Origin of the sequence: Chitinophaga filiformis (genome assembly GCF_021646545.1) — a bacterium.
GTDB classification, from domain to species: Bacteria; Bacteroidota; Bacteroidia; order Chitinophagales; family Chitinophagaceae; genus Chitinophaga; species Chitinophaga filiformis_A.
On the sequence record NZ_JAKIRP010000022.1, the window covers coordinates 1 to 57671 of the forward strand.

Here is a 57671-nt window from a genome sequence, read left to right on the forward strand (position 1 = left end):
AGCGTGGGGGCTGGGGATGTTGATTGAACCCCTGTCAAGCGTGTCGGCAATCTCCAAGGGATAAGGCCCGACGTCTCCACCTGAAACCTGGCGCCTTCGATTCCCCGACTATAGATTGTCGTCAAATGGTTAGGGAGGTACGTTATGTATTGTTACATATCGTTGTGTACCGTTGTATATCGTTGTATATCGTTGTATACCGTTGCATGCCTTTGCATACCGCTGTATACTGCCGTCATCAATTAGGTGTTTGGCCGTCAATTATGTTTTTGCTGCTAGTGTAGCGACGTTGAGAAAACTGCTATGAAGTCTTAATCAGTTGCACCGTAGTGCAGAAAATGGGCTATAAAGTTAGAGATGTACAGAGCGTAATTACTACGTGAAACTGCGGCTGCCATCCCGCCCAATTAATGGTAATGGCTGGAAATTTATCTGCAGTGAGAAGCAATCCAACCTTTCTAGTCAGAAAGGCTGTCTTACAAGCTGCAGCAGCCTTCAAAGCAGGTATCATAGATAGTAATGGAAAGCTATCCGTCTGCAAGTGTTCTAATCGGCAACATGTATCGCCTTTAGTATTGGAGGACAATCTATAGTCGGGGCATCGGAGTCGCCAGGTTCCAGGTGGAGACGTCGGGCCTTAGCCCTTCGAGAGTGTCAATACGATTGATAGGAGTTAAATGGATATCCTAATGCCCATACGCTTGACAAAGCTAAATAGCACGACTCGAGGAGGGGTACAGCCCGATGTCCCATCTGGAACCGCAGCAACGGAGATAGCTGTCAATTACTGCAAGGCGTCCAACGTATACATCCGATAATTGAAGCCGCAGCAACGGAGATAGCTGTCAATTACTACAAGGCGTCCAACGTATTGATCTATCAATCCACAACGGAGATGACTACCAATTACTGCAAGGCGTCCAAAGCATAAAGCAATCAATCGAAACCGCAACAGAATGAGGTGACTTGCTATTACTGTCTGGCACCCAATACGCTAAACAAAAATCGCCCGTCGTTATGCAAAAACGACGGACGATAATATTAAAGCCCAATACTCTTTTAACCACAGCAAGTGAAGGCTAATGCATCATCACACCTTCCAGCTCTTCCAGCGTCTTCCCCTTCGTCTCCCTTACATTCCTCCAAATAAACACAAACCCAAGCAGGCATATACCCGCATAAATGTAAAAGGTGCTATCCTTGAGGCGATCGAATAAAATAGGAAACGTAAACACGAGAATAAAATACGCCGCCCAAAGACAAAGTACTGCAAAAGAAGTTGCTGCACTACGGATCTTATTAGGAAAGATCTCCGCAATCAACACCCAGGTAACGGGCGCTAATGACATCGCATAAGTACCGATAGCCGCCAGCAGGTACCAGGATACCTGCTGAGAGCCTGATGCCAGCATGCGTACCACGATGATGTATAGTATGGTCAATCCGCCGGCGCCAATCAGCATGAGGGGTTTTCGTCCGAGCTTATCTACCAGCAGCATGGCCAGGATGGTGAAGATGAGATTGACACCACCGATAAATACTGTTTGTAAAAGCTGGCCGTCCTGCGATACGCCGATGCTTTCGAATATTCTTGGTGTGTAGTTAAAGACAACATTGATACCGCAGAATTGCTGGAACACTGCCAGTATAATGCCGATCACGACGGCAGGTAATACTGCTTTGCGGAAGATATCAGCGAAATTCATCCGCTCGGCACCTGCAAGGGAGCCCTCTATTAGTGATAATGACTCACTGGCAAAAGTATTGCCGCCAATTTTGCTGAGTACCGTCAATGCTTCATCAGATCTTCCTGCTTTCACCAGCCACCTCGGACTTTCGGGAAGCCATAGCGCACCAATGAAGAAGAGGAGGGAAGGGATCACACCCAGGCCAAACATCCAGCGCCAGGCATCCTCTCCGTGATTGCGAAGTGTATAGTTGACAAGATTGGTGACAAGAATACCGGTGACGATCGTCAGCTGATTGATGGCGACCATTCTGCCACGGAGGTGGGCCGGCGCGACTTCTGCAATGTACATAGGAGACAGCATAGAGGCCATTCCCACGCCGATACCGGCAACAAACCTGAAGGCAATGAAGATGTTCCTGTCAGGAGCGGCTGCCATGGCGAGGGAGGAAATACCGAAGATAGCAGATGCCAGCAAAAGGCCGCGTTTACGACCGTATTTGTCTGCCATGGCGCCAGCAACGATGCAGCCGATGATAGCTCCCAGGGCAAGACTGCCGGTCGCGAATCCTTCCCAGTAGGCGTCGAGCCCAAACTGCTTTTGCAGGAAGGGAAGCGCCCCCGCAATTACGGCAAAATCAAATCCGAAGAGATAGCCACCCAATGCGGAGATGAAAGAGATTCCCAGTATGTAGGCGCCATTAAATGATGAATGTTTCATAACGGTACTAGCAAGTTTAATGATTTATTGCACATCAAATGCAAAAATTGTATGCCGGCGATAAATATCACCGGGTGAAAGAATAGTGTCCGGAAAATGTGCATGATTCGGACTGTCCGGAAAGGCCTGTGTTTCCAGGGCTACCGCGCCATGTTTCAGGTAAGGCTTACCCTGTTGCCCTTTGATATTGCCATCCCAGTAGTTGGCTGTATATACCTGTATGCCGGGTTGGTCGGTGAATATCCGTAAGGTCCTTCCGCTGTAAGGATCTTCCAGTATTGCTGCCGGCGCATCTGCGGATTGCAATACGAAGTTATGATCAAAACCCCGGTCCGCAGGTATCTCATGGATATGCCCGCCAATCCGGGTCGCGCGTGTAAAGTCAAGCGGAGTGCCGCTTACCGGCACGATATTTCCCGTAGGGATATTCCGGTCGCTCTTTTCTGTATACGTCTTCGCGTTAATCGTCAACAGGTGCTCGGTGATCAATGGTTGTTCAAAGCCGCTAAGATTGAAATACGAGTGATTGGTCATGCTGACGGGCGTACTTTTGTCTGTATGCGCCGTGTAACGGATGTGCAACTGGTTCCTGTCGTCCAGGACATATTGCACCCTGGCAGTCAGCGTGCCCGGGTAACCTTCCTCTCCATCAGCACTGACGTATTCCATGATGACACTGGCTTCTTCGTCACTTTGGCCGGATTGTATCACCTGCCAGATCCGGGTATGAAAACCTTCGAAACCACCATGCAGGTGGTTTCCGTCATTATTGACCGGCAACTGGTATTCCCTTCCTTCCACGATAAAGCGCCCACCAGCAATGCGGTTTGCGTATCTTCCGACAGTGCAGCCGAAATAGGCGGGATTGTGCAGGTAGTCCAGCGGATTTGAAAAGCCAGCCACTACATTCTTCTGAATGCCTGCTTTATCGGGTGCATATAATGCGGTAATGGTTGCGCCGAGATTGATCAGTTGTACTGTAACCGCGGCATTTTCAAGGGTGATCATATAAAGGGGCGCTCCCCGCAACTCGCCGTACTGTATACGGGTTGCGGATAGCGCCCTGCTATTTACATTTAGCATTGAATCGTCTTTGTGAATGGGTTAAAAGTGGCACCCTGGTGATTGACATCCAGTGTCAATACTTCATCCAGGTATTGCTGTCCTTCCTGCTCCTGCTGAAGACCCAGGTGACCGAGTCCCATCAGGTAGAGACAATGTATACGGTTACGTTGGTTGAGATCAATGTCAAACACCAGCATATCCGGCAGTGATACTGCAAAATAATCTATGCGGATAGTATCGTTGAAATGTGCTTTTCCGAACTGAATGAAGCGTTCAAAGATCTGCCTGGCTTTCTCTGGTTGTCCCAGTTGTTGCCAGGCCAATGCCTGGTACACGATCTTATCAGGTTGCGGATCGTTGTAATAGATGGCCTGTACAGGCTCACTGATGCCTATCGTTGCGGCCTGGAAATGCTTTTTCGCAGCCTCTGCCTGTCCAAGTCCTGCATAAGCGCAACCCAACAGATAGTTAATGTCATTCTCCTGCGCGCCGTAGAGTTTTCCTTCTCCCAGATTTTCAGGATAAGCCGAGAGTGCCTGCAACAGCGTGATAGCCTGTTCAAATTCCTCCTGTAATATAGCTTGTTTTGCCAGGGCGGTATGACAGAGGATGAATTGTCCGACTACCTTTCCTTCACCACCTTCCCATGGATGGAATTGTCTTTGTGAGAGAAGTTGGCGCGCCTGTTCAAATTCGCCGAGATTGTTGTATAAAGTGATACGCTCCAGGTAAAGGTCATCTCTTCTTTCTACCAGGTGCATACTGTTTTCCAGTAGTGCCAGCCTTTCCTGCGATGATCTGCCGGTGATCTTGTACAGCTGGTCTAGTTCCATCAGAATGCGGGCATCATCAGGCGCGAGAGCGAAAGCTTTCTCCATGAACGCCACTGCCTGTGCTTTTTTATGCAGTTTGTTGTAATACGCGAGTGAGAGGTTCCTGTGTACGATAGCGAAAGTATCATCTATACTGGCCGACTTCTCCCAGCAGGCGATCGCTTCCGCATATTGACGTTTATCATACCAGAGATTACCCAGGTAGTAAGCTGCTTTCGCATCGGAAGGATTAGCATTCAATGCGCTTTGCAGAATGATCACTTCTTCCACTTTATTCGGGAAGCAGTAGCCGGCATCCTGTGTTGCTGCTAATTTGTAGTAGGTGATAGCCTGTTCTGATGCGTTGTTACAGGTAGCAAACCATCCCATGTAGTAGTATAACAGAGGTGATGTGGCGCCATGTGCATCGAGATAAGCCTGTAGTACCTGGATGGCAGTGGCATAACAACCGGCATGCGCATAGTCGAGCGAGAGTTCCAGGTAGTTATTCAGGCTGCCACGCATTAAGGTGCGTAGTTTTTCCAGGACGCTACTGTCGTTGGTGGCGAGGTACCATTCAAACAGGCATCCGTAGTTAAACGGATCTATTTCCAGTGAGGCTTTTGCGAACGCAATACAATCCTCCGTCAGCCCTTTTTCTCTCAGGATGATTGTTTGCAGGTGGCGGGCGGTATGATTGTGGTAGTTGCGCACAAGCGATTTTTTAACGAGGGATAATGCATCATCCCATTTGTGGCCTGACGCAGCGATGCGTGCCAGCATCAGGAACCCGCTATGCTGCCAGGCATCGTTCCAGGTAGCTTTGAAGAATATATTGTATGCTTCTGTCTTTTTCCCTTGCAGGAACAGGGCACATCCAAGGTTATAATATACTTCGCCATCATATGGATTAGGGTTGCGGCTGGTCATTGTTTTGATCGCCGTTCTGAAATAAGGTTCTGCCTGGGCAAATTGTCCGCGGCGGAGTAGTAAGAGGCCCATGGCATTATTACAACGGATGTCGCCAGGGCTTCTCCTCAGGCCTTCTTCATAGTAATCTATTGGATTGAAGGTTGCATGACGGTACTGTTCCAGATGATGCCCGTTCAGATAGAGCTCTTCCACTTGTTCAATATCCTGTGGGAGCCGTGCTGCTGTTGCTGGCGGCGGTATTTCATGATCCACCGGCGGCGCTGGCTGCCAGGAGACGAGTTCATGTCCCGTTTCATCAGCAACGATCACTTTCCAGTCCTCCTGCACAACATTCGGACCACAGTCGAAAGTAGTAGCATAAGGGGCATATGGTGAGAGCGACGTCGGGAACTTCTTTATTTCCTCACCGTTCTTCAGCAGCCAGATGCTGGCATTCTTATAGAGCGCCGTTGCGTATACTTTAATGGTGAGTTGTTGCCCTTCCCATTCCATATTCAGCATAGCCTCTTTGGTAGCATTTTTAACTACTCCGGTCTGTGCGTATGGCATGAAGTACTGTTCAAAGGTCTTGCCCTCATTAGGCTGCAGCCAGGAGAAGTCCGGCTGATTGTCGGTGAACATACCGGTCATCAGCTCAATGTAAGGACCATCTTCATCTGTCAGGTTCCTGTCCCAGGCATAGCCGAAATCGCCGTTACCCCAGGTCCATTGCTTTTTACCTGGCGATACATGATGATCGGCTACGTGCAGCATACCGGCCTGTGTGTCGTGCTCGTAACAACCCATAAAGTCGTATTCGGAGCGGATAGCCATGTATGATGTTGGAACGGGAATGGTATGATAACGGGAAATGTCTGTGCCCGGGGAATAATCGACTTTGTAATAGGTGCCTGTTGCGATCGGGAAGTCAGACACATCGCGTTTACCATGATCAAACACCGCGTATACATCCGGTGGGAAGACAGACTGGTAATGATCATTCACTTTCACAGCGGGGTTGGCCCACCAGAGAAAGGTCTGCGGGAAGAGTGTACGGTTGAAGAGCTTCCCTTTTATTTCCAGGTAAGCCTTATCGGGATAGAGTGTGAAGCCGGCCATGCCTTTCGTGCGGAACATCACTTCTACTTCATTCACCCATACTGTTTTACTGCCATCAGCATTTTCTTCCGTGGTGAAGTCGACGGGTTGAAATGTGCTGGGGCGATGGTGCTGGGGCCAGTTGAACTCTATGCCGCCAGATATCCACGGACCTGCCAGTCCCACGAGTGCAGGTTTGATGACCTGGTTGTAATACACAAAGTCCCTCTGCCTGATCTTATCGTATGCACGCTGTATACGTCCACCCAGTTCCGGCAGGATCATTATCAGCAGGAAATCATTTTCCAGGAATACAGCAGTGTATTCCTGCATGGTTTTCTCGTCAGCGATCTGCTCGATCACGGGATGAGGGTATACAACACCACTACTGCCCTGGTATACTCTTTTCTCGAGGAACATAGGGTGTTTCTCCGGGGTGCCTGTCTTGTACGTGGGTATGGATACGCGTTCTATCCTGACTGTCACTTCCATATAATCACTTTTATGTTTTATGCTTTTAATCTTCTAAGATCTTTTATGTTCTTAATCGCGTGGGACCAGTTTAACTAATAACGCATCTTTGGCCGGTACTGTCAGTGTAAAGGATGACTGGCCATTGCTGACCTCTCCCAGTACGGCATCCGTCATAAAATCCCTGATCTCATAGCGTTGTTTATCTGCCACATCTGCTGTCTGCCAACTGGCCTCAAAGGGTTTATCTTTTATGAAGTTGAACATCGCGAGGAGGGTGGTGTCTCCTTTGCGGAAGAAGGTCATCTGCTGGTCCTGGGTATCGCCGTCAGACATGCTGACGGGTGTAAAGGCAACAGGATGACTAAAATACGCGCATACAGCAGGATGATTGAGGAACTTTTTCGCTCTTTCCGCTGCGGTTTTCTGTCGGAAGTCGGAGCCGTCGCCCAGTATGCTGCCCATTACCATCATGGCATAGAGGCGCACTTTGATCTCCTGTTCATTAAGTTCCGGATTATTCTGGAAGTTCTTCATCACGATCACATCCAGGTTGGTGAAGGGCCATAATGTGCCTTGCATCCACCACATATGGGAACCTGCTGCGAGTGAGGCGGCTGTACTGCCCCAATGCGGGAATCCCGGTTGATCATCCCGGAGGTGAGAGTACACATCCGTGGAGATGAAGCGGGTGTGCGCATACTGATGGGGGAACATGGGAGAGATTGCTTGTGTGATAAAGATATCGGGTCCCATGATGGAGTCTACCAGTGAGCGGAGCATCTTCAGTCCTTCACTGTATGCCTGCATACCTGAACGGGTATTGTGGTTGTACCGTGTGCTGGATTCCAGCGCTCCGGCAGAGAGAAAATCTATTTTGATAAAGGTGGCATGAATAGCCTTTGCCTTTAGTAATTGCTGAATGATGGCCGCTCTTGTAGCGGGATGGGAAGGGTCGATCGGGTAACAGGCCCAGTCGCCCTCCTTGTACATAATCGGTTGCCTGTTCACATCCCGCAGTACGACATCGCTGAGGGGCGTTTGTGTACCGCCTATCGGGTTGTCCAGGGAGTTCTTCCAGGTCCATACGGCAAAGGGAATAAAATAGAAACCCATTTGTTGCCGCTTTTTCTGCCCATATCTTGACAAAGACGTCAGGAGTGAGGTTGTGTATATTGATTGGTCGTACGAGTCAACGCTGAGCACCGGAGGGGCATATTTGTTGAAGTTGTCCAGGGTGGCAATGAAGTCAGAAGTTTTGATCACGCCCGGAGGCATCATCACTTTAGTATTACCGAGTACACCTTCTACGCCGAAGCTGTTCCAGTAGAACGGAGCGTTCCCTTTCCACTCGCTTCTGCCGGCCAGCTGTACGTTTACCTGTCCATAGGTGGTAAAAGCCTTACGGGTATCCTTATCGGCAGCCAGGTAGATGAGGGGAGATGTAACAGTCGTACCCTTCATAGTGCCGTGCGGTGCATGATCGTGGGTGCCATCAAGTCCGCCGTACGCGGGTGGCAGCGATTTATTATCCGCGGTAGCGGCGCCTCCGTATACGATAAAAGAATCGAGACGGCCTGTTTCTTTGCCCGCGCCATAGCGGAAGCCGGTTTTCCAGAAGTCGTGCGTTACACTGCCGGTCACCAGTCCGGAAAGGTTGTGCTGATTGTACATAGAAGTGAACTCATAACTCATGCCCGACGCGGAAGGCCATTGCCGGGTGATGACGGGCACCCAGTTGTCATTGTCGAAGGGGACGTCCAGGATGCGGGGTGCATTACCCGGAACAAACAGGTAAGCCTGCTGTTCCGGGATAATTGTTAATGGAGAGATGTTACGCGTTTCCAGTGTCGCGTCACCTGTGGCCTGTACATCAAGCAGCAGGTGAGACGATTGCGCGTAGACGGTAATATGTTGTTCCAGTTTCAAAGGCCTGGAAGGATCGCTGTGTATGATCGATATGGTAACACCTTTGCCGGAGGCATCCTGCATGGGAGCTGTACTGTATTTGTGCTGTGGGAAATCGGTACTGGAGAGTTTACCGATATTCAGTTCTTCTATTGTAGCAATAGTATTCTGGAGTCGCACGCCATTGCTGAACAGATAGTTAACCCTACCGGTATGACTATTCACGCTAAGCTTAAGGTCCGCATTGGACACCACCAGACTGTCTGCCGATGAAACAATAGTTTGCGCCAGTATGTTCCCGTATGCCATGCAAAGCAGGCCGGCAAATGATATGTTACGGATGATCCTCATAGATTAATAACCCTCGTTTTGATCTTTAGGTGTAAGTTTCGGATTGTTCTCAAATTCTCTTGCAGGAATGGGATACAGCTGGTGTTTGGGCTGCATGTTAGGCGCTGCGTCAGGATTGTTGGCCTTGACGGTATTCAGCAATGTACCGGTCCTTTTCAGGTCGAACCATCTCCATCCTTCAAAGCCCAGTTCATGCATGCGCTCCATCATGATCTCAGTACGCAGCTGGTCCTGGGAAGGAACGCCGCCATGAACATCTTCCCATTTACCAAGACCGGCACGTTGCCTGATCTTATTCAGATTAGCCAGGGCGGTGGGCACGTCGTTCAGTTCATTGACAGCTTCCGCATACATCAGTATTGCATCGGCGAGGCGGAGGTAGTACATATTCCTGGAAGACAGCGAGCCACTAATAGATACACCGTTAGTAATGTCAAACTTCTTTACGTGTGGTTTGCCTACATCTTCCCACCAGGAATAGTCGACCAGTTCACCTTTGGAATTGTAGAACACAGTGCGGAACGTGGCATCTTTGCGGAGGTCGCCATCTTCGAAACTGTTGAAGAAGTAATCGGTAGGGATGATAACATGTCCGCCGGCTCCTGTCAGGTTAGGCTGGTCTATCTGCCATGCGCCTGTATTGTTGGCCATGTTGCTGGTATTATCCGGTTCGTTGGAGAACTGTACTTCGAACAGGGACTCGATATTATTTTCATTTTTCTCCACGAACAGGTCGGCATATGCCGGCATGAGGCTTGTTTTGGAAGAAGTCAGCAATGGTTCCAGGGTGCTTTTAGCGAGATCATACTGCTTGCGGGTGAGGTATACTTTACCCAGCAGAGCGATAGCCGCTTCTTTGCTGGCACGGCCTGCATCCGGACCGTTGCTCCCTTTATTATTCAGATGTTCGGCCGCATATTGCAGATCGGATATTATCAGCTGGTATACTTCTTCAGCACTGCTTCTCGGATAACCATCCCTGACGGCATCGGGATTGTCAACGTCTGTTGGCATTGGTACGCCATCATACAACTGCACCAGGTAGAAGTAGAACAGCGCACGCAGGAACTTTGCTTCACCCAGCGCCCGTGCTTTAAAGTCTTCATTTACAGCAGCTGGCTGTGTATACTTGATGGCAGTGTTAGCGTTGTTAATACCCTTGTAGCAGTTGATCCAGAAGCCCTGTACCACATCGTTCTGGGCCGTGAGCAGGAGCGAGTAACTGTTTACCGCTGCAAATCCCTGCCAGTAAGGGCCCCAGGTAGGTACGAAGATGGTCATCTTCGCCTCGTCGGTGCCTACCATGCCGACTATAGCATAATCTGATCTTTTTAGCACCAGCAGCTGGCGGTAGATGCCGGTAATACCAGCAGTAATGCCGGCTTCGTCTTTGTATAGTTCTTCCGGAGAAACGAATACTTCCGGTTTAATATCAAGCTGTTTACTACAGCCGGAAATGAACACGCCGGCGAGTAAGATAAAGAACAGTATATAGCGATGCTTTTGCATAAGTGTCATTTTTAGGAAATTATAAACCCATTTTTAAACCGAGCAGGTAAGTCCTGAAGCGGGGATATATATCGTACGCCCCTTGTGCCACGCCTATTTCAGGATCAGTGCCTTTGTACCCGGTGAACAGGAATGGTTCCAATGCCTGCGCATATACATTCAGCGACTTTATTTTGAGCTTAGATAAAAGGGTTGGTGAGAAGTCGTACGCCAGTGTGATATTCCTGATGCGGAGGAAGTCGCCTTTCTGCACTGCAAAGCTGGAAGAACCCTGAGGCAGCGTTCTTGTAGAGCTGCCGAAGGCATTCGGACGTGGAATGTTGGTATTCGTATTTTCCGGTGTCCAGTAGTTCAGTCCATCTTTCAGGATCACCTTGCGGCCGTCGGAGTAGACATAGTCCATGTATGCCTTGTTGTAGATGTCATGACCATACATATAGCTTGCAAATACAGTCATGGACACGCGTTTGTAGCGGAAGTAGTTCCAGATACCACCCCAGGCTTTAGGTGTGGTACGGCCTACAATTGCTCTGTCGTATTGATTGATGATGCCATCGTTGTTCAGGTCTTTGATACGTACGTCTCCTGGTCTGCCGGTAGGATTAAGCTTAAAGTCATCGCCTTTATTGTAGATACCATCAAATACGTAATCGACGATCAGGCTGTTGGGCGCCTCGCCCACTTTCAGATAGGGGCTGAGTGAGTCTCTGCCAGGCAACAGTGCAGTTACTTTAGATTTGTATTTCGACCAGTTAAGATCTATCTGCCAGTCGAAGTTCGGCATTTTAACCGGGTATAGTTTCAGTCCGATATCGATACCTCTTGTGTTCATAGACGCCACATTGATCATCGTAGCATCGAAGCCCTGTGATGGCGCCAGTGTGTTTTGTAACAGCAGGTTTTTGATATCCTTATTATAGAAGTCGAACGTCATTTGTATCCTGTTGTTCAGCAGGGCGAGGTCAAAGCCGGTGTTGAACTGATGCTGGCTTTCCCATTTCAGGGCGCTGTTACCTTTATTACCACCTAACTGGTAGCCGCTGGATTGTGTACTGCCATTAAGCGGATAAGTGGCGGCATTCATCTGAGAGAAGATCTTATCGTAAGACACGTCCTGGTTACCGATGATGCCATAGCTGACCCTGATCTTGGCATCGCTCACGCGTGACTTGAACTTTACGCCAAGGAATGGCTCGTCGATGAGGCGCCATGCACCGCTGATGGAGGGGAAGAAACCGTAACGGTTTGCTGCACCGAAGCGGGAGGAACCATCGTAACGGGCAGTAAAGTTGAGGATGTAACGTTGTTTGTATTTATAGATAGCCCTGCCCAGCAGTGAGCTGGTAGCCCAGTTGAAGTAGTCGCTTGAGATGTAATCCCTCCTGGTGGCCAGGTTCATATTTTTATAGGTCAGTGCATCTGTCGGGAAACCGGATGCCTGTTCGAAGTTCCATTCCTGTCTTCTTTTCTGGAAGGTAAAGCCGGAGAGGAGATTGAGGGAATGTTCCTCAGAAGGGTTATAGTCGTAGGTCATAGTATTTTCCCATAACCAGTCGCGGTAACCGAAGTTCTGTACTTTGGCAACACCTTTCTGCAGGTATCCGGCGCTGGTGTTCCTGGGATAGTATTCGAACTGCTGGTTCTTATAGATGTCTGCGCCTACGTTGGAACGGAAGCTCAGTCCGGGCAGTAGTTTGTAGTCCAGGTACATATTACCTATCAGCCTGTCGTCTATACGGCGATTAGTAGCGTCCAGTGCAAGGGAGAGCGGATTATTGCTGGTGAGGTTACCAGTGCTTGGATCTATTTCTATGGTTGGCTTGCCGGTGGAGTCGTAAATGGGCCGCAGAGGGCTCATGGTCACGGCGGCATAGTAGGCCTCATTGCTAACGATACTGGTCTGAATGTGTGAATAGTTCGTATTCAGACCGACGGTCAGTTTATCTGTTACGGCTGTTTCCAGGTTTGCTTTCAGGGCATAGCGTTTCATGTTGGAGCCTTTGATGATACCGTCCTGGTTGAGATAGTTACCACTCAGGTACACTTTGTTTTTGCCGATACCATTGGAGATGCTCAGTGTATGGCTTTGTTGTTGGGCCACCTGTGTGATAGCGCCGGGCCAGTCGTAGGTCTTACCTTCCGCCAGGCTTTTCAGCTCTACGGCGCTGAAGATCTTCCTGTCTGTCTCCGGATCGTTCATCGGCCAGCCGGTGGCACTTTCATCATACCATGCCAGGCGGCGGAGGTAGCCGTACTGGGCGCCGTCTATGAAATCGTAGGTCTTAACGATCTTTTGTATACCGTAGTAGCCGTTGTAGTCGACGGAGGCACGGCCCGTTTTAGCCTTCTTTGTAGTGATGATCACTACACCGGCGGCCGCACGGGCGCCATATATAGCAGCCGCAGAGGCGTCTTTCAGCACGTCGATGGATTCAATGTCATATGGGTTGATCTCCCTGATATCACCCGTCAGGATGACGCCATCTACCACATAAATAGGGCCATCGCCCTGCGTGATAGAGTTGATACCCCTGATCCGGATGTTCGTACCGGCGCCGGGCTGATAGCCTGCGCTGCTGATCTGCACACCCGGCACCCTGGCTTGCAGGGCGCTGTTGATAGAGGTAGCGGGCAGTTCAGAGATCTCTTTGCCGGACACACTGGATACGGCGCTGGTGATATCTTTCTTTTTCTGCTGACCGTAACCGATCACCACGACCTCATCGAGTCCGGAAACCTCTGTTTCCATTCTGATGACAAGGGAAGCCTGTCCCGGATTGAAGGTGACGGTCTGGGATTTATAGCCGACGAACCGGAAGGTCAGGACGGCTTTTGCTGCAGGCAGGGGAAACTGTCCGTCGGCATCCCCCTTTATGGAAGCTCCTTTGTTGGTGGTGTTGGTGATGGTGACGAATGGCAGCGGTTTACCGGAAGCTGCATCGAGCACCTTGCCCCCTGGTGCCTTGTCTTGCGCTGATATCCATGTGTTTAAAGATAACAGCAGGATGAACAGGGATAAAATTCTTTTCATAACATGAATTTGCCAGTGTTTGAAATGCTGATTGATTACTAAGTACCCGTATTGATTGTCAGTTGTTGGTTTGCCGATGATGTGGAATTGTGTTTTTGTTTACGGCTCAAATTTCGGGTTTCACTGTAAGGGCGGAAATAGGGTTTCTTATGAAAATAATGGATTATTTTCTGGTTTTTGTATCTTGGTTCCATATTCTACGAATATGAAAGAAAAAGTACTTAAAAAGCGGGAGGGGTTTGAGGGGCAACAGCTGATAGTGGTGCCCAAAAAGATCTCGGCAGATTTCCTGACGAAGGACCCAATAACCCGGCAGCTGTACATTACGGATATAGGGTATTATCCGAGAGCGCGTTATCACTATATTAAGCGGGCGGTGGGAGCGGGGCAGCATATTATTATCTATTGTATAGAGGGACGGGGATGGATAGAGATAGACAAAAAGCGGATTGATGTGCTGCCGTCCCAGTTGATCATCATTCCTTCCGGTACGCCACATAAATATATGTCGGAGGAGAACGACCCATGGACAATTTACTGGATACATTTTAAAGGGGATATTTCGGCTTTTATAGTAGAGCTGATCCTTCAACGGGCGAAAAATTATAAGCTGCATCTTACCTACAATGAGACCCGTATTCGCTTGTTTGAGGAAATCTGTTTAAATCTCCAGAAGGGATATAGCGGGGACAATCTCCGTTATGTGAACATGATCTTTAATCATTTTCTTTCTTCGTTATTGTATGAGGAGAAGTTTAATCATGCGGGGCATGAGGAGGCTAACGATGTCATTGCACATACGATAACTATGATGCAGGAGCGGCTGGCGCAGGTGCTCACTTTGCAGGAATTGTCCAGCTATGCAGGATTGTCGGTTTCTCATTTCTCAGCGGTGTTTCGTGAAAAGACGGGGTATTCGCCGATAGAGTATTTCAACCATCTGAAGATCCAGAAAGCGTGTCAGTATCTGATGTTCTCGAATGCTACGGTAAAAGAGGTGGCGAACAGGCTGGGGGTGGAGGATCAGTATTATTTTTCAAGGATGTTTTCCAAGCTGATGGGAATGTCGCCGTCGGAGTACAGGAACCGGAATAAGGCGGTGGATCAGTAGGAAGAGAGTGACCGGCTGGTAGTGCAGCCGGTCATGGGAAGTGTTTATCACCTGCCTTCTCTTTGCGATTGGATCATTGGTTGAGTTATAGCTTACCTTCCTTTTCTAATTGAAGCATTTCTTCGCGGGATGATATTGTACGAACATTGGGAAATTGTTCGGCATATCGTCCTGCTGACTTCTTTATGTCTCCTTGAGCGCCTCGCGGTCATTATAGTATTTCAGGTAAAATTGGTAACTATCCGCGTGCAGCTTCCCAGGTGCTTTGGAGTATTTGATTTTTCTCATAATCCTTTGAATTTACAATTTACCCTCAGCTTTTAGTTGAAGCATTTCTTCTCGTGACGATATTGTCCGTGCATTGGGACATCGTTCAAGGTGACGCTGCCATGATTCATCAAGGTCTTTTTGGAGGGCATCCCAGTTGTTGTAGTATTTCAAGTAAAATTGATAGCTATACGCATGTAGCCATCTAAGCGTTTTAGAACCTTTAATCTTTCTAATCATTGTTTTGACTTTAGTATGTATTCTGGTGTTTTAATTGCAATAGGTTTGTAGCCGAACTCAATATTTGTTTCATTGTATAGCTTGATCTTCCGCTTATGAACGATATGCCGGAAGTTCCAGCTTGCAATTACATCAACTTCGAAGATGGTGCCAATGGCAACGTGAACTGCGTCTTTGAAACTCTTCCCGGTTAATATTTTCTTCTGTAAATATTTTTCTGCCAGCAACTTTACTTCCTCGTTCTGTTTGTATCCGAACTTGTAGTCTTCCGGTACGTCGAGGAATTTGTGTAATAGAGGTTTCCGCGGATCTCGTCCTTGCTCAATTTCATTACACACAAGGTCCGAATAAATCATCATCTTCCTGCCGGCCTTGAAATCCTCAAACAATGCGAGACTATCCTTTTTAAATTTTCGATCGAAACACCCCCCAATGACAGAAGTGTCAACATAAACTTTTAACAGCATATGAATTAAATACTGGTTAACAGATTGCATAGCAGGTGCAGTAAAGGAATGATAGTACTATTATCCCCTTGATCCGTAATCAGGACTTTTAAAAAATGAACAATAAATTTTAGAGAACAGGAATAACAAACAATTAAACAGGGTGAACTTTTACATTCACTGCTACGACAAGCGTAAGTGTAGTTTTGAGATTACGAATATACATGTTTTTTTAGTTCAAAATAATTTGTGAACATTAAGGCGAAAAATATATCGATAGCCGTTGCTTGAATTTCGATTGCAATAAAAAACTTTTGCAGGAAAGTGAGATTTACATACATTCGCGACAATCCCAAAGGAAGAGCTTCTGTAGCAAACCGAGCAATATTTGAATGGCTATATTGTCAGGCCATACCAGTCCACTGAAATATGAAAAACTAGTATTTATGCGAACCTCAGAAAATCATGTTACGTTCGAGAATAAAAATGCAGAGCATTTTTATTGGTTAGATCTGTTTAGAGGGCTAGCAGCCCTGGTCGTTGTTACCACCCACTGTCGTACAATGTTATTTGTTGAGTATGGTTTGTTGCCTCCGGAAGACAAGACCATCCAGAATTCAATATTTTTCTTTCTTACCCGTGTATCGCACGAAGCTGTGCTGCTTTTCTTTGTGCTCAGCGGTTTTCTTGTGGGCGGAAAAGTTATTCAGCGACTGAAAGCAGGAACTTTTGACCTTAGATCGTATGCGCTTGACCGAACGGTGCGCATCATGCTGCCCTTGCTTTCAGCCCTGATATTAATTCTTATATGCAATACCATTATTGGGCAGCAGTATAGCGTTATAGATTATTTGGGAAATATACTCTCCTTGCAGGGAATATTGGTACCCTGGGTCAGCGGACCATTATGGTCGTTGGCATATGAGGTCTGGTTTTACGTTTTAATGGGAGGAGCGGCCTGGTGGTTGACGACTACAAAAAACACCTACCGGTACATCGGCATCGCGCTTCTGTTCATTAATTTCATGATATTTTCAAACAGCCTGAAGGCCACCTATCTTTTTATCTGGTTACTGGGGGCGATGTCCTTCTTTCATGTAAAGAAGAATAATTTCGTGTTATTGGGCGGTATAGTGGCGCTTGTAGCTTCTATGATGGCGCTTCAGTTCTTTGGCAGAGAGAGCCGTACTTTTAAACTGCATGGTGTTGATAATATAAAGACCATTTGCGAGTTATTTCTGGCAGTGTCCATGTGTGCGATTGTACAGCAGGTGATACATCGTAAGCCGAAAGGTGTTCTGGGCAGATCATTAAATAAGTTCGGAACCTGGCTGGCAGATTTTTCATATACCTTATACCTCACACATCTGCCAATAGTATATGTTTTAGTACACTTCGGATTTCCCAAAAGTCAATCCATAAATGCAGTGTCACTCGGTTATTACCTGGTTGCTATTGCTATTTCTCTTGTTAGTGCCTACCTGATTTATCTTGTCTTTGAAAAGAGAACGAAGTATGTCAAAGAGATACTGAAGAGGAGGATGCCTTCAAAGGAGCGTTTCGGGCAGCAGCATTACCAGACAAGGGCATAGTGAGAGTAGACTTCGAAGGTGCGTTTCGGTGAGCAACAATACCAGACAAGGGCATGATGAAGGTAGACTTCGAAGGCGCATTCGTAACAGCGCATAGCGAAGGTAAATATTAGAGGAAACCCGTTTTTATAACATTTATTCAGTAGCGATAATGTTATAAAAACGGGTTTTATTATTCCGCGTGGATACTAAAACAATATCAATCTACCACAAAGCCATATTTGGCGAGGTTTTCTTTTGTTGCTTCGTATGTCTTGTGCTGAAGACCATTGATGCCCAGACCTTCCGCAACAGATACAAACATGGCCCTGTCATCGATATATAACACCTCCTCCGGCTTAACCAGCGCAATATCCAGTGCAATACGCCAGATGTCGGCATCTGGTTTTCTGAAATGCACGAAACAGGATGAAATGAAAAAATCTACAAACTTATTGATACCAAAATGCCGTATACGGTATTCATTCAATTCCCTGCCTTCATTATTGACAATGGCGATCTTAATGCCATATTTCGCCTTGATCTTGCACACCAGGTCTATCATTTCGGGAATAGGCGTGGTGACAGCAAACATGAACGCGCGGAACTCTTCCTCTGTAAAAGGCCTTGGTTCATAAAATACTGTTCTGTGCAGGTATTCGTCCAATGTCAGTTTGCCCTCCTCATAAGTGTCAAATGTAAGGTGGTGACGTTCTTCCAGTTCAGGAAGGTCTAATGAGAATTTTGCGGCGGCCTGTCTTCTTGCAGCTCGGTCCCAGCCATTGCTTAGTAATACACCGCCTATGTCCAGGAATAATGTCGTAATAGTTGGATGCTGTTGCATAGTGCTAAAAATATATGATGTACTGTGTTTAATGGTAAAATCATTTAATCTGTTGTCCTTTTCAGGGCGATTAAAGCAGGAAAGTAATAAAAAAATTATTAAATGATTTGAGAATACTGAAAAAGAACAACAGTAACCCATGAATGTACAACGGGGGTACCAGGGGAAGATGGAGGTAGGAAAGGGCCGGAGCGCAGATCTGCCATTCTGATAAAACTTTCTCAACATGAGAAGGTTTTCTATGTGCGTTTTTCAATTGGCATATTCAGCCATTCCTCCTAAGGTACAATGTGGTATTGTGTTCTGTTGTTTCTCCTGTACGTCATCGCGCTGAATGGTACATGCTTTGGCATACGGGACAACACTATCAGGCAACTTGTCTGGTACGGAACAAAACAACACAAACAAATGAAAAAAGCATTTCTAGTACTTGCATTAGCATCAAAGACTATTTGCACAATTGCACAGGACACTACAGCAACGACCGAAAAGGTACCATTTGACGGCATTGATCAGACCTGGCAAAATGGTAACGACAGAAGGGAGAACCCGGCATTTCAGAACATGAAGTTCTTCACACCAAGTATCATGATGGATATCAACTATACACACTCGTTCAATAAACCGAATGACAATACGGTGGTAGGCTCTACTGCACTCGCCCGTAACAATGAAGTGCAACTGTCTGCCCTGCACTTTGGAGGTGATTTCTATTATAAAGGGGCCAGGGCCAGAGTTATGACCCAATTTGGTACGCGTTCTATTGTCGTGCCACGTAATGATTACAGCCCTTATCGCGGACAGTATCAGTTAGCTAATGTATACCGTTATTTAAGTGAGGCTTATGCCGGATATCATATTAATAAATGGTATGGCATTAACATTGATGCAGGTATGTTTATGAGTTATATAGGTCTGAATTCCTACTATCAGCCGGAGAATTGGGAATACCAGGCTTCGTTTACCTCAGACAATACGCCGTGGTTCTTTAATGGATTACGTATCCAGATCTACCCTACAAAAAACATAAAGATCGAACCCTGGATCATCAACGGCTGGCAGAGCTATGGTAAGTTCAACAAAATGCCTGGATTCGGCTTCAACTTTACCTACATGTCCGACAACAGTAACCTGAAAGTGCTGACGAACGACTATTATGGCACCGACGCTGCAGGTATACCTGAAAGGAAACGGTTTCACTCAGATAATAGCCTGCTGGTAAGATATTATAATAGGCCTAAGTCAAAGGGTATCAGCAGGATGGCCTTCTCTCTGACAGGAGACGTCGGCTTTGAGAAAGGCGGTGGTGTGAACGGATTTAAAGACAGTGACAAAAACGGCCCTGCACAGTATTTCCTGAGCGGCATGTTCTACAACCGCGTTTGGTTCAACCAGAACAAATTTGCATGGACTGTAGGTGGTGGTGTGATGACTAACCCGGGTAGATATTTAGTGCTTTATCCAACAGGTCAGGCCAGCCCTTTACCTAATCCGCTGGACCCTACCAAAACAGAGGGCGCCTTCCCGTTCAGTGCTAGCCCAGGCGATAAATTCAAGGGCTGGGATATGTCTACCAACTTCGATTATATGCCTAACCAGAGTATCACCTTCCGGTTTGAACTGGTGAACAGGCATTCCGATGTGCCTTATTTTGCCGGAGAAGGTGGGGTGACTTCCCAGACCGGTTATTCTACTACGCCGCTGGATCCTAACTGGCGTCCTGACCTGGTGAAATCTGAAACGAGGTTTATACTCGCTGCATTATTCAGATTGTAATAATTTTAACCATTGGCGACATAAAGCGCTCCCTTTTCGGGAGGGCTTTGTGCTTTGTACAAGCTTAGGTAGGCGTATGCCTGCTATACCGCAGCTCTTGTGGTGGAAGTGAGGTGGACCTGTAGCAGAGGGGACACGCCTTTTTAACCTGTAATAAATTTTTGAGAGTACACTAAGTTGCTGATTATCTGTTAAAGCTGATCAGTTGTATTATGCAATATATCCCCACTATAGGGGATACGCCGATGCAAGAAATGAGCCGGCCAAGACTTATCTTTGCCGGCATAAAACCAAAGGTCACATGGAATATTCAAAAATCTATAAGGTAAAGGAAGAACATATCGACGTACAGGGTATCATGGATGGGTTATATTACCCTTTCTATATGGAATATTGCCGTCATGACTATATCAGGGAAGTGTTGGGGTTTGACTTCGCAGAGGAAGCGGCCAAGGGTATTCATATGGTATTGTCTCAGTACACGATTAAGTTCCTGCGTTCACTGAAGAAAGATGATGAATTTACTGTGACCTGCGAGTTGTTTGCAGATGCGGGTGGTCAGCCAAGACTGCATTTTAAGCAATCTATCATCCTGAATGGTAAGGTAATGACCACAGCAGTGTTCACCGGTACCTGTGTAGCCGCAACCGGAGGCAGACCTTATCTGCCGACAGGAATGACAGATAAACTGGTAGACGCACCAAAACTGGATGTTGCGACGTTAAAGTAAAAGTTGTTTAGTTTTATATTCGTCTCCCGGATGGTGAAAGCTGTCCGGGAGTTTTTGTTTTTGGACAAAGCAGTGACGTAAACAGGTATTATAAATTTATTTTTAATGAAAACTTTGAAATATATATTTATGTATTACTTTTGTTTTGTTCGTAGTTGAATCTAGTTCGCAGATAGTAAATAGCAGTTGTTTACCGACCTGAATATTTTTGTTGGCCATTTGTTATTTTGTGCTGTATGGGGATAATATAACGTTAAAGAATCCAATACCTATGTAGAATTTCCGGATGTAAGCTGTAACCCGGCTGATTTGTTGACCGGCTTGTACTTTGGCAGGAACTTAGTCATCAGCGTTTTCCATTAAAAGTTTTTAAAACCATTACAGGAATGTTATTTCTCTTGTGAGAACAAGGGCTTAAGAACATGTCCCTATAGTTAGATATCTACGTCCCGTACCTATGTTAGCGCTGTTTTCCGGGGCAAAATATCATTTGTCAGAACGTTACAAAATACCTATTAAGATAAACACACTTCAATGATAATTGAACTTGCTGCAAAGCAAAAGAGAAAGATTGCTTTCTTCATGCTGGCATTGCTCTATTTCGATGTGATAGTTCCCCGGAACGCACTGGGGGCGCCTGTTGCTAACATCCATTTCCCACACAAGCTGCCGATGCGCGTTATAAAGCAGGCAGTGGCCAACACGGCTGCGGCGCCGAAGTTTACGCCGGTAAAAAGCCAGCATAGGGAGTGGGTGCATCCGGATATAGGAGGACCCACCCAGCCTGAGAGTCAGGCGTTTCACTCCGTGAACAACGACAATATGGTTGATCTGTTCAGTGGCGACTTTTCCTATAATATACCACTGCTCGACGTAGGTGGGTACCCGGTAGCTATCGGGTACAACAGTGGTATTAGTATGGATGAAGAAGCAAGTTGGGTGGGATTGGGCTGGAACATCAATCCGGGCACGATCACACGTAACCTGCGCGGTATACCCGATGATTTTAACGGTACGGATACCATTCAGAAGACGGCTACCATCAAGACCAATAAAACAGTAGGCATCACCGTCGGTGGCGATCTGGAAATTGCCGGCTTGCCCAAGATGAAGGAGAAAGGTCTCAGCGCAGGAATTGGAGCGAGCCTCGGGGTTACGCATAATAACTACAGAGGGTTTGGCATTGAATCTGGCATGAATGCGAGCATTAATGTGGGCGCGAAGAGTATGGGGGCCTTAACATCCGCATTATCATTTACTAACAGTTCGCAGGAGGGTATCACTGTTGGTACCTCACTGTCTTTGAAGATGGGGGATAAAGAGGCGATAGAGAGCCAGAATAGTCCTGCGGGAAGTATAACTGTTGGCCTGGCTGCCAATACAAGGTCCGGTCTGAAGGCATTACAGCTGTCATCAGGTATGAGACAGTATGGTAAGGCCAGCAAGAACAATCCTGATAAGCATTCCAGCATAGGAACTTCAGTTTTCTCTTCTGAAATTTCTTTTGCGCATCCGTCCTTTACGCCGACCATCACCCTGCCCTATACCAGTTCGCTGATCAGTGTTACTGCGAAATTAGGAGGAACTGTCAAGATCCTCGACGGACACATTTTCGCAAGTGGATATGTAGCCAAACAGGGCATTGAACCTGAGGACCGCCATATGGCGATACCTGCTTATGGTTATCTGAATTACCAGAACGCCGATCCTTCGGGAGGTGCATTGCTGGACTTTAACCGTGAAAAGGAGATGGTATATCGAGAGAAACCGGAGGTACCTAACATCGCCATCCCTTCTTATACTTATGATGTGTTTTCCATGTCGGGAGAGGGTACAGGTGGTATGTTCCGTGCTTACAGAGGCGATATCGGTTATGTATATGACCATCGCATGAAGACGAAGGATAAATCCGGCAGATTCAGCGCAGACCTCGGACTGGGTGACCTGGTGCACTGGGGTGTAGACCTGAACGTGAACAGATCATATACAGAAAGCGGTCCCTGGAGAAACATGAACCCACTGGCGTCAAACCTGGCGTTCAGGAAATCGGACAAACAGTTTGAAGCGGCCTATTTCCGGAATCCGGGAGAGAAATCAGTGAATGCAAAGGCCTTTTATAATAATATAGGTGGCGATGATGTAGTGGCTGTCAACCTTTTCCAGGCAGGCAGCAGTAGTCCTTTTATTACTACGACGAATGTACTTAACCGTTATGCCAATAAGCAAAAGGTAGGACAGGTTATTTTGTCGCGCGACAATGTTTATAAGAAAGTAAGGGATAAACGTACACAGGTCATTTCTTACCTGACAGCTGAAGAGGCGTCTGTTGCAGGATTGTCAAAATATATTGACAACTACCGGATCAATGCTTATGGCACGAACAATTGCGATACGGAGTTCCCTTCAGAGCTCGATTCCAGCAGGCATGGTTTACTGGGAGAATATTATTCCGGACATGATTTTCAGCAGTTCCTGTTCTCCAAGGTAGATACCATGGTCAATTACCTGAACCTGAACGACTTTAATGCTGGCAAACCTGCCAATGTACCGGGAGTAAGCCGCGATTTCTCCATCCGCTGGACGGGAAGGCTGAAACCTGATGTTACGGGCACTTACAAGCTGGTAACCCATTCAGACGATGGTGTGAGACTATATATAAATGACTCCCTGTTCATTAATCACTGGGGAGGGCACGGTATACAGCCGGATACAGCCACAGTCAATATGATAGCCGGTGAATTATATAACATCCGCCTGGAGTATTACCAGGTAAAGGGGAAAATCGCTATGCAGTTCCGCTGGATGTATGCAGGGTTGCCGTTGTTGCCTATCGGAAGCAGGAACCTCTACCTGATGCCTTCAAAAGATACTTTTACTGTTGGTAACGGTGATTTATCGAGGGAAAAGAGGATCAACGATTTCAGGAAGAAAAATCACATATCAGAGATCAGCGTGTTAAATGGTGATGGCCGCAGATATGTGTATGGTATTCCCGTTTATAACCTGAAACAGAAAGATGTCACTTTTTCTGTTAATCCGGCAGGAGGAAATAGTAAGGATGGCCTGGTGAAATATACGCCCGGTCTGGACAATACGGTCAACAACGACAAAGGAAATGAACATTATTTCAACAGTGAGGAAGTACCTGCCTATGCGCACTCGTTCCTGCTGACGGGATTACTTTCGCCCGACTACGTTGACCTGACCGGAGATGGCATCTCTGACGATGACAGGGGCGATGCTGTTAAATTTAACTATTCGAAGATAGCAGGGATCAAAAATCCTTATAAATGGCGTACGCCCTATAATGACAGTGCTGTTTATAATGAAGGGTTGCGGACAGACAACCGGGATGACAGAGGAAGTTACGTATACGGTGAGAAAGAGCTGTGGTATCTCAATTCCATTGAGTCAAAAAACATGATCGCGACCTTTAAGCTGAGCGACCGTAATGATCAGCCATCTATGGATGAGAATGGATATACTGGTTCGGCTAAGGTGGTGAAGAAGCTCGATGAGATCAATCTGTATGTTAAGGCTGACTACCGCAGGGATCCGCTGAAAGCACGGCCGGTAAAGACCGTCCATTTTGAGTATAGCTATGAGCTATGTCCGGGAATGATTAAAGGAAATACCGGTGGCAAACTAACCTTAAAGCGGATCTGGTTTACTTATAATGGTAACAATAAGGTACAGCGTAATCCATATGTTTTTAACTATAATGCACACAACCCGGCTTACAATAATAAATCGTATGACAGGTGGGGAAACTATAAAGATCCATTGCAGAACCCGGGTTCGTCAACTACTAACGTAATCACTAACGCTGAATATCCTTATGCATTACAGGATAGTGCCCTGGTTGCAAAGAATGCTGCCGCATGGACGCTTGATTCCATCGTGTTGCCTTCAGGCGGAAGAGTGAAGGTGGATTATGAAGGTGATGATTATGCGTATGTTCAGAACAGGCGCGCTACACAGATGTTAAAGATCGCCGGGTTATCGGCAGATGTGCCTAAAGCGCTTTCTGACCTGGAAACAAAACTGTATGGCGGTCCGAAGGATTATTTATATGTGTCGGTGAATGTACCTAAGGCAGTTAGCAGTAATGCTGATTTATATGCCCGTTATCTTGAAGGGATAGATACTTTATTCTTCCGCTTGAACGTGAAAATGCCGGGCGATAAGTTTGGCAATGGTAATGAATATGTATCGTGTTATGCAAACATGGAACCAGGCACTTTCGGGTTCTATAATAATGGGCAGACAATCTGGTTAAAGCTGAAAGCGATTAATCAGTCGGGCGAGACGGACAAATTACTAAGCGTATACAGTCCGCTGGCAAAGGCAAGTACGCAATTCCTCCGTCTGAACCTGCCATCGAAGGCTTATCCGGGATCGGACGTGGGAGACGACATTGATTTTGGGGATGCCGTGAAAGTACTGTTATCGCAGGCCGATAACGTGCTGAACATGTTCGTTTCCTACGATAATACGGCCAGGCTAAAAGGATGGGCGAACCAGATAGATACCTCCCGTTCCTTTATACGTCTTAATAATCCATATTATAAGAAATATGGTGGTGGGCTGCGCGTAAAACGGGTGCGCACTTACGACCACTGGAATGCGATGACGAAACAGCGTGAGTCTGTGTATGGTCAGGAGTACCAGTACACTACTACGCGTGCCGTAAACGGGACTGAGGAGGTGATCAGTAGTGGGGTAGCCACTTTTGAGCCCTCTATCGGCGGAGAAGAGAACCCATGGCGGCTGCCGATCGCTTACAAGGAGCAGGTAGCTGCATTGGCGCCTGTTGGTATCGGATATACCGAGAAACCACTGGGTGAGACCTTTTACCCCTCTCCATCCGTTGGTTACAGCAAAGTAAGGGTAAGAACGATTCACGCGAAGAATGTGCGTTCCGCTAACGGTTTTGAAGAAACCAGTTTTTATACCAGCTATGATTTTCCTACGCTGACAGACATGACCTTGCTGGCAGATAGCAAAAAACGTTATAAGCCGGCGCTGAGTAATTTCCTGCGTATTAATGCCTGTCATTTTGTGGCCGTAAGCCAGGGCTTCAAGATTGAGCTCAATGATATGAATGGAAAGTTACGTTCAACATCGAGCTTTTCCGAGGCTAATCCACAGATGCCGTTCTCTTACACAGAGAATTTTTACAAAGTCGATAATCAGAATGATCCTGTTAAGCACCTGAACAATACAGTGATGGCTATCGATGAGGAGGGAGTAATTGACAGTATTGCTTCTGTGGGTAAGGATATTGAACTGATGATGGATATGCGCGAACAACGCTCTGTTACCAACGCGCTGAACCTGAACCTGAACGGCGACAACTTTACATTCCCGTTCCCACCGGTCTTCCTGTTGCCAACACTATGGAACCTGGCGCAACGTGAGGAAACCAGGTTCCAGTCGGTTGGTGCGACAAAGGTCATCAATCGCCACGGCATCCTGGATAGTATAGTCGTGGTAGACAAAGGTAGCCGGATCAGTACTAAAAACCTGTTGTTTGACGCTGAGACAGGAGAGCCGGTACTTACCCGTACTTACAACGAGTACGATGACCCGGTATATAACTTCAGCATGCCGGCGGCCTGGGTATATAACGGTATGAGTGGGGCCTATAAGAATATCAATACAACACTTCGCAATGTTTATATGAACCAGGGCAAGATTGTCAGGGGACTCGACACGCTTGTTACTGCAGCAGACTACTTCACCGCTGGTGATGAGATCCTGATCGGTTCCAGGCAAAAGACAGGAGGGGCTGACTGTTTCCCTGAGATAGCGACGTTTGCAGCGTGGACGGTGTTGTACGCTGTAGATGCCAACGTGCAGACAGAAGGTGCTGCACCGGATATCTATTTTGTTGACCGTAATGGGGTTCCTTTTACAGGGAATGACATCTCGATGAAGGTAATCCGTTCCGGAAGAAGGAATATGGCTACGGAGGCTGGTGAGTTTACATCACTGGGCAATCCGCTGGTACGAAATGCATCAGGGTATTCTCTGGTATTGGATAATAACAGGACACTATCTTCCAGTGTTACCACCTTTGGCCAGTTCTGGAAAGTGGCAGACCAGCTGAAGGCGCAGACGGTAATGAATTGTGTGCCGAAAACCTATGCTGAGTATGCAGGAACGGAGCAATGCGGTACCGTTTATTATTCAAATACAGAAGCCAGTCAGTTCTTCCAGCGCACCAATTGCGGCAGGGGGTATGCGCCGGGTGCACCTGTAAAATACATTGTACCAGCGGGCAGCTATGCCTCCACAATCAGTCAGGAGGACGCGGATGCAAAGGCAGCTGCAGATCTTGCGTTGAATGGCCAGGACTATGCCGATATGAATGGTGCATGTATTCCGTATTACTATAGCGGGGTTATTGACAAAGATTACACAAAGAATAATTGTGGTGTTGGAGGAGTAGGTTCTGTGGTGACTTATCATCATCCGGCAGGAACAGATTCTTCGCTGGTAAGCCAGTCGCAGGCTGACAGCCTTGCCGTGATCAAAGCGAATATAGCTGGTCAGGCAAATGCCAATACGAAAGGAACCTGTACTTATTATAATAGTATCATAACAGACTCGATCAGAAAGAATGACTGCCCTGCAGGTCTGCTGGGTAGTGTTGTTGCGGTGACGATACCTGCGGGTACGTTTACTTCTCCGCTTAGTCAGGCAGATGCCAATACAAAGGCCCTGGCAGCAGCCCAGGACACAGCGAATGCAAAAGGCCAGTGTATTTCTCCTGCATTGCAAGCGACAGTTAGCTGGGGTTGTACGGACGAGGGTTGCACCGAGCAGGGAGGGACGTTGCTGACGTTTAATTTCCCTACTCCGACCACTACAGCGGTTACGCTGTTGGTAGGGCATGTCCATAACAGCGCAAATGGACTGTTCTACCAGGGAAGTGATCTGTTTACACCTCCTGCAGACGCTAACCCGTGGGGACTTAATCCCAATGTTCCCTGTATAGTCAGGATTCCGGCGGGGGTGACAACCTATACTGCTGGTCCGCAGATTTACCAGCAGGGATATGAAGGCGTTATCGGTCACTCATGGGTTTGTCAATCCTGCCAGGGACCACCGGTAGCACTGTATGTCAAGTCGATTACCAGTGGCGTGACAACCAATTTTACGCTGACCAATCCTGGTGTGCAGATATACAATCTGAAGTAGTGATATCTCATCTTCTAACTGAGGTTCTATTAACGAGTTGAGTCAATATGAAAAAGTATAAAACCTATAATTTTCTATACAAGGCAGTGGTCTTATTGCTGCTGCTTGCAGGAGGCGCCGGTACGCAGAACAGGCTGGCAGCGCAGGGGCAGGTGTCCTGTACCTGTGGCTGTCTGCAGCCATTATTCGATTACCTGATCTCCTCCCACCGGCTTTTTACGGTGGAGTCGGAGCATGTCGTTATCTCTTCGCTGATAAGGGATGCGAGGAGGGCAGGCTATAATATATCTTATACCCAGTGTGCCATTTTGTATAAGAACATTAATAAGAACTTCTACGCTATTACAACGGACACAGTAGGCACGCTTTACAAGGCCCGGGTAGGGGACTGTGAAGTTTCCTTACAATCGTCTGCCGGGGCTGTCAGATTCGATAGCCTGCGCAGTGACGCCTGCACGGGTGCGGATGTCGTGACTTACCATAAAGCTGGTGGCAGTGTTAAAGTAGCGCAGCTGGCGATCGGCACCTGTTATACCTGCCTTGTTGCACCTTCCGGCAGCTGTTACAGCGCGGTGACTGATACAAGCGTTAATCCTTATGTGAGCGGTCTTGCTGGCTCCTGGCGACAGTTGCGGAAGTATACCATGTATACTGATCGTAATGAAGTGAATGCTACACAGTCGCTGCATGCAAGAACCGCGGGTACCATTTTCAATTTTACCTATTACTGGAAACTGAACAACAGGAAGTGGGTGATACAGCCAGACACTGTGAGATGGTTGTGGATGAACGAGACGACGTTGTATAGTCTTAAGGGTATTGAAGTTGAGACCAGAGATCCGCTTGGCCGGTATAAGTCGGTATTGTTGGGATATGGAAATGCTTTGCCGACAACGATGACGGAAAATGCAAGATACCGGCAGACTGCGTTTGATGGGTTCGAGGATTATTTCCTGAACGAGGCGGTTTGCGGCAACGGTTGTACGATTCCGAGAAGTTTTGATTTTTCTCCCTATAAGCAATATTTGGATACGACCGAACAACATACCGGGAGGTACAGCCTGAAGGTGGCAGCAGGAAGTGCTTACGGTGTGAGTGCAAATATAACTGCCAGTGATATTGATACTTTCCGGGTCGCTTACACCAGGGATAGTAGCAATTGTCCTGATAAGCAGTTAGTGTTGAAAGGCATCGATGCGGGGAAGGATGTATTGTTGCCAACTTTTTCACCGCTGGCGGGAAAACGTTTGTTGCTCAGCGCATGGGTCAAAGAAGGACAGGCGTGCAGCGGAAATACTTATACAGCAAATCAGATATGGGTGAAAATAAAACGGGCAACAGATAGTGTGACGATAACAGCGCTTCCCGATGGCAGCATTATTGAAGGCTGGCAGAGATATGAACGTGCACTGGATGTTCCTGCTGATGCAGTCAGCATTACATTGTATCTGCAGGCAACAGGATCTGTTCCGGTGTATTTTGATGACATCCGTTTACATCCCTATAACGCTACCATGAAGTCTTTTGTGTATAGTCCTGATAACCTTCGCCTGATGGCCGAACTGGATGAAAATAACTATGCCACCATGTATGAGTATGATGACGATGGCACATTGATCCGCCTGAAAAAAGAGACTGAACGGGGAATTAAAACAATCTCTGAATCCAGGGGCTCTTTATTGAAAGAAGTGCTGCCATAATCATTCATTGTGAAAATAATCAAGAGATGAGAAAAGATTCATTTTTAATAAAGGCGGGATTGTTGAATAACCCGAAATCGGTCGCGGCGAAGCTAATACAGTTTGTTCTCCCGCTGCTTTTTATACTGATGGTAACAGGCAGTCAGGCACAAACGGTGACGGTTGCAAGAGATTTGCTGGATGGCAGTAGAGGCGAGCTGGCGAAAGACTCGATCGCTTTCGTGGAAGATACTGCTTATTTTAGTGCTGTTTTAAGGGATAAGTTGGATACTCCCTATTCAGTAAAGAATGTCATTACATTTAAGATCAACGAATATGCACGCGTGTTACTCCCGGCTACCTTTACGGCTTCGGTAAATGTGCGTATTATCTATACTAAGCCGGATCAGGGAATTGATTCTGTGGAGAGGGTAATGAATATCAATTATTCAGATACCAGTGTTTATACAGCCAGAAGTAGTGTTGTATTTAACAATGCACATAGGGTAACGGTTAAAATACTGAGCGTAACTACGAATGCGACATCGAATGTGTTGCAGGCGTTGGTGTTGGAGAATGCGATGGATATACGTTTGGTATATAAGTTGTCCTGCGTGAATGACGGTGTGCAGCGTATCGGGGTTATTTCTCCGGCACCTGCCAATACAGATTCTACGGACGAGATTGGGGTCACATGGCCAGCCATGACCGGTGCAGATGTATACGATCTCGAATGGGCTTACATTGATTCAACAGCATTGCAGAGCGGAAGATATGGCGAACCGTTAAACCGCAATCTGATATTCCGCAATAATGCAACCCGTGTGACGGTGGCGACGAACTCGTATAATATCCCATTGTTGTACAGCGATGGCGGAGTATTGTTTTTCCGGGTGAGGGCTGTGCAGGAAAAGACAGGTATCGGCAGGACAGAGACGCCCTGGAGTTCTTTATACCAGGATGGTCTTGGACAATATGCTTTCACTGGCCATCAACGTCAGTTAAACTGGCAATCAAAAGTAGAGTTTGCGGAGAATGGAATGAGAAAAGCGGTTGTAAGATATTATGATGGTAGTCTCCGCAATCGTCAGACAGTTACAAAGAATAACACTACTAATACGACAGTTGTGGCAGAGACCTATTATGATCATCAGGGTCGTTCTGCTATAGAGGTGCTTCCGGCGCCGACTATGAGTTCTGTGATGAAATATTCCCGCAACTTTAACCGGACAATCAACGGCGGTGAGTATGACAAGGGAAATTACGATACGCTGATCAATGCGGCCGATATACTGACGGCATCTGCGAGTCCGATGTCAAATACTTCCGGCGCCAGCCAGTACTACTCAGGTAATAATCCGGAGAAGGATAATGGGGCTAATCAATATCTTCCGGATGCCGCTGGATATGCTTTTACTGAAACGTCTTATACGCAGGATAACACAGACCGGGTGAGCCGGAAGAGCGGAGTAGGACCTGTGCATCGCATTGGTAGTGGGCATGATACAAGATATAGTTACGGTGCACCAGGTGACAATGATCTGGATGCCCTGTTTGGAACCGAAATCGGTGTGAAATCCCATTATTTCAAAAATATTGTGCAGGATGCCAATGGACAGTATCATGTCAGTTATATCGACATGTATGGCCGCACGGTAGCCACGGCGTTATCAGGAGTGCCAGATAGCGCTAACCTTACAGGACTTTCCTACAATCCGCTTATTTCTTATACAGATACGCTGTCAAGGGCGAATAATCGTATAGTGAAAGATCTGGTAATGGAAAATACGCAGAGCCAGTTGGTTACGCTGCCTGGTAACTATGTCTTTAACTACAAATTGAAAGCCCCGGTGTTGCAACGTACCGATTGTAATAATAATCCAATTTGTTACAATGGTTTGTTTGACCTGGAGATAAGTATCACTGACGATGCTTCCAATCAAAGACTGGGAGGTAAACCGTTCGACACCGTATTACATAATTATACGCCGGGATCAGTTCCTGCCACCTGTGGTGTACCGGATCTGGAGGTTGGATTTACTAAATTTTTACCTGCAGGTACTTACCAGATCACCAAACGCCTGAGCGTGAACCGGGAGGCAATGGACTATTACCGAGATAGTGTATATCTGAAGAAACAATTATGCACCACACTTGAACAGTTTGTGCAGCAACAGCGGGATATCCTCGCGAACGATAGCTCCAGGACCTGTGTGCCGGATTGTAAGACCTGTCGTGACAGTGTCGGCACCTGGGAGGCATTCAGAAATAATTATCTGGCAAAAGCAGGTGTTTCACCAGTGGATTCAGCTTCTTACAGGGGAGCTGTGTATGCAGCTTACCAGGCGGCGGTTGAGGCCTGTGACGTTTTGTGCGAATCCGGTTCTGAGATAGCAGGTATCAGAAATGCCATGTTGCTGGATGTATCCGGGGCTTATGGACAGTATGCCAATCCGGCGGACACACTAAATATCTATTCCATATTCTACCATGTGGATGAAAGAGTGGTGGCGCCATACAGAAGGGATTCTGTTGTGTATTATGATGAACTGGGCCGCAGAGATACAGTATATGATGAGATCAGTGATACCTATGTAATACCGCAGTTACTGAATCCTGAACAGTTTGCAGCTAAGTTCAAGGCGTCATGGGCCGAGGCATTACTGAAGTTTCATCCGGAGTACTATAAGCTACTGGAGATGCAGAAGTATGCCGATAGCTATTTGTGGGACAAGACATTTGAGGGGGTAGATACCTATGCGGAGGCGAAAGAAATGGGTTATCTGAATCCGACTGCGAATAACAGTTATATTTTTCCTGCAGTAACAGGCAATAAAGATCCGCTTGCTGCAACAGCAAAAGATGGATTAGAGAAAGCGCTCAGTAATTTTAATGGCGGCAGTGGCGCCAGTTTGTTGTCTATGTGGAGCATGGCAACAGTGAGTGTGAAGTGTTCCCGTAACAGTGTTAACTGTTATCAGCAATACAATACGGCAGACAAAGCTTTCAATGAAGCCGTGATGTGTAAGGGCGATCTTGATATGTCCTGGAGGGCTTTCCGCCAGATGTACCTGACTACCAAGCATAACATCATCAATGACAGGATCAATAATGTTATCTACCCTGGTTATCCGAAGGTAACATCTGCTCAGCTGAGCGCTGCGGGCAATCAGCCTAATTTTTATGTGGTAAACGAGGCATTGAGTGAAAATGGAGGTGGGTTCCTGGGAAATAATGCTGATACAACGGTATTGAAAGACTCTGTCAATGCACAGCTGGAACGGTCTTATGACGAAAATTGCAGGAGCTATGTACAGGCATGGGTGAAACAACTGGCTCCGTGCAAGTATAGCCAGCAGGTACTTGATAGCATTATTATACCAAAATTGCTGGCGGTTTGTAAGGAAGGGTCTGATATGGACCATCCTTACGGTGCGAGCTCAGTTAAGCCATCCAGTGAGAGTTACTACAGAAGTTTCAGTGAAGTATTGAATACATATAATGCCCAGGCAGGTATTATAGATCCGCTGAACTGTAATGGCTATCTTATTACATTGCCGGCGCCGTATGACAAACAGTCGGCTTATACGAACAAACCGACTTATACTGCGCCTACTGATTGTGAATGTAATCAGCTCAGAATATTAAATATTGAATACCAGTCCTACAAGAAGCCATCAGATATAACGCTGGCCACTTACCTGAACCGTACAAGGGGGACTTCTCTGTCCGAAGTGCAGGTGCAGCAATTGCTGGGTGCCTGTAATGTACCGGGAACCAACACCTGTACGTACTTTGAGGAACCGCTGGTGGTCCCAACTATCATGCAATGTAACATAGCAGCGCCGTGTGCGAGCTGCGAGGTGGTGGGAAATAGTTACAGCCGTTTTCAGGCAACATATCCCGGCATAACACCGCTGCGCGAAGAGCCGGATTCCCTGCAGCAAAGGAAGAATGAGCTGTTTGTGAATTTCATGAATAATCAGCTGGGAATGAATAAGCAGTTGTGGGAATACATGGAATTTATGGATACCTGTCAGCTTTATCCATTTAAAGACAGCATTGTTTGCAGCGGAGGTAAACCGTTGATTCATAGTTATACGACAGGAAATGTTGACACGATCTACGATGTTATCCGCACCCCGGATAATGGGTTCATGCTGGCAGGGGCTACACCTATCGCGGCCAATAATAAGAATGCATATCTTATCAGGACGAATAGTAAGGGCGAGGTGCTCTGGTCTAAACATTACGGCAGTTTTGGAAATGACAATTTTGCCAGGATCAAGCCTACATCCGATGGCGGATATATAGCGATCGGTACCATTGCGGCTTACGCTGCGGCAAGAGATGCGATGATCGTTAAACTGACAGCACAGGGCGATGTAACCTGGAGCAAACGTGTCGGCCTTAATACAACCTGGGGAGAGACGGGCGCTGAAATTCTGCAGACAAGTGATGGGGGATACGCATATGTAGCACGATATAATCTTGCAGATGGTGTTGCAGATTTTCTTGTTGGATCACTTAAGCCTGACGGAACCTTTAACTGGCTCAAGCGTTTTGGTGAGGGCAGCGGAGATGAAGGCTATTCGATGGTGGAGAATAAAGATACACTGGTGATAGCTGGATGTTCATGGGTGACTTCAGTATCAGTAGGGCAGTTTGATGGCTGGATATTGAAAGTGGACAAGAAAACAGGGCAACGGTTGAGTGTCTATTGGTATGACATTGGCCAGCCGACAAAGACAATCACGAACTTTTCTAATTATCTCCATAAAGTAAAGGATGGGTATATAGTTAGTTATTCTGCCGGAGACGCCGGAGGTATAAAACAAAGTGTATTGAGTTTAACCGAGAATGGCAGGATAAAATATGCTAAACAGTTCTCCCGTCCGCTGAGTCAATCTGTCTATCAGTGGATGCCGACGGCAGTAGGCTCGGATGGTAGCATTATAGCAGCCCAGAATATACTGTCTTCCAATAATAATGGCATTGTGTGGGAGAAAGTCAATGAAGATGGAACTCTTCGCTGGTCTGATATGCTCAGGTTGGATAGTTCTGTTCTCTTTACAAAGCTTATAGAGAATGCAGATGGCGGATTTGTGGGAGTTGGTACATATGGACGGAGCTCAATGATGGTTTTCACACCACCTTATGCACCGATGGGATGTAACGATAGTTTGATCAATGTTACTTTTGATCCTGTTGGGGTAAGGTTTAATCCTGATACTATCATGGTGTGGGATGTCGTCATCAAGGACACTGCGGTGAAAGTATTTACGCTTACAGGCAATGCGATAGCACCGGTACATAGAGTGTTTAACTGTGTGGGGGCTGACAGTTGCTTCCGTATGAGTAAAGGCCCCTTACTTTGTGGTAATACTAAACCGGTATTTGAGGAGGTTGATGTCAACGAGGTAAACAACTGTTCTGATAATGAGTTTTTTGCAGTGAGTAAGGGAACCGAGTTGTTTAATGCATACAGAGATTCTCTAAAGGCCGGTTTCAACAAGGCATACATAGATAGTTGCATGAATGCCGGATTGAGGGAGCTCTTTACAGTTTCCTATACCACGTCGGAATATCATTATACATTGTACTATTATGACCGCGCGGGATCTTTGGTGAAGACAGTGCCACCGGCGGGTGTTGTGGTAAACCGCACACCAACCTGGTTAAATGCTGTGAAGGCTGCCAGAGCAAGGGGCCTGGAGCAGCTGCCGGCTCATACCATGGTGACAAATTACAGGTATAATACCTTAAACCAGGTAACAACCAAGTTGACGCCAGATATCACTGCGGCTTTGCGCTATGCTTATGACAGGGTTGGTAGATTGGTTGCAGCGCAGCCTGTAATATCAACCACCAGCATTTATACTATTTATGATAACCTGGGACGCATTACGCAGACTGGCGCTACATCCGGCTCAATATCAAATAGTACCAGCCGTAACCCGTATACCCTGGCACAGTGGTATGCCAATATGCTGAGGACGGAAGTTATTGCTACCACCTATGACGAGCCTTATACGCCTTTATCAGGAGCAGTGATCAGCCAGCGTAACCTGAGAAACCGCGTATCCTGGTCGGGTGTATTTTCAGGTACTGCAGCTGTAAATACCGGGGCTTATACTTTTGGAACCTTCTATAGTTATGATGCATACGGTAATGTAGATACCCTGGTACAGGATTTTAAAACGGGAGGAATGGCAGAGGGTAATAACCGTTGGAAGAAAATGGTATATCAGTATGACCTGCTTAGCGGAAAAGTCAAACATGTGGCTTATCAGCCAGGTGCACGGGATGCGTTATATCACCGTTTTACCTATGATGCGAATAATAAGCTGACAAATGTAGAAACCAGCAGGGATAGCATTAACTGGGACAGGGACGCCTACTATCAGTATTATAAATATGGTCCGCTTGCAAGAACGGTGATAGGACAGCAGCAGGTACAAGGGATAGATTATACTTACACGCTGCAGGGTTGGTTGAAGGGAATTAACAGTACAGCAGATACTTCCATATTTGATATGGGAGGAGATGGTGCCGGTACAAGCGCTGTTGCCAAAGATGTATATGGTCTGGCGTTGCACTATTATGGTGCGAGGGACTATAAACCTATAGGTAGTACTGTCCATCCTTTTGCAGATCCGGGCAACATTGGTGGTTACTTTAAACCATTATTTAACGGAAATATTGCCGGTATCAGTCAGCATATATCATCCATTGGTACGCCGTTGATGTATAATTATACGTATGATGTGCTGAATAGGATAGCCAGTATGCAGGCTGTAAAAGGACTGGATAAGGCTAATAATAGCTGGACGCCTGTTGTGTTGCCGGACTTTAAGGAGGAGGTGTCCTATGATCCGAATGGTAACATCAGGACATATCTCCGCAGAGGAAATAATACATTTGCAGGGAAACCGCTGGCAATGGATAGCCTTATCTATAACTACACCAGTGGAACTAATAAGCTGTTATACATTTTTGATGGCGTGGACGCAGGCAACTACCCGAATGACATAGACAACCAGGTAACCAATAACTATAACTATACAGGGGGAGGTCAGTTGAATATCGACAGGGCAGCGGGGATAACGAGCATACAATGGACTGGATATGATAAGATCAAGGTCATAAGCTCAGCAAGTGGGCCAACCAATTATTCCTATGATATTTCTAATAAGCGTATCAGTAAAACCTTCAAAGGTATACAGACCTGGTATGTTCGTGATGCCTCCGGGAATGTAATGAGTGTGTACGTGAAGGGCGACAGTTCTTTAAATGGTGGGCTGCTTACTCAGACAGAGGCTCATTTATATGGAGATGGCAGACTGGGGATCAACGAGCTGAGTACCGATGTTCAAAGTGCAGCGCCGCAGAATAATATTGATCTCCCTGGTTTGGGATATGCAACTGAGGTAGCCTTTGTCAGAGGCAGGAAGATGTTTGAGCTGGGCAATCACCTGGACAATGTATTGGCAACAGTATCTGATAGAAGAATAGGTGTATCAAGGGATGGTAGTACGATCGATCATTATGAAGCTAACCTGGTTTCAGCGCAGGATTATTATCCTTTCGGTATGCAGATGCCGGGAAGAGGCTTTGCAAGTAATAACTACAGGTATGGATTTAACGGTAAGGAAAATGACAATGATGTGAAGGGGGACGGAAATCAGCAGGACTATGGTATGAGGATCTATGATACCAGAATAGGCAGGTTCCTGAGTATGGACCCGCTGGCTCCGACGTATCCGGAACTGACACCTTACCAGTTTGCAAGTAATAAGCCTATCAATTCAATTGATCTGGACGGTCTGGAAACCTGGGAATTAACTACTCCGCTGTTCAAGTTGCATGCAGCCCTGGAAATTTCAAATACAAAAACAGCGCTCTACATACAGCAGCAAAGGGCGATAGAGCAGGAGAGAATCAATGCCATGTTTGAAGAATCCGCGAGAAATCCGAAAATAGCGAAAACGGATGATTGTATCAGATGCCAGGAGATTATCAACGCGCATTACGAGGGCTTGCGTATGGAAGAAACGAATTCGAACCTCGATCCGATAGCACAAGGAGGCGCCGGTTTCGGTCGTGGTCTTGTAAGAGACCCGTTCTTCCAGGTTTCCAGCGGTTATGTGCTGGGAAGCGGTCTTGGATTTTTAATGCCACGTATTGACCCCAAGGTAACATGGCTATCGTTTGGGATTAAATCCAGTGTAGACGTTCTCGGTCAGACAATTGCAAACGGCAGTATCTGGAAAACGGATGTGTTTGACGCAACGCTTGCTGGCCTTACAATGCCAATGACCGCCCATGCACTCGGTTCGATACTCGATGTGAAACCATTTGATAAGGACAAGATCGGACTTACGTTCTATAATAAGTCACTCTTGTCAACAGGAATTGATTTTGGTGTTAAAGTCGCATTTGGCGGAAGTAAATACGGCTTGGGAGGCTGGTCTAAAGCAAAACTTGCCAATTCATTGGGATTCAAATCGGCATTTCTTACCAAAGCGGTAGGCGAGGGCTTAGCGGAAACCTACAGGCAACTAGCTAATTTCCCGGTAAGTGCAACAGGTAAGATAGCAAGAAAGACGATAAAGAAAAAAACAGATAAGTAAGATCAGCAGGTAGTAATTTTTTAGCCCCCTGGTGTTTGTGTTAAAACATCAGGGGGCTAAATTATATTTATTGAATACTAGTTTTTAGGAGAAAGATCTTCATCAATTATAGACTGATCTGAAAATGTTTTGATACAATTCCGGATATGCGCTTCACTTGTATTCAAGCCTAGCAGCTCTATTGTGTATTCGCGGGGATGGGTTTTCAGCGTCAGGACCAGCGATAAAGTCGTCATATTATCATTGGGACTTTCCACTATTTTATATCCCTTAATATTTTCCCAGGGAATTATCTTTTTCTTATGTGTTATACCATCGGGAGAAAATATTATCACGGCCTTATTATCAAACACACTATATAAACAAAAAGCTGCGACGCACACAAAAAACAGGATAAAGAGGCCGGCAGCAATCGGATTTTCGTGTAGCTGAATTTTTGTTTCTTCATATGATCCGACAAAAAAACTGGCGACGAGTCCAGTAAATAGAATTGAGAGGACGATGTATAAGGTCTTTGATTTCTTAATTGTAATATTGCCAGATGCCATAGGTTAGAAAAATTAGAATGGTATAAAAGTACAGATAATATGTAAAAGATAATTGTATTGGTATTGATAATTAATATTTTGGAGAGTGAAAGCGCTGAATACATCGGGGCAGCAGAGATAAATGCAAAGAACACCCGAACGTTGAATGTTTTTATTAAGGGATTGTGATAGCCTGTACCAAAACCGAACACCTACCCGGTAATACTGAACATATCTAACAATATTTAATAACTAACCATTTGCTACTTATATCGATCTCCCCTTGGCATACCCCTTGCGCCCCACAACCCGAACGCAATCCAAAACGGATCATCCCATGATAAAGAACCACCTAAAGATCGCCTGGCGCAGTCTGCTGTCCACCAAACGTTTTTCTTTCATCAATATTTCCGGCCTGGCCGTAGGTATGGCGGCAGCTGGTCTGGTATTTCTGTGGCTCCGGAATGAGATCAGCTTTGACAAGTTTCATGAGAATAAAGACCGGCTGTACGAAGTATATGGCCTGGCATCTTCTGATGGGAAACAGATAGCTATCAATCAGACGGAACAACCTTTGGCGCCGGCTTTAAAGAAAGATTTTGGTGAAGTAGAGCGTACGACCCGTTTTGCGGACATCAGCAGTTTCCTGCTGACTGCCGGTGATAAACGTTTTACAGGTGTCAACGGCGGATTTGTAGATCCTGCCTTCCTGCAGATGTTTAGTTTCCCCCTTGCCGCTACAACAAACAAAGAGCCGTTACATAATATCAATTCCATCGTTATTACAGAAGGGTTGGCAAAGAAACTGTTTGGAAATGAGAATGCCCTGAATAAAGTGATTAAGATCGATTCGGTTGATTACTTCCAGGTAACAGCGGTATTAGAGCAGCTGCCGTCAAATACCCGTTTTGACTTTGAGTATCTGCTGCCATGGGATTACCTGCACAAGATAGGGTGGAGTATCCCAATTATCCGTTCAACTACCAGTTTACAGATCAGCAATACGCTAAGATGTTTGACGCAGAACAACGCACGCAGTCGCTGGCCGGATTATCCGCAGCATTGGCGATTTCCATTTCCTGCCTGGGATTGCTTGGATTGTCGGCATATGTAGCTGAACGCCGTGTGAAAGAAATCGGTGTGCGTAAAGCGTTGGGCGCCTCAGTTCTCAATATTACAGGATTGCTGACATTTGATTTCATGAAGCTGGTAATAGCCGCCATTGCGATAGCCATTCCTATTGGCTGGTGGGCCATGAATACCTGGCTGGAACATTTTGAATATAAGATCACGATTAACTGGCTGGTGTTTGTCTTCTCCGGATTACTGGCGGTTAGTATCACGTTGCTGACGGTGAGTTATGAGGTGATCCGGGCAGCTATGGTTGATCCGGTGAAGAGTTTAAAGCGGGAATAAGTTGTAAGGGGAATTGTTTGTTCAGATTGCGCCCTCCGTTGCTTCATATCTGCACAAACAATTCCTCCTTCGGCTTGCTGAATTTCTTCCTCACCGAAGCCGGATCATCAGTATGCCGATAACCAATTGCCGATGTTTGATGAGTTCCATGCTTTTACTTATTGGACGGTAATACATAATGTGTGAACAGGAAATCCTCCCTAAATCCCATTCTAGCATAAATACCCTTTCCCATAGCGGAGGCCTGCAACACACAATGGGAAGCATTACTGTCCATCGCTATATCGATCAGCATTTTCATAATCTCTTCTGCGTATCCCTGTCTGCGTACTTCAGGTATGATGCCAACGGAATGGATACCCGCTATGCCATCCTCAATATGCAACAGAGCCGTTCCGATGAGGGTGTTTTCAAGAAAGACCAGGTAGAACGGCACTTTTTCGCAGGAATGGGATACTACATCCTCGTGTATCCGGTAACCAAATGGAACAGCAAAGGTGTCTACCCATTGTTTAGCCTGCTCCTGGTTTGCTACGCGTAGCAACCGAAGCCTTTTCTCATATACAGGTCTTTCCTTCAGCTGGAGAGACATAGCCGTTTGTTCGAATCGCTGCTCCAATCCCCTGGACAGAAACAGATTGTGATTATCCTCCCAGCACGAGATCTTCAGGCTTTCTTTGCCATTACGCATTTCGTTGATAGCGTCGTCCAGTACTTCCGGCGTGTAATTCCATGACCATAACCTGTTAGGCCAGTCAGAAAAGGGAAGATAGCAGTAGCTATAATTCTGCTTGTTATAGTTCGTATTAAAAGGCGTATTTACCGTCGTCCATAAGGAAAGGATGTTCTCAATGTTTTTTTCTTTCAGATTCATAGCACGCTTTGAAATAACAATCTAAGTATAATAATAATACTCAGGTCACACAAAGGTGAAGAATCCAGATTAAATACGCCTTTACATATGTTGATTGAGGGGATTTTATTTCAGTTCCTTCCGGATCCTGCTTAATTGAGTGGGAGTGATACCGAGATGAGCTGCTATTTCCCGCAAGGGCACTCGTTTGTCGATATCTGGCGATTTTGCCAGCAGTTTTAGATATCGTGTGGATGCTGTTTCAGTAACGATGGATATTTCTCTCTGCTCTTTGTCTATGATCCATTGTTTTTCAAGATAGCCGATGTAGAAGTTCTTTAAATTATCATGTTGATAGATCAGTTTTCTGTATGCTGCATAATCAAAGGTGATCAATATACAGTCTTCCAGGGTCTGCAATGTAAATTCTGAAGGAGTTTTACGTAAGAGGGAAACAGCAGAACCAACCAGATCTCCTTCTGTAAAAAGGTTCTTGTTATAGGAAACGCCGGTCTCGCTGATGAAATAGGCTTTTATCACACCTTTACATAACAGATGGATATTGCGTGCTATTTGTCCCTGGCTTACAATGATGGCGTCCTTTGGATAATGCTCAAAGGAGAGAATATCAGTCAGGTAGTCAAATGATTCTTCTGTAATGTCGGGATCAATTGCCCGAAAAGCATTTTTGAGCAGTTGAATGTATTGATCTTCGTCTGTTATTTCATTCATCAGCGGCAAATATAATACTTTATACCTGCTGGTTTTTATGGCCTGGATAATGTGCTGTCAGACCCCGGATGATCATGCCTGATACACTGGCAGGCTGAAACCAAACGTACTACCTTCCCCGAGTTTACTATCCACCCAGATCTTTCCGCCCTGAGCTTCTATGAACTCCCGGGATATAGACAATCCCAGTCCTGTACCCACTTTTTCCGGCGTACCGGGCACTTTAAAATAGCGGTCAAAAATGCGGGAGAGATACTTTTCTTCGATGCCTCTGCCATGATCGCAGACGGAGAACTCGATGTTGTTGTCTTTAAGCGAAGTAGTGAGCTCTATCTCAGCATCTTCGGGAGAGTATTTGACCGCATTGGTCAGGAAGTTGGTCAATACCCAGGCAGTTTTCTCCGGATCGGTCATTATTTTATGCCCGTTCGTATTGTTATTGATCCGGATGGCAATGTTCTTTTGCTGCGCCAGCGCGCTGACGGTATTGGTGGCATTATCGATGATGATGTCCGGAGAAACGGGCTCAATCTTCAGCTGAATATGTCCTGTCTCCACCTGGCTCATATTGAGCAGCTCACTGGTGATCTTAAGCAGACGGTCGGCATCGTCAGTGATACTTTTTACCAGTTCTTCCTGCTCCCTGTTGACATCACCTATGCGGGCATCTGTCAGTAGCTGGGCGCTCATCTTGATGGACGCAATGGGCGTTTTCAACTCATGAGAGATAGTAGCGATGAAGTTGGTCTTAGCCTCATTAAGCTCATGGAAAGGAGTAATATTACGCAGTACGATCACCTGTCCGACGAGTTTATCAGCATTTGTCACGTTGAGGATATCCAGGTGAAAATAACTTTCCTTTCCGTCTGCGTATATTTTGAGTTCCTTATCGCGACTGTCCTGTTTCAGGAGACTGCGCATCAGATCATTGTTAAGCGCAATATCGGGGGCATATTTACCCCTGATCTCAGCTTCCTGCAGGCCAAGCAGCTTTTCGGCTACCTTGTTGAGGAAGAGCAGATTTCTGTTCTCATCCAGTCCGATAATGCCATCATTCATCTGGTTGATGATGGTGTCGATACGGCTCTTTTCAAATTTGATCTTTGCGAGGTTACTATGTTCATACTCGTCGAGCTTTTCCGCCATGCTGTTAAAGGCTTGTGCCAATTCCCCGAATTCATCATGTTGTGAGATGCGGATGCGTTTGGAGTAGTCCTTATTCACGATGGCCTTGATACCTTCTGAAAGCGCGTTGACGGGCTCACTGATAATACCCGGAAAGTTAACTGCCAGTGTAAAGGCGATGAGAGCCAGAAAGCCGAAGATGAACATGGTATAGTTGCTGAAACGCCTGGCATTCTTTTCGGCTACTGTGTTCTTCCGTTGGATGGCCTCCTGATTGGCAGTATTGATCTTATAGATCTCCCGGCGGATAATGGTCTGCAGGGAATCGTTGGAAGGATCACTTTTTAACAGTTCGAAGGTATTCCTGACGGCCGCAGTGGCGCGGCCTTCTCCGGGTTCCGTGATATTGGCTTCCTGTTTTGCAAGATTGGTTTCAAACTCAGGGAATACGCTGGCATCAAAGGGCTCACGGTCCATCAAAGTCAGCATATTATTACTGTACACCAGTGTTTCGTAGTTATCTTCCAGGATAAGACGAGCGTCATTCTTAAGCTGGTATATGGAGAAGATCCCCAGGATACCGGAAATGAGAATGGCTACAAATAAAAATCCAATGCCTATACTTAGTTTCGTCTTTAGACGCATGTCACGAAAGAATTATAATGTCAATGTCCGATTCTGACAACTTGCCCAGCAGCTGTGAGAACACGGCTGTATTCATCAGCATGCCCATTACGTTAAGATGTGGCTTTCCGATGCAGATCGTGGTGATCTTTTTCTCTTCGGCCGTCTGCATGATACTTTTAGCAATATTAGTACTTTTTACCTTTATCACTTCTCCACCCAGTTCCATCACCAGTTTAAAGTTATTGATCAGATGTCGCTGGGCCGCCAGTCCGATCCTGTCGCCATCTTCCCTCGGCGTCTGTACATACAGCACATACCATTTCGACTGATAATAAGCCGATAGCCGGGCCGTTTTACGGATCACTTTCTTTGCTATGAGATGGTTGCTGCTAATGCATGCCAGGAAGCGCTCATTTCTTGCCTGGGCACTTCGTGGCAGCGATGAATCTATTTTACGTTCTACCTGGGTAGCTACTTCTTTCAGCGCCAGCTCTCTTAACTGGAGTATCCGTTCCGGCTGAAAGAAGTTTTTCATAGCCACGGCTATCTTGTCAGCAGTATAGATCTTGCCTTCCTTCAGACGTGTGATCAGCTCATCCGCCGTGAGGTCAATATTTACTACTTCATCGGCCTGTTGCAGTACCAGGTCGGGGATGCGTTCTGCAACATCCACACCGGTAATGCCCTTCACCTCGTCCTGTAAGCCTTCTATATGCTGGATATTGACCGCGCTGATAACGTTAATGCCCGCTTCCAGTATCTCCATTACATCCTGCCAGCGTTTTTCGTTCTTGCTGCCTTCTATGTTGGTGTGCGCCAGTTCGTCAATGACCACCACTTCCGGATGAAGATTCAAAACTGCCTGCATGTCCAGTTCTTCCAGGGCTTTCCCTTTGTAGAACAGTTCCCTGCGGGGAATAACAGGTAAGCCGTCCAGCAGGGCATGTGTTTCAGCCCGGTTATGGGTTTCTATGTAGGCAATCCTGATATCCACGCCGTTGCGCAGCAGGGTTCTGGCCTCCTGGAGCATGCGGTAAGTCTTACCTACACCGGCGCTCATACCGATGTATATCTTGAACTTTCCCCGTCTCGACTGGCGGATCAGGTCGAGGAAATGTTGCGCATTATTTTCTTTTTCAGTCATAGGCTTAATATTCAAAAACTCACGCTCCGTCTAAACTCAGGCAGGGCTTCTCTGAAGAAGCGCCCGTAGCTTAGTACGGAGGAAGTGAGATGAATCCGGTTACGGAAGATCAGTACACACCGGCTAGAAGCTGTGCTTCCCTTTCTTCGGCTTTTTGTAAGGCAGGAGGCGTATAAAGCATTGCCGTACAAAGACAGTTCCGGCACCCTTTCTTCTGCAGGATATTAAAGTTAACACAACTCCTGCATCCCTTCCAGAATTCCGGGTCCCTGGTTATTTCATTAAAGGTGACTGGTAAAAACCCTAATTTGCTGTTCATACGCATAATAGCCAGTCCGCTTGTAATACTGAACAGTTTTGCTGTGGGGTATTTTTCCCGCGACAGCTGAAAGATCCTTTTCTTGATGCGGGAGGCGACTCCTAGTCCGCGGAAACCTGGATTAACGATCATTCCTGAGTTAGAAACAAACTCTCCGTTACTCCAGGATTCAATGTAAGAGAACCCTACCCAGATCTTATTTACGGTCAGCGCTATCACTGCCTTTCCTTCCCTTATCTTTTTCATGATAGCGGTAACAGAACGTTTGCTGATACCGGTACCTTTTGCTTTGGCGGATGCTTCCATTTCTGCTGTGATTGTTGCAGCGTATTTACAATCTGAAAGCACCGCCTTTCTGACAATCACTCTGTCGTTGTCCATTTCGGATAGTTTTATTTTAATATATCCAGGGCTATATTCAGTTTAAGCACATTCACTTTGGAAGGTCCGGCGATACCCAGCAGCGGACGTTCGGTATGATCAGACACCAGTGCCATCAGCTTCGTTTCGGAAAGATGACGTACTGCCGCGATACGTTTTACCTGTATCAGGGCGGCAGCAGGAGAGATGTCCGGATCCAGGCCACTACCGGAAGCCGTAACCAGTTCCGCAGGGATATCTTCTTTTTTTACACCGGGATTGTGTACCAGGAAGGTATCGATGCGTTCCTGCACAGTTTTCTTGTAGTCAGGATTGGACGCTGCCTTGTTGGAACCTCCGGATCCGGCAGCATTATAGTTCACGGCAGATGGGCGGCCGTTGAAATATTTATCTTCTGTAAAACGTTGACCTATGTTTTCATACCCCACTACTTTACCGTTTACAGCAACTGTTTTACCTTTCCCTTGTCCCGGGGCTGCTTTGGATATTGCAGCTATCAGAGAGGGATAAAGCACCGCCAGAACGAGTACCATAAAAAGGGTCAGTTTTACAGAAGGCCATATATACTTTCTCATTGTTGTTTTTTTATTGGTAATTACATGAATAAGGTCAGGAACAGATCAATGATCTTGATTCCTATGAAAGGGATAATAACGCCGCCAAAACCATAGATGAGCAGGTTCCTGCGCAACAACGCGCTGGCGCCGATCGGTTTGTAGGCAACACCTCTCAGTGCCAGTGGTATCAATGCTGGGATGATCAGTGCATTGAAGATTACGGCCGAAAGGATAGCGCTCTCCGGAGACGCCAGGTGCATAATATTGAGCCCCTGTAAAGCCGGAATAGCGGTTACAAATAATGCCGGAACAATGGCAAAGTATTTTGCCACGTCGTTGGCGATGGAAAAAGTAGTGAGAGTACCACGTGTCATCAGTAACTGTTTACCGATTTCCACGATCTCAATCAGTTTAGTGGGGTCGTTGTCGAGGTCCACCATATTGCCCGCTTCTTTAGCCGCCTGAGTACCGCTGTTCATTGCTACACCTACGTCGGCCTGTGCCAGTGCTGGTGCATCGTTGGTCCCGTCTCCCATCATGGCTACCAGTTTACCGCCTTCCTGTTCCTTACGGATATAGATCATTTTATCTTCAGGTTTGGCTTCAGCAATGAAGTCGTCCACACCAGCCTTTTCAGCGATATATTTTGCTGTAAGCGGGTTGTCGCCGGTCACCATTACTGTCTTCACACCCATTCTGCGCAGGCGTTCGAAACGTTCACGTATACCGGGTTTGATGATATCCTGTAGCTCGATCACCCCGATCACTGTTTCGTTACGGCTTACCACCAATGGCGTACCACCATTCGAAGAGATCTCTTTTACCTTTTCTTCTGTTTCCGCAGGGAATGGATGACCAGCTTTCTGTACGATATTACGGATAGCATCATAAGCGCCTTTACGGATACGGAGCCCGTTGAGATTGAGTCCGCTGCTACGTGTTTCTGCGGTGAACTCAATAAAGGTGGCTTCTTCCGCGCTGGGCGGCGTAACCTTTATGCCTTTCTCTGCGGCCAGTTCCACAATAGATTTGCCTTCAGGCGTTTCATCTGCCATAGAGGCCAGTGCGCAGGCTTCGAAGAACTCCTTCTTGCCGATGCCAATGGCAGGCCAGAAGTGTGTGGCCTTACGGTTACCGATAGTGATGGTACCTGTTTTGTCGAGCAACAGCGTATCAAGGTCGCCGGCAGTTTCAACCGCTTTACCGCTTTTCGTGATGACGTTGGCTCTCAGTGCACGGTCCATGCCTGCGATACCGATCGCACTGAGCAGCCCGCCAATAGTGGTAGGTATAAGGCATACAAACAGGGACACAAAAGCCGCGATGGTGATAGGTGTGTTGGCATAGTCACCAAAAGGCTTTAAGGTTACGCAAACGATGGTGAAGACCAGTGTAAAGCTTGCCAGCAATATGGTAAGGGCAATTTCGTTAGGTGTTTTCTGGCGACTGGCGCCTTCGACGAGCGCTATCATTTTATCCAGGAAGCTTTCACCCGGATCGGTCGTTACACGTACCCTGATCCTGTCGCTCAATACTTTCGTACCGCCTGTTACGGATGATTTGTCACCGCCGGATTCACGGATCACCGGCGCAGATTCGCCGGTGATAGCCGATTCGTCGATGGTAGCCAGCCCCTGCACGATTTCACCGTCCATCGGTATCATATCACCGGCTTCGCAGATAAAGAAATCGCCTTTACGTAACTGTGAAGAAGGTACGATCTTAATCTCGTTGGTATATACTTCACCCACTGCAAACACCTTCTTGGCAGGCGTTTCTTCCCTTGTTTTACGAAGGCTTTCGGCCTGCGCCTTACCTCTTGCTTCAGCAATCGCCTCCGCGAAGTTGGCAAAGAGAAGGGTCAGCAGCAGGATGATAAACACGGCGAGGTTGTATCCGAAGGAGCCCTGTGAGGCATCTCCGGTAATAGCGGTATACAGTGTAACAACCAGCATGATAGCTGTTCCGATCTCCACGGTGAACATCACCGGGTTACGGAACAGGATCTTTGGTGAGAGTTTGACAAAGGCCTGCTTTAAGGCGCCGCTCACCAGTGCCGGTTCAAAAAGTTTATTATGATTGCGTTCAGACATATAATTCAGATTTTGCGAACAAGGTGGTCATAGGATAGTAACCAGATGACGATTTAGACTTAGGATAGTAACAAATGGCTTTATCAGTAGGATTGGAAATATTCTGCTATAGGTCCCAGGGTCAGTGCAGGGAAGAAAGCCAGTGCTGCAATGATCATGATCACAGCGTAGGTCATGATACCGAATGTAGCGGTATCGGTCTGCAGCGTGCCTGCCGATTCAGGGATATATTTCTTCTTAGCCAGGATACCTGCAATGGCAACCGGACCGATGATTGGAATAAAGCGGCCGAGTATCATGATAACACCCGTACTGATGTTCCAGAAGATATTGTTGTCTGCTAAACCTTCAAAGCCGGAGCCGTTGTTGGCAGAAGAAGATGTAAACTCATAGAGCATTTCCGAGAATCCATGATTGGACGGATTGTTGAACCATGCGGATGGTTGTACGGACCATGCTATCTGCGGATGATGTGCAGCAAAGTACGCTGACAACGCAGTACCGACCAGTATCAGGAAGGGGTGGAAGAGCGCAATGATAGCTGCGATCTTCATCTCACGTGCTTCAACTTTACGGCCCATGAATTCAGGCGTACGTCCTACCATCAGTCCGGAAATGAATACCGCGATGATGAGGAAGATAAAGTAGTTGAGTAAACCTACGCCTTTACCTCCATAGAAACAGTTTGTCATCATACCTAATAGCTGCATAGTGCCCGACATAGGCATGGAACTATCATGCATAGAGTTCACAGAACCTGTAGAGATGATGGTGGTCATCACCTGCCAGTAGGCCGAAGCCGGTACGCCTATGCGTACTTCTTTACCTTCCATGGCAGTGATGTCTTTCAGGCCCAGATGACCCAGTAGCGGGTTGCCGCTTATTTCGGAGATAAGGTTAGGTATCATAAACGTCAGCATACCCGCGGTCATCACACCAAAGATGACATAGCCGAGTTTCCTCCGGCGGATAAAGAAACCGAAGGCGAAGATCAGCGCCATCGGGAGTATCACCTGGGCAACGATCTCCACCGTGTTGGTAAAGTAGTTCGGATTTTCCAGCGGGTGAGCAGAGTTAGCGCCGAACCATCCACCGCCATTAGTACCAAGGTGTTTAATAGCGATCATACCGGCAGCAGGACCTCTGGACACCTGTACGGAATCGCCCTGCATGGTAACAATACTATCCTTTCCGTCAAAGCTGGCAGGAGTGCCGTTGAACACCAGTATGATAGCCATGACGACGCTCAGCGGAAGCAGTATACGGGTGATCGTTCTTGTGAAGAATACAAAGAAATTGCCCAGTCTTTCCGTTGTCTTTTCGGCAAAGGCCCTGAACAGTACTGCTACTGCGGCAACGCCGGTAGCGGCAGATACGAACTGCAGGAAGGTAATGACAAAGAGCTGTGAAAAATAGGTAAGCCCGGATTCACCTGAATAGTGCTGCAGGTTACAGTTCACCAGGAAGCTGATGGCTGTATTGAAGGCCAGGTCGGGCGTCATATCCGGATTGCCGTCCGGATTGAGCGGCAGATGAGATTGGAATAGCAGGACAAAAAAGGCATAAACCAGCCACACAAGGTTAATAGATAACAAGGCTGCCATGTGCTGCTTCCAGTTCATCTCTTTATGAGGATCTATCCCGCAGATGCGGTAGATAAAACGTTCCACAGGATTGAGGAAGTCGGTGATGGTACGTTCCCCCTGGAATACTTTTGAAATGTATTTACCCAGCGGGAAGGCTATCACCAGTGTTATGATAAAGGTGAGGATAACACCTGTTATTTCGCTGTTCATTATTAATCGGTTTGAGATCAGAATTTTTCAGGTTTCAGGAGAACATACACCAGGTAAATGAATACGAGGATGGATATTGTCAACAGTATTGTCATCATAAATTCAATTATATGTTTTCGAAGAAATCTATTGATTTATAAAAGAGATAAAAGCAAATGAGCATAATGAGCAGATAAAGTGCGATCAGCATATGTCAGTTTTTTTTGAGTGATAGATTATACGCCGGGCTTCAGTACCTGCTGGATGTAGAGGGAAAAGAGCACAGCCGGCATTACCCGCTGTATTTCCAGCCATTCCTGGCGACTGCAGGACATCCTGAAACTGGAGAATGAAAAGATGAAAACATTTTCGATGGCTGTTTTCATCAGCTGGTTACCCCTGTTGTAGATCTTTTCTGCAAGTACCATACAACGTTGTACCTGGCGCAGCTGATGCTGTTGCAACATTCTGGCGGTATAGTTAGCCAATACCTTTACAGAGAGGTATGCGCTGCCAAAAACAGGCGCGCATACTATTTCCTTTTGTATTTCCGGTATTTCATCCGCTATCTGGGCGGCGGCTTCATATTGGTTCATAAAAATCAATTTACGGGGTAGTAAAGGCGAATGGCATGCCCGGTTCTGGCATGAAATGGCAGTTTGGCTGAAAAACCGCCACCGATAAGGGACTATAATTGCTGAGCAGCATCAGGCTGGAAGAAACGCACCCTGAAAACCCTCTCATTTTGAGAAGGGTTTATCAATTTGGATAATATCTGGTCCCCCCGAATATTGGCGACGCCGGTTGTCCGGTTCACCACCTTATTTGTCCGACAGGCGCCATAGCACTATGTGTTGTTCCGGATTAATCGTCCATTTGTACTGTGATTAACAATTATTCAAACGATCAATTCAAACACATGAGACCAGTCAACATAGTAATCATCAGCACAGCTTTAATAGGCCTGCTTGTAGCAATGGCCGCATTTATGGGCATATCAAATGAAAGAATAATGAAAGATGTACAGAAAGCGAAGAATAGCAAAGGTTTTGCCGTTGTTGAGCTGTTCACTTCGGAAGGATGCTCCAGCTGTCCGCCGGCCGATGCGCTGATGGAACGCATTCAGCAGGACAATGAGAATAAAGACATATATATCCTGGCCTTCCACGTCGACTACTGGGATCACCAGGGTTGGAGAGATCGCTTCAGTGATCGCAGATACTCAGAACGACAGCAACAATATGCCGGATGGTTGGGCCTCTCGACTATTTATACGCCGCAGGTGGTGATCAACGGCGAAGGTGAGTTTGTTGGTTCAAATGCAGGTGCTATTGTAAAAGCGATCGCTAATGGTTTGGACGCCGCATCTAAAGACAGTGTAAGCCTTCGGGCAAAGCTTGGACAAGGCAAAATATATATAGAACATGATGTATCCGGTCAGCACAAAGATGCAGCCCTGGTGCTCGCCCTCGTACAGAAAGAAGCACACAGTGATGTTAAGGCTGGTGAGAATACAGGCAGAAAGTTGTCCCATGTACAGATAGTACGGCAGCTGGCATATGTTGACGCCAACAGCAGTAAAGAAGTTGAAATGAAGCTGCCGGAAGGCTTTAATGAAAACGGCTGGGAGTTGATAGGTTTTGTGCAGCAGAATGGAGATGGCCGTATTACCGCAGCTACCAGAACGGGATTTCAGGCATCAACTGATGCGGTTAAATAATGTAACCGGTGAATTTCAGGAAACAGATCAATCAATATAGTTATAACAGTAAACAGTCATAAGAAAAACAAACATAAAAAACAGATCATGGAAAACAACAACAATGGAGTAATCAGCACTCCCAGGATTGAGAAAGTAATATACACAGGTAAGACTCACACGACTGGCGGAAGAGAAGGCAGGGCAAGCAGTTCAGATGGCCGTTTGGATATTCGCTTGTCTTCTCCGGTAAGTACAGATCCGGGAACTAATCCGGAGCAACTATTTGCCGCAGGATGGTCAGCCTGTTTCATGGGAGCGATTGGAATAGCTGCAGCAAAAGCGAAAGTTACTTTGCCTACGGACTTTTATGTTGATGCAGAGGTGGATCTCGGTTTGGTAGGTGTTGCATATTTTCTGCAGGCCCGTCTTAATGTGCATCTACCGGGACTGACTACTGAAGTGGCAACTGCACTTGTTGAAGCAGCACATCAGACATGTCCATATTCTAAAGCCGTTCATGGAAATATAAACGTGGAAACCTACCTGGTCTAAATCGTAGTGTTTCATAGAGTGAGGTATCATATAAATATATGACAAACCGTGAAGTTGAATCAAAGCCATCTCATTTTTGAGATGGCTTTCTCATTTATGAGGTATATGTGCGTTACGGAATTCCGTATTTTTTTCTCTACAGGCGACTTTTTTTGTGAAGCAAAAAATACTGCATACTTACAGATTTAGTGTCGTCGCTTATATTGCCTATCAATTCATTAATGCAGCAATACACTCGAAAAACCTTGATAAATCCACGTTTTAGACAAATAAAAAATAAATGTTATTGTGACATTTAAGTATACTTGTTATAGTATTATTATTTAATATTACATCCGGATTCGACATTAAAAGACACAATTTCTAAGAGAGAACAGTAGCGTTTAGATAACAACACCATTAGTACAGTAGCATTGAAACTAAAAGACACAGTTTCTAAGAGAGAACAATAGTGTTCAGAAAACGGCACTATTAAGTACAGTGACATTTGATGCTAAGAGACATAGTTTCTATAGAGAACGGTAGCGTCCCGGAGAACATAACCATTTAGCATAGTGACATCGAACGGAACAGTGACATTGAGCATAACAGCAGCCGCTGAATGAATCAACGTAACATTTTGAACGGAATTGTAGCATGTGAACTGAATAGTAGCAGAAAACCTGTATTCTATTAAATATTCTATACCCTTGAATTAAAACAAACAGAGCCTATAGTGAAAACTCTACCTATTATGGCGCGCGCGCATCTCATGCGGCTAGGCCTTCTTTTATCATTACTTATCGGCGGTCCCGTATGGGCGACTCCCGAATGTCCGATTGTGACTGCCAGATTTCCGGTGTCAGATGGAACGACAGCCGACAATTCTGCTACGGGCTGGTACCTCGATGCATCAAAGGTTTCCGGCACGGGTTATTTTGCGGTAAAATCAAAACGATTACATGCGCAGGAACTGGGAGGAGAGGGGATCTGGTATTCCAAGGTGTTTTCTACCACAGGCTATACTGATTGGCAGGTAGCTGTGAAGGTCTCATCTGAAGGTGATATGAACAGTTCCGAGTATGTGAAGATCTATTACAAAATAAATGGCGGGGCTGAGATTTTACTTGATCAGCGTACTGGCAATTTCGGTACGATTGATTTTATATCTCCTTTGTTAAATGGCAGTACTGTACAGCTGGTGGTAAAGATCTACAACTATAATAACGGAGGTTCTCAAACATCCAAGTATTATATTGAAGAGTACCGCGTGTTTAAAGAGAAGGGCGCCTGCGCCGGTACTATTCCGGTTTCAGTAAGTGCTGGCAACGGCGGCGTATTGACATGTGCCAATTCATCTATTACGTTATCAGCAGCTTCCAGTGCAACAAATGTCACTTACAGTTGGACCGGACCTAATAATTTTACCTCTACATCGCAAAATCCTTCAGTAAACACTGCGGGTGTTTACACCGTTACAGGAACCAATTCATCTGGTTCCGGTTCTGCTACTGTGACAGTGACTGAGAATAAAGCTGTACCGGATCTTTCTGCAACGGGCGGTACATTAGCCTGTGGTAACAACGTTACGTTGAATGCCAGCTCTTCGGTGAGCAATGCGCAATACAGCTGGACGGGGCCGGGTGGTTATACCAGTACGACGCAGAATCCTACGGTCAGTACGGCGGGTATTTATACCGTGACGGTAAAGAATCCGGCCAATGGGTGTGTGAACTCAAAGTCGGTGGAAGTGAAGTCGGGTACAGCGGCTGCTGTAAATACGTGGGTGGAAGATTTTACATTGTCCAACGGTACAAATGTTGATAATGGCACTACTGCATGGTCGGTTAAAACGACTTCAGGCAGTACCTTTTCCGTAACCGGCAATGAGTTTAAAGTCAGTGGCACCGGCACCAGTGGTGAGGGTGTGTGGACATCGGAATCGATCAATATCACCGGTAAAACGGATGTAAGTATATCTATTAATACCAGGAGTGCTGTCAGTAGTGGTGCTGCTATGAATGAGACGGGCACGTACATGGACTACATCAGGTTCTACTATAAGTTGAATGGTGGCACAGAGGTATTGTTTGCCGAGAAGAAAGCAGCTATCAATAATCACAGCAGTTCCAATTCCACTGTAAGTGTAGCCGGTTTAAGCGGTTCAAGTCTTCAGATTATTGTGAAGTCAAGGGCATCCGGTTCTGATGAATTTTATTATTTCGATCATGTAAAAGTAAAAGCAGTAGACCCTGCTATAACATTGACGACGGCAGTGAGTGGTCCTGTTACCTGTGCGAATAATGCACAGATCACTGTAACACCAGGTGCTACTGTTTCTTCTTATTCCTGGACAGGGCCTAACGGATTTACGTCGACCGTACAGAATCCTGTTGTAGGTTTTGGAGGGGAATATATCGTTTCTGCTACATTGTCTTCAGGATGTTCAGTGTCGGTGCCTGTGATGGTAACAGAAGATAAGGCGGCGCCGGATGTTACAGCAACGGGAGGCGCATTGGCCTGTATGTCAAGCATGACGCTGAATGCGAATTCTTCGGTGCCTAATGTGACATATAGCTGGACTGGTCCTAACAACTTTACCAGTGCTTCGAAGAATCCGACTGTCAGTGCAACGGGTACTTATACTGTTACCGTAAAAAATCCTGTGAACGGATGTACTGCATCAGCATCTGTGGTGGTATCGGCAGGTACATCTTCTGCTCCTGCTGCTTTCTGGCTGGAGGATTTTGCTTTGGAGAATGGTACTACTGTTGATAATGGCAGCACTGCCTGGACGCTGGAAAGTTCAGGTGCTGGTACTATTTCCGTACAGAATAATGAGTTTAAAGTTTCTTATAACGCAGCAGCGGAAGCGAAATGGAGCTCAGATGTAATTGATATTTCCGGTAAGAGTGATGTAGTGATCACTGCAGATCTGCGCAGTGAAACACCGGGAAGTGATCTGTTTGAAGAAGATGACTATATCAGGGTATATTATAGATTGAATGGAGGCGCTGAGGTGCTGGTATTTAGTGATGCGGCCGGTATTGGATCCAGTACCAGTGGTACTGCGAGGATCAGCATCGCTTCTCCTGTATTGAACGGTACTACGCTCCAGGTGATCATCAGGGCAAGGAATTCGAGTAATACTGAGCGATACTACTTCGATAATGTGAAGCTAACAGGCGCTGATAAGGCCGATCCCGATTCTGACCTGACTGCAACGGCGTCTGTATCGGATACGCTTACCTGTACGAAGACTTCAGTAACCTTGTCCGGCGCTTCAAATGCAAGCGGGGTTAGTTACAGCTGGAGTGGTCCGGGTAACTTTACTTCAACAGTACAAAATCCTGCGGTAACAACTGCCGGTAACTATACGCTAACTGTTACGAACCCTTCCACGGGTTGTACGGCGACGGCTACCGTCACCGTTATTGCAAATATTACGGCTCCGATCGCATCAGCGGGTGTAAGTGGTCCGTTGAGTTGTGGCGTGTCCAGCGTTACCTTATCCGGAAGTTCTGAAACTGCCGGTGTAACCTATAGATGGACGGGCCCTAACGGGTTTACGTCTGCCTTACAGCGTCCTGTGGTGAGCGTTACCGGTACCTATACATTGACAGTTACAAATCCTGTGAATGGATGTACGGCTACAGCATCTGTGGTGGTATCCGGAGGTACCTCTTCCGGTCCTGCTGCTTTCTGGCTGGAGGACTTTACTCTGGCGAATGGTACTACTGTAGATAATGGTAGCACAGCCTGGACGCTGGAAAGCAGCGGTGCAGGTACTATCTCGGTACAGAACAGTGAATTTAAAGTTTCTTATAACGCAGCTGCGGAAGCGACATGGCGTTCAGATGTAATTGATATTTCCGGTAAGAGTGATGTGGTGATAACGGCGGACCTGCGGAGTGAAACGCCGGGAAGCAATGATCTATTTGAAGATGATGACTACATCAGGGTATATTACAAATTGAATGGCGGTGATGAAGTGCTGGTATTTGATGACGCGGCGGGCATTGGTTCGAGTACCAGTGGTACCGCCAGGATCAGCATCGCTTCCGGCACATTGAACGGTGGTAGCATCCAGGTGATCATCAGGGCAAGGAACTCAAGTAATACTGAACGATACTATTTCGACAATGTGAAACTGACGGGTGCTGACAGATCAACTTCTGCTATAACTGCAACAGCAGCGGTGTCTGATACACTTACCTGTGCTGCCACTTCCGTGAACCTGTCCGGCGCGTCAAATGCAAGCGGGGTTAGTTACAGCTGGAGTGGTCCGGGTAACTTTACATCAGCAGCGCAGAATCCTGCAGTGACCACTGCGGGTAATTATATATTGACTGTGACTAATGCTTTGGGTTGTACCGCGAAGGATACTGTCACCGTTATTGCGAATACTGCGGTACCGACAGCATCTGCAGGTGTAAGTGGTCCGCTGAGTTGTGCAGCTTCCAGCGTTACCTTGTCTGCAAGTTCTGAAACGGCGGGTGTGACTTACGGCTGGACTGGTCCGAATGGGTTTACGTCTGCATTGCAGCATCCTGTGGTGAGTGTTGCAGGTAACTATATATTGACAGTGACGGATCCTGCGAATGGTTGTAAGAATACGGCGACTGCTACTGTAACCAGCCTGGGATCTACCGTTGCTACGCTGTGGTTGGAGGACTTTACCCTGAACAATGGAACGACTGTAGATAATGGCAGTACGGCATGGTCTGTACAGAATCCTTCCGGCAGCACTTTTGCCGTATCTAACAATGAGTTCAGAATCAGTGGCCAGGGTACAAATAGTGAAAGTGTATGGACGTCGGGCGTGATTGACATTAGTGGAAAGACAGGCGTTGGTATCTCTGCTAATGCGAGAAGTTCGGTAACAGGCGATGCTGTGATGAATGAGTCAGGTACGTACGCAGATTATCTTCGTTTCTATTATAAATTGAATGGCGGGGCAGAGGTGTTGTATGCAGAGCGGAAATCGGATATTAATGGCCATTCAAGTACCTATACTTATATATCAGTAGCTGGTTTGAGTGGTAACAGTCTTCAGCTGGTGATCAGGACCAGGGTTACAGGTACCGATGAATTCTACTATGTAGATAATGTGAAGGTGACTGGTACTCCGACCGGTACGCTCACTGCCAATGCATCAGTAAGTGACACGGTCACATGTGCTGTTCCTTCCGTGACGCTGATGGGTAGTTCAAATACAAATGGTGTAACTTATAGCTGGAGTGGTCCTTCAGGGTTTACTTCTAATTTGCAGACACCTGCGGTAACGATGGGCGGTAATTATATACTGACTGTTACGAATGCCTCAACAGGGTGTACTGCAAGGGATACCGTGACTGTTATTCAGGACATTTTCGCGCCGGGAGCAACTGCTGAGGTGAGCGGTCCGCTGACCTGTGCGTCTCCTGTAGTTGTATTGACTGGTAATTCCGCTACACCAGGTGTGAATTATAGTTGGTCTGGCCCAGGTAATTTCTCATCTGCATTGCAGCGCCCGGGAGTAAGTGTAGCGGGAACGTATATATTGACTGTGAGAAATCCTGTAAATGGTTGTACAAGTACGGCTTCTGTTACGGTACAGCAAAGTATAGATAAGCCAAATCTGACGGTAACGCAGCCAGCGGTGCTGACTTGTGCGAATACCTCAGTAAATTTAACGGCTTCTTCTTCGACAGCTAATGCAACAATAACATGGTCTGGTTTTGCTACCGGCCAGAGCTCAGTGAGTGTAAATGCACCTGGTAAGTATTATGTAATCGCTACTGCTGTAAATGGTTGTACTACTAAGGACAGCGTAACGGTG

The 57671-nt window shown here is 46.5% G+C and carries 31 protein-coding genes (1 of these 31 running past the window's edge); 12 read left to right on the top strand and 19 right to left on the bottom strand.

The annotated features are described in order from the left end of the window. Nucleotides 1-1079: 1079 nt before the first annotated feature. The 6 genes from L3C95_RS32375 to L3C95_RS32400 are packed head-to-tail and all read right to left on the bottom strand — an operon-like array spanning nucleotide 1080 to nucleotide 13565. Nucleotides 1080-2408 carry a sugar porter family MFS transporter gene (locus L3C95_RS32375; RefSeq protein ID WP_236394566.1) on the bottom strand — a complete coding sequence of 443 codons (1329 nt, stop codon included), beginning with the start codon at nucleotides 2406-2408 and terminating at the stop codon, nucleotides 1080-1082. Nucleotides 2409-2432: 24 nt separating this feature from the next. After that, nucleotides 2433-3491 (bottom strand): aldose epimerase family protein, encoded by a 1059-nt coding sequence (locus L3C95_RS32380; protein ID WP_236394563.1) that lies wholly within the window; start codon nucleotides 3489-3491, stop codon nucleotides 2433-2435. Next, nucleotides 3485-6787, bottom strand: coding sequence for a DUF5107 domain-containing protein (locus tag L3C95_RS32385; RefSeq protein ID WP_236394561.1), 3303 nt, complete (start codon nucleotides 6785-6787; stop codon nucleotides 3485-3487). The genes L3C95_RS32380 and L3C95_RS32385 overlap by 7 nt, the downstream gene beginning before the upstream one ends. A 51-nt stretch (nucleotides 6788-6838) precedes the next feature. Further along, complete coding sequence (locus L3C95_RS32390; RefSeq protein ID WP_236394559.1) at nucleotides 6839-9025, bottom strand: alpha-galactosidase; 2187 nt, start codon at nucleotides 9023-9025, stop codon at nucleotides 6839-6841. Between the two features lie 3 nt (nucleotides 9026-9028). Continuing rightward, entirely contained in the window at nucleotides 9029-10534 is a 1506-nt protein-coding gene (locus tag L3C95_RS32395; RefSeq protein ID WP_236394557.1) for a RagB/SusD family nutrient uptake outer membrane protein, read from the bottom strand. A 19-nt stretch (nucleotides 10535-10553) separates the two neighbouring features. Then, nucleotides 10554-13565, bottom strand: a complete 3012-nt coding sequence (locus tag L3C95_RS32400) for a SusC/RagA family TonB-linked outer membrane protein (protein WP_236394555.1) — start codon at nucleotides 13563-13565, stop codon at nucleotides 10554-10556. Nucleotides 13566-13770: 205 nt separating this feature from the next. Between L3C95_RS32400 and L3C95_RS32405 the strand changes: the two genes are divergently transcribed. Beyond that, on the top strand, nucleotides 13771-14676 hold the full coding sequence (locus L3C95_RS32405) for an AraC family transcriptional regulator (RefSeq protein WP_236394554.1): 906 nt from the start codon (nucleotides 13771-13773) through the stop codon (nucleotides 14674-14676). A gap of 503 nt (nucleotides 14677-15179) precedes the next feature. On the opposite strand, the gene L3C95_RS32410 is transcribed toward L3C95_RS32405, so the two are convergent. After that, nucleotides 15180-15680, bottom strand: coding sequence for a hypothetical protein (locus L3C95_RS32410; protein ID WP_236394552.1), 501 nt, complete (start codon nucleotides 15678-15680; stop codon nucleotides 15180-15182). A 395-nt stretch (nucleotides 15681-16075) separates the two neighbouring features. On the opposite strand from L3C95_RS32410, the gene L3C95_RS32415 reads away from it, so the two are divergent. Beyond that, complete coding sequence (locus L3C95_RS32415; RefSeq protein WP_236394550.1) at nucleotides 16076-17221, top strand: acyltransferase family protein; 1146 nt, start codon at nucleotides 16076-16078, stop codon at nucleotides 17219-17221. A gap of 199 nt (nucleotides 17222-17420) precedes the next feature. Here L3C95_RS32415 and L3C95_RS32420 read toward each other — a convergent pair whose 3' ends face one another. Next, the gene (locus L3C95_RS32420; protein WP_236394548.1) at nucleotides 17421-18044 is read right to left on the bottom strand and encodes an HAD family hydrolase; all 624 of its coding nucleotides are present in this window, start codon (nucleotides 18042-18044) and stop codon (nucleotides 17421-17423) included. 408 nt (nucleotides 18045-18452) lie between these two features. Between L3C95_RS32420 and L3C95_RS32425 the strand changes: the two genes are divergently transcribed. The 5 genes from L3C95_RS32425 (at nucleotide 18453) to L3C95_RS32445 (ending at nucleotide 38068) form a co-directional block, all read left to right on the top strand. Next, nucleotides 18453-19820 (top strand): porin, encoded by a 1368-nt coding sequence (locus tag L3C95_RS32425; protein WP_236394546.1) that lies wholly within the window; start codon nucleotides 18453-18455, stop codon nucleotides 19818-19820. Between the two features lie 301 nt (nucleotides 19821-20121). Beyond that, nucleotides 20122-20550, top strand: a complete 429-nt coding sequence (locus tag L3C95_RS32430) for a thioesterase family protein (RefSeq protein WP_149696394.1) — start codon at nucleotides 20122-20124, stop codon at nucleotides 20548-20550. A 534-nt stretch (nucleotides 20551-21084) separates the two neighbouring features. Further along, on the top strand, nucleotides 21085-27756 hold the full coding sequence (locus L3C95_RS32435; protein ID WP_236394544.1) for a DUF5977 domain-containing protein: 6672 nt from the start codon (nucleotides 21085-21087) through the stop codon (nucleotides 27754-27756). A gap of 47 nt (nucleotides 27757-27803) precedes the next feature. Further along, nucleotides 27804-29456 (top strand): hypothetical protein, encoded by a 1653-nt coding sequence (locus tag L3C95_RS32440; RefSeq protein WP_236394542.1) that lies wholly within the window; start codon nucleotides 27804-27806, stop codon nucleotides 29454-29456. Nucleotides 29457-29482: 26 nt separating this feature from the next. Then, nucleotides 29483-38068, top strand: a complete 8586-nt coding sequence (locus L3C95_RS32445; RefSeq protein WP_236394541.1) for an RHS repeat domain-containing protein — start codon at nucleotides 29483-29485, stop codon at nucleotides 38066-38068. Between the two features lie 77 nt (nucleotides 38069-38145). On the opposite strand, the gene L3C95_RS32450 is transcribed toward L3C95_RS32445, so the two are convergent. Continuing rightward, a complete protein-coding gene (locus L3C95_RS32450) occupies nucleotides 38146-38616 on the bottom strand; it encodes a hypothetical protein (protein WP_236394539.1) in 471 nt (156 codons plus the stop codon). A gap of 316 nt (nucleotides 38617-38932) precedes the next feature. On the opposite strand from L3C95_RS32450, the gene L3C95_RS32455 reads away from it, so the two are divergent. Both L3C95_RS32455 and L3C95_RS32460 read left to right on the top strand, forming a co-directional pair. Beyond that, nucleotides 38933-39709 carry an ABC transporter permease gene (locus tag L3C95_RS32455; protein WP_236394537.1) on the top strand — a complete coding sequence of 259 codons (777 nt, stop codon included), beginning with the start codon at nucleotides 38933-38935 and terminating at the stop codon, nucleotides 39707-39709. Then, nucleotides 39658-40011: an ABC transporter permease gene (locus tag L3C95_RS32460; protein ID WP_236394535.1), complete on the top strand. Its 354-nt coding sequence runs from the start codon at nucleotides 39658-39660 to the stop codon at nucleotides 40009-40011. The genes L3C95_RS32455 and L3C95_RS32460 overlap by 52 nt, the downstream gene beginning before the upstream one ends. A gap of 154 nt (nucleotides 40012-40165) precedes the next feature. Here the strand turns inward: L3C95_RS32460 and L3C95_RS32465 are convergent, their stop codons facing one another. From L3C95_RS32465 to L3C95_RS32505, 10 genes are all read right to left on the bottom strand, one after another. Continuing rightward, entirely contained in the window at nucleotides 40166-40885 is a 720-nt protein-coding gene (locus tag L3C95_RS32465; protein WP_236394533.1) for a GNAT family N-acetyltransferase, read from the bottom strand. Nucleotides 40886-40990: 105 nt separating this feature from the next. Then, complete coding sequence (locus L3C95_RS32470) at nucleotides 40991-41596, bottom strand: Crp/Fnr family transcriptional regulator (protein WP_236394531.1); 606 nt, start codon at nucleotides 41594-41596, stop codon at nucleotides 40991-40993. Nucleotides 41597-41668: 72 nt separating this feature from the next. Further along, nucleotides 41669-43366, bottom strand: a complete 1698-nt coding sequence (locus tag L3C95_RS32475) for an ATP-binding protein (RefSeq protein ID WP_236394529.1) — start codon at nucleotides 43364-43366, stop codon at nucleotides 41669-41671. A 1-nt stretch (nucleotide 43367) separates the two neighbouring features. Further along, a complete protein-coding gene (locus L3C95_RS32480) occupies nucleotides 43368-44492 on the bottom strand; it encodes a sensor protein KdpD (protein WP_236394527.1) in 1125 nt (374 codons plus the stop codon). A gap of 109 nt (nucleotides 44493-44601) precedes the next feature. Next, nucleotides 44602-45192 (bottom strand): N-acetyltransferase, encoded by a 591-nt coding sequence (locus L3C95_RS32485; RefSeq protein WP_236394526.1) that lies wholly within the window; start codon nucleotides 45190-45192, stop codon nucleotides 44602-44604. An 11-nt stretch (nucleotides 45193-45203) separates the two neighbouring features. Then, nucleotides 45204-45767 (bottom strand): K(+)-transporting ATPase subunit C, encoded by a 564-nt coding sequence (locus tag L3C95_RS32490; protein WP_236394524.1) that lies wholly within the window; start codon nucleotides 45765-45767, stop codon nucleotides 45204-45206. 20 nt (nucleotides 45768-45787) lie between these two features. Beyond that, on the bottom strand, nucleotides 45788-47842 hold the full coding sequence (gene kdpB, locus L3C95_RS32495; protein ID WP_236394522.1) for a potassium-transporting ATPase subunit KdpB: 2055 nt from the start codon (nucleotides 47840-47842) through the stop codon (nucleotides 45788-45790). Nucleotides 47843-47925: 83 nt separating this feature from the next. After that, nucleotides 47926-49638 (bottom strand): potassium-transporting ATPase subunit KdpA, encoded by a 1713-nt coding sequence (gene kdpA, locus L3C95_RS32500; protein WP_236394520.1) that lies wholly within the window; start codon nucleotides 49636-49638, stop codon nucleotides 47926-47928. A 17-nt stretch (nucleotides 49639-49655) separates the two neighbouring features. Beyond that, a complete protein-coding gene (kdpF, locus tag L3C95_RS35315) occupies nucleotides 49656-49736 on the bottom strand; it encodes a K(+)-transporting ATPase subunit F (RefSeq protein WP_410683854.1) in 81 nt (26 codons plus the stop codon). Nucleotides 49737-49853: 117 nt separating this feature from the next. Beyond that, on the bottom strand, nucleotides 49854-50213 hold the full coding sequence (locus L3C95_RS32505; RefSeq protein ID WP_236394518.1) for a hypothetical protein: 360 nt from the start codon (nucleotides 50211-50213) through the stop codon (nucleotides 49854-49856). 323 nt (nucleotides 50214-50536) lie between these two features. On the opposite strand from L3C95_RS32505, the gene L3C95_RS32510 reads away from it, so the two are divergent. The 3 genes from L3C95_RS32510 to L3C95_RS32520 all read left to right on the top strand — a co-directional run. Further along, nucleotides 50537-51337, top strand: a complete 801-nt coding sequence (locus tag L3C95_RS32510; protein ID WP_236394516.1) for a DUF1223 domain-containing protein — start codon at nucleotides 50537-50539, stop codon at nucleotides 51335-51337. Between the two features lie 87 nt (nucleotides 51338-51424). Then, nucleotides 51425-51871, top strand: a complete 447-nt coding sequence (locus L3C95_RS32515) for an Ohr family peroxiredoxin (protein ID WP_236394514.1) — start codon at nucleotides 51425-51427, stop codon at nucleotides 51869-51871. A 733-nt stretch (nucleotides 51872-52604) separates the two neighbouring features. Further along, nucleotides 52605-57671: part of a hypothetical protein coding region (locus L3C95_RS32520; protein WP_236394898.1), annotated on the top strand (this coding region is incomplete at its 3' end). Its footprint extends 3167 nt past the window's final position; the window shows 5067 of its 8234 annotated nt.

Excerpts from the sequence above, each read along its gene's own strand:
- L3C95_RS32375 (WP_236394566.1), bottom strand. The coding sequence starts at position 2,408 with ATGAAACATTCATCATTTAATGGCGCCTACATACTGGGAATCTCTTTC.
- L3C95_RS32380 (WP_236394563.1), bottom strand. The coding sequence starts at position 3,491 with ATGCTAAATGTAAATAGCAGGGCGCTATCCGCAACCCGTATACAGTAC.
- L3C95_RS32385 (WP_236394561.1), bottom strand. The coding sequence starts at position 6,787 with ATGGAAGTGACAGTCAGGATAGAACGCGTATCCATACCCACGTACAAG.
- L3C95_RS32390 (WP_236394559.1), bottom strand. The coding sequence starts at position 9,025 with ATGAGGATCATCCGTAACATATCATTTGCCGGCCTGCTTTGCATGGCA.
- L3C95_RS32395 (WP_236394557.1), bottom strand. The coding sequence starts at position 10,534 with ATGCAAAAGCATCGCTATATACTGTTCTTTATCTTACTCGCCGGCGTG.
- L3C95_RS32400 (WP_236394555.1), bottom strand. The coding sequence starts at position 13,565 with ATGAAAAGAATTTTATCCCTGTTCATCCTGCTGTTATCTTTAAACACA.
- L3C95_RS32405 (WP_236394554.1), top strand. The coding sequence starts at position 13,771 with ATGAAAGAAAAAGTACTTAAAAAGCGGGAGGGGTTTGAGGGGCAACAG.
- L3C95_RS32410 (WP_236394552.1), bottom strand. The coding sequence starts at position 15,680 with ATGCAATCTGTTAACCAGTATTTAATTCATATGCTGTTAAAAGTTTAT.
- L3C95_RS32415 (WP_236394550.1), top strand. The coding sequence starts at position 16,076 with ATGCGAACCTCAGAAAATCATGTTACGTTCGAGAATAAAAATGCAGAG.
- L3C95_RS32420 (WP_236394548.1), bottom strand. The coding sequence starts at position 18,044 with ATGCAACAGCATCCAACTATTACGACATTATTCCTGGACATAGGCGGT.
- L3C95_RS32425 (WP_236394546.1), top strand. The coding sequence starts at position 18,453 with ATGAAAAAAGCATTTCTAGTACTTGCATTAGCATCAAAGACTATTTGC.
- L3C95_RS32430 (WP_149696394.1), top strand. The coding sequence starts at position 20,122 with ATGGAATATTCAAAAATCTATAAGGTAAAGGAAGAACATATCGACGTA.
- L3C95_RS32435 (WP_236394544.1), top strand. The coding sequence starts at position 21,085 with ATGATAATTGAACTTGCTGCAAAGCAAAAGAGAAAGATTGCTTTCTTC.
- L3C95_RS32440 (WP_236394542.1), top strand. The coding sequence starts at position 27,804 with ATGAAAAAGTATAAAACCTATAATTTTCTATACAAGGCAGTGGTCTTA.
- L3C95_RS32445 (WP_236394541.1), top strand. The coding sequence starts at position 29,483 with ATGAGAAAAGATTCATTTTTAATAAAGGCGGGATTGTTGAATAACCCG.
- L3C95_RS32450 (WP_236394539.1), bottom strand. The coding sequence starts at position 38,616 with ATGGCATCTGGCAATATTACAATTAAGAAATCAAAGACCTTATACATC.
- L3C95_RS32455 (WP_236394537.1), top strand. The coding sequence starts at position 38,933 with ATGATAAAGAACCACCTAAAGATCGCCTGGCGCAGTCTGCTGTCCACC.
- L3C95_RS32465 (WP_236394533.1), bottom strand. The coding sequence starts at position 40,885 with ATGAATCTGAAAGAAAAAAACATTGAGAACATCCTTTCCTTATGGACG.
- L3C95_RS32470 (WP_236394531.1), bottom strand. The coding sequence starts at position 41,596 with ATGAATGAAATAACAGACGAAGATCAATACATTCAACTGCTCAAAAAT.
- L3C95_RS32475 (WP_236394529.1), bottom strand. The coding sequence starts at position 43,366 with ATGCGTCTAAAGACGAAACTAAGTATAGGCATTGGATTTTTATTTGTA.
- L3C95_RS32480 (WP_236394527.1), bottom strand. The coding sequence starts at position 44,492 with ATGACTGAAAAAGAAAATAATGCGCAACATTTCCTCGACCTGATCCGC.
- L3C95_RS32485 (WP_236394526.1), bottom strand. The coding sequence starts at position 45,192 with ATGGACAACGACAGAGTGATTGTCAGAAAGGCGGTGCTTTCAGATTGT.
- L3C95_RS32490 (WP_236394524.1), bottom strand. The coding sequence starts at position 45,767 with ATGAGAAAGTATATATGGCCTTCTGTAAAACTGACCCTTTTTATGGTA.
- kdpB (WP_236394522.1), bottom strand. The coding sequence starts at position 47,842 with ATGTCTGAACGCAATCATAATAAACTTTTTGAACCGGCACTGGTGAGC.
- kdpA (WP_236394520.1), bottom strand. The coding sequence starts at position 49,638 with ATGAACAGCGAAATAACAGGTGTTATCCTCACCTTTATCATAACACTG.
- kdpF (WP_410683854.1), bottom strand. The coding sequence starts at position 49,736 with ATGATGACAATACTGTTGACAATATCCATCCTCGTATTCATTTACCTG.
- L3C95_RS32505 (WP_236394518.1), bottom strand. The coding sequence starts at position 50,213 with ATGAACCAATATGAAGCCGCCGCCCAGATAGCGGATGAAATACCGGAA.
- L3C95_RS32510 (WP_236394516.1), top strand. The coding sequence starts at position 50,537 with ATGAGACCAGTCAACATAGTAATCATCAGCACAGCTTTAATAGGCCTG.
- L3C95_RS32515 (WP_236394514.1), top strand. The coding sequence starts at position 51,425 with ATGGAAAACAACAACAATGGAGTAATCAGCACTCCCAGGATTGAGAAA.